This is a genomic window from Vibrio sp. 9-16B-A1 (genome assembly GCF_056726165.1).
Window position 1 is genome coordinate 288,358 of sequence record NZ_JBSDZD010000005.1, and the last position, 57,671, is coordinate 346,028.

Annotated in this window: 49 protein-coding genes (2 of these 49 only partly in view); 17 read left to right on the forward strand and 32 right to left on the reverse strand. The window is 53.1% G+C overall.

Annotation, left to right across the window (positions count from 1 at the left end; translation table 11 throughout):
* From ACVB80_RS10835 to ACVB80_RS10865, 7 genes are all read right to left on the reverse strand, one after another.
* Nucleotides 1-1,259, reverse strand: the 5' portion of a protein-coding gene (locus tag ACVB80_RS10835; protein ID WP_481081307.1) for a methyl-accepting chemotaxis protein. The gene continues 430 nt to the left of window position 1, outside the view; 1,259 of the gene's 1,689 nt are visible here — the first part of the coding sequence; its start codon is at nucleotides 1,257-1,259; its stop codon lies beyond the left edge, outside the window.
* A gap of 142 nt (nucleotides 1,260-1,401) precedes the next feature.
* Nucleotides 1,402-2,091: a DUF7847 domain-containing protein gene (locus tag ACVB80_RS10840; protein WP_481081308.1), complete on the reverse strand. Its 690-nt coding sequence runs from the start codon at nucleotides 2,089-2,091 to the stop codon at nucleotides 1,402-1,404.
* 151 nt (nucleotides 2,092-2,242) lie between these two features.
* Nucleotides 2,243-2,587: a DUF3316 domain-containing protein gene (locus ACVB80_RS10845; RefSeq protein ID WP_481081309.1), complete on the reverse strand. Its 345-nt coding sequence runs from the start codon at nucleotides 2,585-2,587 to the stop codon at nucleotides 2,243-2,245.
* Nucleotides 2,588-3,034: 447 nt separating this feature from the next.
* Nucleotides 3,035-3,631: a beta-phosphoglucomutase family hydrolase gene (locus ACVB80_RS10850; RefSeq protein WP_481081310.1), complete on the reverse strand. Its 597-nt coding sequence runs from the start codon at nucleotides 3,629-3,631 to the stop codon at nucleotides 3,035-3,037.
* A gap of 67 nt (nucleotides 3,632-3,698) precedes the next feature.
* Nucleotides 3,699-5,066 carry an L-serine ammonia-lyase gene (locus ACVB80_RS10855; protein WP_481081311.1) on the reverse strand — a complete coding sequence of 456 codons (1,368 nt, stop codon included), beginning with the start codon at nucleotides 5,064-5,066 and terminating at the stop codon, nucleotides 3,699-3,701.
* Between the two features lie 100 nt (nucleotides 5,067-5,166).
* Nucleotides 5,167-5,487, reverse strand: a complete 321-nt coding sequence (locus tag ACVB80_RS10860; protein ID WP_481081312.1) for a MazG nucleotide pyrophosphohydrolase domain-containing protein — start codon at nucleotides 5,485-5,487, stop codon at nucleotides 5,167-5,169.
* Nucleotides 5,488-5,542: 55 nt separating this feature from the next.
* Complete coding sequence (locus ACVB80_RS10865; RefSeq protein WP_481081313.1) at nucleotides 5,543-6,037, reverse strand: GNAT family N-acetyltransferase; 495 nt, start codon at nucleotides 6,035-6,037, stop codon at nucleotides 5,543-5,545.
* 94 nt (nucleotides 6,038-6,131) lie between these two features.
* Here ACVB80_RS10865 and ACVB80_RS10870 point away from each other — a divergent pair, with 94 nt between their 5' ends.
* From ACVB80_RS10870 to ACVB80_RS10890, 5 genes are all read left to right on the forward strand, one after another.
* Complete coding sequence (locus ACVB80_RS10870) at nucleotides 6,132-7,034, forward strand: LysR family transcriptional regulator (protein ID WP_481081314.1); 903 nt, start codon at nucleotides 6,132-6,134, stop codon at nucleotides 7,032-7,034.
* Nucleotides 7,035-7,127: 93 nt separating this feature from the next.
* A complete protein-coding gene (locus ACVB80_RS10875) occupies nucleotides 7,128-7,655 on the forward strand; it encodes a hypothetical protein (protein WP_481081315.1) in 528 nt (175 codons plus the stop codon).
* 229 nt (nucleotides 7,656-7,884) lie between these two features.
* Nucleotides 7,885-8,334 (forward strand): type III secretion system chaperone, encoded by a 450-nt coding sequence (locus tag ACVB80_RS10880; protein WP_481081316.1) that lies wholly within the window; start codon nucleotides 7,885-7,887, stop codon nucleotides 8,332-8,334.
* A 28-nt stretch (nucleotides 8,335-8,362) separates the two neighbouring features.
* Nucleotides 8,363-10,036, forward strand: a complete 1,674-nt coding sequence (locus tag ACVB80_RS10885; RefSeq protein WP_481081317.1) for a hypothetical protein — start codon at nucleotides 8,363-8,365, stop codon at nucleotides 10,034-10,036.
* 96 nt (nucleotides 10,037-10,132) lie between these two features.
* The gene (locus ACVB80_RS10890) at nucleotides 10,133-11,395 is read left to right on the forward strand and encodes a condensation domain-containing protein (RefSeq protein ID WP_481081318.1); all 1,263 of its coding nucleotides are present in this window, start codon (nucleotides 10,133-10,135) and stop codon (nucleotides 11,393-11,395) included.
* Nucleotides 11,396-11,571: 176 nt separating this feature from the next.
* On the opposite strand, the gene yegD is transcribed toward ACVB80_RS10890, so the two are convergent.
* From yegD to ACVB80_RS10905, 3 genes are all read right to left on the reverse strand, one after another.
* Nucleotides 11,572-12,924, reverse strand: a complete 1,353-nt coding sequence (gene yegD / locus ACVB80_RS10895) for a molecular chaperone (RefSeq protein ID WP_481081319.1) — start codon at nucleotides 12,922-12,924, stop codon at nucleotides 11,572-11,574.
* A gap of 165 nt (nucleotides 12,925-13,089) precedes the next feature.
* Nucleotides 13,090-14,310: an outer membrane protein transport protein gene (locus tag ACVB80_RS10900; RefSeq protein ID WP_481081320.1), complete on the reverse strand. Its 1,221-nt coding sequence runs from the start codon at nucleotides 14,308-14,310 to the stop codon at nucleotides 13,090-13,092.
* 389 nt (nucleotides 14,311-14,699) lie between these two features.
* On the reverse strand, nucleotides 14,700-16,082 hold the full coding sequence (locus ACVB80_RS10905; RefSeq protein ID WP_481081321.1) for an MATE family efflux transporter: 1,383 nt from the start codon (nucleotides 16,080-16,082) through the stop codon (nucleotides 14,700-14,702).
* A gap of 99 nt (nucleotides 16,083-16,181) precedes the next feature.
* Here ACVB80_RS10905 and ACVB80_RS10910 point away from each other — a divergent pair, with 99 nt between their 5' ends.
* Nucleotides 16,182-17,063 carry a LysR family transcriptional regulator gene (locus ACVB80_RS10910; protein ID WP_481081322.1) on the forward strand — a complete coding sequence of 294 codons (882 nt, stop codon included), beginning with the start codon at nucleotides 16,182-16,184 and terminating at the stop codon, nucleotides 17,061-17,063.
* 5 nt (nucleotides 17,064-17,068) lie between these two features.
* Here the strand turns inward: ACVB80_RS10910 and ACVB80_RS10915 are convergent, their stop codons facing one another.
* From ACVB80_RS10915 to ACVB80_RS10925, 3 genes are all read right to left on the reverse strand, one after another.
* A complete protein-coding gene (locus ACVB80_RS10915) occupies nucleotides 17,069-18,409 on the reverse strand; it encodes an MATE family efflux transporter (protein ID WP_481081323.1) in 1,341 nt (446 codons plus the stop codon).
* A gap of 228 nt (nucleotides 18,410-18,637) precedes the next feature.
* Complete coding sequence (gene elbB, locus ACVB80_RS10920; RefSeq protein WP_481081324.1) at nucleotides 18,638-19,285, reverse strand: isoprenoid biosynthesis glyoxalase ElbB; 648 nt, start codon at nucleotides 19,283-19,285, stop codon at nucleotides 18,638-18,640.
* A 141-nt stretch (nucleotides 19,286-19,426) separates the two neighbouring features.
* Complete coding sequence (locus ACVB80_RS10925; protein WP_481081361.1) at nucleotides 19,427-21,055, reverse strand: methyl-accepting chemotaxis protein; 1,629 nt, start codon at nucleotides 21,053-21,055, stop codon at nucleotides 19,427-19,429.
* A gap of 375 nt (nucleotides 21,056-21,430) precedes the next feature.
* Between ACVB80_RS10925 and ACVB80_RS10930 the strand changes: the two genes are divergently transcribed.
* Nucleotides 21,431-22,984, forward strand: coding sequence for a sensor domain-containing diguanylate cyclase (locus ACVB80_RS10930; protein ID WP_481081325.1), 1,554 nt, complete (start codon nucleotides 21,431-21,433; stop codon nucleotides 22,982-22,984).
* A 35-nt stretch (nucleotides 22,985-23,019) separates the two neighbouring features.
* Here ACVB80_RS10930 and ACVB80_RS10935 read toward each other — a convergent pair whose 3' ends face one another.
* A complete protein-coding gene (locus tag ACVB80_RS10935; protein WP_481081326.1) occupies nucleotides 23,020-23,256 on the reverse strand; it encodes a DUF2798 domain-containing protein in 237 nt (78 codons plus the stop codon).
* Between the two features lie 103 nt (nucleotides 23,257-23,359).
* Here ACVB80_RS10935 and ACVB80_RS10940 point away from each other — a divergent pair, with 103 nt between their 5' ends.
* Both ACVB80_RS10940 and ACVB80_RS10945 read left to right on the forward strand, forming a co-directional pair.
* Nucleotides 23,360-24,247, forward strand: a complete 888-nt coding sequence (locus ACVB80_RS10940; RefSeq protein WP_481081327.1) for a LysR family transcriptional regulator — start codon at nucleotides 23,360-23,362, stop codon at nucleotides 24,245-24,247.
* Between the two features lie 86 nt (nucleotides 24,248-24,333).
* Entirely contained in the window at nucleotides 24,334-25,269 is a 936-nt protein-coding gene (locus ACVB80_RS10945; protein WP_481081328.1) for an SLAC1 anion channel family protein, read from the forward strand.
* Nucleotides 25,270-25,328: 59 nt separating this feature from the next.
* Here the strand turns inward: ACVB80_RS10945 and ACVB80_RS10950 are convergent, their stop codons facing one another.
* From ACVB80_RS10950 to ACVB80_RS10975, 6 genes are all read right to left on the reverse strand, one after another.
* A complete protein-coding gene (locus tag ACVB80_RS10950; protein ID WP_481081329.1) occupies nucleotides 25,329-26,687 on the reverse strand; it encodes a leucine-rich repeat domain-containing protein in 1,359 nt (452 codons plus the stop codon).
* A gap of 231 nt (nucleotides 26,688-26,918) precedes the next feature.
* Complete coding sequence (locus ACVB80_RS10955) at nucleotides 26,919-27,233, reverse strand: hypothetical protein (RefSeq protein ID WP_481081330.1); 315 nt, start codon at nucleotides 27,231-27,233, stop codon at nucleotides 26,919-26,921.
* Between the two features lie 2 nt (nucleotides 27,234-27,235).
* A complete protein-coding gene (locus ACVB80_RS10960) occupies nucleotides 27,236-28,177 on the reverse strand; it encodes a hypothetical protein (RefSeq protein WP_481081331.1) in 942 nt (313 codons plus the stop codon).
* A 218-nt stretch (nucleotides 28,178-28,395) separates the two neighbouring features.
* Nucleotides 28,396-28,740, reverse strand: coding sequence for a DUF3316 domain-containing protein (locus ACVB80_RS10965; RefSeq protein WP_481081332.1), 345 nt, complete (start codon nucleotides 28,738-28,740; stop codon nucleotides 28,396-28,398).
* Between the two features lie 264 nt (nucleotides 28,741-29,004).
* The gene (locus ACVB80_RS10970) at nucleotides 29,005-29,622 is read right to left on the reverse strand and encodes a fumarylacetoacetate hydrolase family protein (RefSeq protein WP_481081333.1); all 618 of its coding nucleotides are present in this window, start codon (nucleotides 29,620-29,622) and stop codon (nucleotides 29,005-29,007) included.
* A gap of 165 nt (nucleotides 29,623-29,787) precedes the next feature.
* Nucleotides 29,788-32,442, reverse strand: a complete 2,655-nt coding sequence (locus ACVB80_RS10975; protein ID WP_481081334.1) for a DEAD/DEAH box helicase family protein — start codon at nucleotides 32,440-32,442, stop codon at nucleotides 29,788-29,790.
* A gap of 248 nt (nucleotides 32,443-32,690) precedes the next feature.
* Between ACVB80_RS10975 and ACVB80_RS10980 the strand changes: the two genes are divergently transcribed.
* The 3 genes from ACVB80_RS10980 to ACVB80_RS10990 all read left to right on the forward strand — a co-directional run bounded on the left by ACVB80_RS10980 (nucleotide 32,691) and on the right by ACVB80_RS10990 (nucleotide 35,476).
* A complete protein-coding gene (locus tag ACVB80_RS10980; protein ID WP_481081335.1) occupies nucleotides 32,691-33,173 on the forward strand; it encodes a L,D-transpeptidase family protein in 483 nt (160 codons plus the stop codon).
* Nucleotides 33,174-33,445: 272 nt separating this feature from the next.
* Nucleotides 33,446-34,648, forward strand: a complete 1,203-nt coding sequence (gene emrD, locus ACVB80_RS10985; RefSeq protein ID WP_481081336.1) for a multidrug efflux MFS transporter EmrD — start codon at nucleotides 33,446-33,448, stop codon at nucleotides 34,646-34,648.
* 186 nt (nucleotides 34,649-34,834) lie between these two features.
* Complete coding sequence (locus ACVB80_RS10990) at nucleotides 34,835-35,476, forward strand: esterase/lipase family protein (protein ID WP_481081337.1); 642 nt, start codon at nucleotides 34,835-34,837, stop codon at nucleotides 35,474-35,476.
* Between the two features lie 2 nt (nucleotides 35,477-35,478).
* Here ACVB80_RS10990 and ACVB80_RS10995 read toward each other — a convergent pair whose 3' ends face one another.
* Nucleotides 35,479-35,955 (reverse strand): GNAT family N-acetyltransferase, encoded by a 477-nt coding sequence (locus ACVB80_RS10995; protein ID WP_481081338.1) that lies wholly within the window; start codon nucleotides 35,953-35,955, stop codon nucleotides 35,479-35,481.
* A 284-nt stretch (nucleotides 35,956-36,239) separates the two neighbouring features.
* On the opposite strand from ACVB80_RS10995, the gene rsgA reads away from it, so the two are divergent.
* Both rsgA and ACVB80_RS11005 read left to right on the forward strand, forming a co-directional pair.
* Entirely contained in the window at nucleotides 36,240-37,298 is a 1,059-nt protein-coding gene (rsgA, locus tag ACVB80_RS11000) for a ribosome small subunit-dependent GTPase A (protein ID WP_481081339.1), read from the forward strand.
* Nucleotides 37,299-38,202: 904 nt separating this feature from the next.
* Nucleotides 38,203-40,605, forward strand: coding sequence for a beta-mannosidase (locus ACVB80_RS11005; RefSeq protein ID WP_481081340.1), 2,403 nt, complete (start codon nucleotides 38,203-38,205; stop codon nucleotides 40,603-40,605).
* Nucleotides 40,606-40,690: 85 nt separating this feature from the next.
* Here ACVB80_RS11005 and ACVB80_RS11010 read toward each other — a convergent pair whose 3' ends face one another.
* Nucleotides 40,691-42,256, reverse strand: a complete 1,566-nt coding sequence (locus ACVB80_RS11010; RefSeq protein ID WP_481081341.1) for an ABC-F family ATP-binding cassette domain-containing protein — start codon at nucleotides 42,254-42,256, stop codon at nucleotides 40,691-40,693.
* A gap of 326 nt (nucleotides 42,257-42,582) precedes the next feature.
* On the opposite strand from ACVB80_RS11010, the gene ACVB80_RS11015 reads away from it, so the two are divergent.
* Entirely contained in the window at nucleotides 42,583-43,104 is a 522-nt protein-coding gene (locus tag ACVB80_RS11015; RefSeq protein ID WP_481081342.1) for a hypothetical protein, read from the forward strand.
* Here ACVB80_RS11015 and ACVB80_RS11020 read toward each other — a convergent pair.
* From ACVB80_RS11020 to ACVB80_RS11035, 4 genes are all read right to left on the reverse strand, one after another.
* The gene (locus ACVB80_RS11020) at nucleotides 43,092-44,132 is read right to left on the reverse strand and encodes a GGDEF domain-containing protein (protein WP_481081343.1); all 1,041 of its coding nucleotides are present in this window, start codon (nucleotides 44,130-44,132) and stop codon (nucleotides 43,092-43,094) included. The genes ACVB80_RS11015 and ACVB80_RS11020 overlap by 13 nt on opposite strands.
* A gap of 280 nt (nucleotides 44,133-44,412) precedes the next feature.
* Complete coding sequence (locus ACVB80_RS11025) at nucleotides 44,413-44,952, reverse strand: N-acetyltransferase family protein (RefSeq protein WP_481081344.1); 540 nt, start codon at nucleotides 44,950-44,952, stop codon at nucleotides 44,413-44,415.
* Between the two features lie 145 nt (nucleotides 44,953-45,097).
* Nucleotides 45,098-45,712 carry a LysE family translocator gene (locus tag ACVB80_RS11030; RefSeq protein ID WP_481081345.1) on the reverse strand — a complete coding sequence of 205 codons (615 nt, stop codon included), beginning with the start codon at nucleotides 45,710-45,712 and terminating at the stop codon, nucleotides 45,098-45,100.
* An 83-nt stretch (nucleotides 45,713-45,795) separates the two neighbouring features.
* Entirely contained in the window at nucleotides 45,796-46,713 is a 918-nt protein-coding gene (locus ACVB80_RS11035) for a LysR family transcriptional regulator (RefSeq protein WP_481081346.1), read from the reverse strand.
* A 190-nt stretch (nucleotides 46,714-46,903) separates the two neighbouring features.
* Between ACVB80_RS11035 and ACVB80_RS11040 the strand changes: the two genes are divergently transcribed.
* The gene (locus ACVB80_RS11040) at nucleotides 46,904-48,781 is read left to right on the forward strand and encodes a methyl-accepting chemotaxis protein (protein ID WP_481081347.1); all 1,878 of its coding nucleotides are present in this window, start codon (nucleotides 46,904-46,906) and stop codon (nucleotides 48,779-48,781) included.
* A gap of 138 nt (nucleotides 48,782-48,919) precedes the next feature.
* Here ACVB80_RS11040 and codB read toward each other — a convergent pair whose 3' ends face one another.
* The 4 genes from codB to ACVB80_RS11060 all read right to left on the reverse strand — a co-directional run bounded on the left by codB (nucleotide 48,920) and on the right by ACVB80_RS11060 (nucleotide 56,467).
* Complete coding sequence (codB, locus tag ACVB80_RS11045; RefSeq protein ID WP_481081348.1) at nucleotides 48,920-50,155, reverse strand: cytosine permease; 1,236 nt, start codon at nucleotides 50,153-50,155, stop codon at nucleotides 48,920-48,922.
* Nucleotides 50,152-52,299: a diguanylate cyclase gene (locus ACVB80_RS11050; protein WP_481081349.1), complete on the reverse strand. Its 2,148-nt coding sequence runs from the start codon at nucleotides 52,297-52,299 to the stop codon at nucleotides 50,152-50,154. The genes codB and ACVB80_RS11050 overlap by 4 nt, the downstream gene beginning before the upstream one ends.
* Nucleotides 52,300-52,603: 304 nt before the next feature.
* Nucleotides 52,604-54,916 carry a methyl-accepting chemotaxis protein gene (locus ACVB80_RS11055; RefSeq protein ID WP_481081350.1) on the reverse strand — a complete coding sequence of 771 codons (2,313 nt, stop codon included), beginning with the start codon at nucleotides 54,914-54,916 and terminating at the stop codon, nucleotides 52,604-52,606.
* Between the two features lie 174 nt (nucleotides 54,917-55,090).
* Nucleotides 55,091-56,467, reverse strand: a complete 1,377-nt coding sequence (locus ACVB80_RS11060; RefSeq protein WP_481081351.1) for an alpha-amylase family protein — start codon at nucleotides 56,465-56,467, stop codon at nucleotides 55,091-55,093.
* A 283-nt stretch (nucleotides 56,468-56,750) separates the two neighbouring features.
* Between ACVB80_RS11060 and ACVB80_RS11065 the strand changes: the two genes are divergently transcribed.
* Nucleotides 56,751-57,158, forward strand: a complete 408-nt coding sequence (locus ACVB80_RS11065) for a hypothetical protein (protein WP_481081352.1) — start codon at nucleotides 56,751-56,753, stop codon at nucleotides 57,156-57,158.
* On the opposite strand, the gene ACVB80_RS11070 is transcribed toward ACVB80_RS11065, so the two are convergent.
* The gene (locus ACVB80_RS11070; RefSeq protein ID WP_481081353.1) at nucleotides 57,155-57,616 is read right to left on the reverse strand and encodes an RNA-binding S4 domain-containing protein; all 462 of its coding nucleotides are present in this window, start codon (nucleotides 57,614-57,616) and stop codon (nucleotides 57,155-57,157) included. The two genes, ACVB80_RS11065 and ACVB80_RS11070, sit on opposite strands and share 4 nt — an antisense overlap.
* Before the next feature lie 49 nt (nucleotides 57,617-57,665).
* On the reverse strand, nucleotides 57,666-57,671 hold the final stretch of the coding sequence (locus ACVB80_RS11075; protein ID WP_481081354.1) for a response regulator. The gene runs 1,125 nt beyond the window's last position; only the last 6 of its 1,131 coding nucleotides appear in the window; its start codon lies beyond the right edge, outside the window; its stop codon occupies nucleotides 57,666-57,668.

A 57,671-nucleotide genomic window follows, 5' to 3' on the forward strand; every position in this document is an offset into this window, starting at 1 on the left:
GCACGCGCAGCTTCAATAGCCGCGTTAAGAGCCAGCAGGTTGGTCTGCTCGGCAATACCATTAATCACCTGGATAATGCCGCCAATCTCGCTGCTGCTGTTGCTCACCTCACTCATTTTCTCAGCAGACTCATCAGAGACCTTCGCCAGACTGGCGTTGCTCTCTTCGCTGGCCATTACCACATCAAATCCCTGTTTAACCACACCTTCCGCGCCATCGGTGGCAGTGGAAGCATTTTGTGCGCTGGACGCCACTTCATTCACGGTGGCCGCCATCTCACTCATGGCAGTCGCGACCTGCTCTGTACTCATCTGCTGCTCTTCAATCGCCTGCTGATTACTTTGCGCGGCCCGGTTCAGTTCATGACTGACCTGTTCAAGGCTGGCAGCACTTTCCAGTACCTCAGCAATCATCTGGCGGAGCTTGTCACTCATCACAGCCATTGCGGCAAGCAACTGACCCACTTCATCCTGGCTGCTGCTGCGAATGCTGCGGCTGAAATCCCCTTTCGCCATGTGATTAGCCAGGTTCGAGGCCTGACGCAATGGAATCACCACATTACGGCTAAAGAGCACACCCAGTCCCATACCCAACACGGCAGCGATAATGCTGATAACCAACATGCCCCTGAGCGCATTCTGCTCTTCTTTTTGGGTATAAATCAGGGCCTCACCGGTCATGCCTTCCAGCTCAAGCAGAAAGGCTTCCAGCTCGAGATTCAGCTTATCCTGCTCGTGCTCAAGCGCTTCTGTAATCTGCTCCAGAGACGCCACATCGACACCGGCTGCTGCCTGGTCGAGCAACTCCATAGCATGTTTTTCATAACTTTTATGGTGAACGATAAGGGTATCGAGCTGACTGAGCAGAGCCTGCTCCTGCCGGCGCATCTCATCAGTAAAGGCATGCTCAATAGCTTTGAGCAAAATAGAGCGGGCTTTAACCAGCTCCTCTTCCACTTTGTGACCAATGGTGAGCGCCTGGTTTTCCAGCTGCTTTATCTCATCACTGGTGTGGAGCCCGGTTATCCCGGCATAACGCAGCGCTTTCTCGACCAAAAGGGCCGATTCGAGCTGATTCACCGTAATATGACTGGTGAGCTGAACCAGCGGCATGTTTTCTTTCGCAATACCGGTAATCTCCTTACCAATAAGATTCATTTTGGAGATCGCATAACCGGCACAGAGAGCCAGCATCAGCAACAACCCTGAAACCAGTCCCAGCACTTTGTGTCCGATTGCCCTGTCTTTAAGCCATTGCATAAGTCACCCTCAATGCTTTATGTACTTTTTATCAGTGTAGAGGGCTGTGGGAATTACGCGAACAGAGGGCAAAAATGCAGACAGAAACAGAGCGAAAACATAACAGGCCGGAAAGTTTCCGGCCTGTTTGGGGGAGCAAAAATCAGAGCGGATTATTAAGATCCGCGGGCTGTGTCTGTTGCTCCTCTCTCATCAGACAATAAATCCGGAAGCAGTATACGGTGGGCAGTGCGCTCAGAATGGTCGACAGAGCAGACTCGATAAAACTGGTAACAACATTCACCATCTCCAGCTCCTCAAACATACCGCTCACCGCCAAAGCAGGCACTGTGGCTACGATGATCATCAGAATATAGCCACCCAGCACCGGCCAGGTATTGGACTTAATCCGGGTCCAGCTGTCCGACAGAGATTCATAAGCCGGTCGTCCTTCGACTACCGCGTAAAACTCAGCAAGTATCAGGCGCGACATAAGTATAAGGCCGGGTATCACCAGCGCCAGAAAGCCCAGCATCAGCAACAATCCACTCATCAGATACACAGCAGCAAGACGCAGATAAGACGGCAGACCTTCCCGGTAGCACTCCAGCACAGACAAGCGTTCACCTTTAACCGATGAGGCGAGTAACACAATCAGTGCCGCCTGATAAACCGGCAGCAGCAGCAGAGGCAACCAGATGATAATTCCGGGCGAGCTGTTTTCAGTACCTGCCGGGATCATGGAGTAAAAAAACTCGTTCAGCACAACGGCGGGCAGCAGCACCATGACGATGGCAGCAAAGTTACGCTTGTAGAAAAAACCAGACTCGCGGCAAACCTGGAAGATCTGCATTTCTCTTATCCTTAAGATTCGGGAAGTTATTAATAACTATAGTAAATCAAAAAAAACTTACCGTCACGGATGGGAAAAGAATGCAAAATTGAAAAGCAGGGGCAGGAAGGACGACCATCCGTGGTCATCGGGACTTAAACGGGTACGGGGCTCAGCTGTGCTCATTTTCGCTGTAGTGGTAGTCAAGGCTCACTACCGCGCGGTACTCAACCACACCACGCTCCGGCGATACCTGCTCAACGGTTACTTCAGCACTATCGATACCAATGCTGTTATGCACCAGGCTGCGCCCGCTCAGACCCAGCTTAAATGCTTTCTTCTGCTGGTCGGCCTGCTTAACCTGCTCCGCCATATCGTGGCCCGCGTTCATTGCCTGCTCAGCACTCTGATAACCCGGTGTGGTCATTGACGTTGAACCAGACAGGGTCACCGGAGCCGCAAAGGCACCCGCGCTGAGAGAAAGAAGTGCAGCAGCAGTGATCAGTTGTGTTTTCATGGGCGTTTCCTCATTTATTGTTCTGTTAGCAGGTTCATCCTGCGACAACTTCATCCTATGCCTGCCCGGAACCGGTTCTGTCACCCGAAAGTAAACACAGGTAAGCAATCCGAAAAGAGACTGCAAAATCACTGACACATTTACAACAGAGTCAGTGTTGTGCCAAAGAGCGCCCGATACGGGAACTAAATGTGAAATTTACTTACAACAAAAGATTGACCACGATCACGCTTATTGCCAGAATAGCGCTGTTCCACACACTTAATGAAAGAAAACAACATGATTGATTATCTGAAAACCGCAGCCGGCTTTATGCTGTTGCTGACCGTCATGTTTGGGATCACACTGACGAATGCACTCTACTGGGCTGGCGTGTTATAAGCCCGGATCAAAGGAATTGAAAACAACAAGGCCACCTTTTCAGGTGGCCTTGTTGTGTAATACCACTCAGCAGGGATAGAAAACCAGCTTATCCCCTTCTACCATAATGCAGTCCATGCCCGCAGCATGCGCCGCCTGCATACCGAGCACAGTATCTTCAAACACAACACAATCTGCCGGGGCCAGGCCCAGTTTCTCTGCAGCCAGCAGGAAAGTATCCGGGTTCGGTTTGTGGTTGGTCACGTCGCTGGCCGTGACCAGCGCATCCAGTTTTTCCAAAAGGCCTTTGCCAGACAGCAGACGCTCCGCATTTTCACGCAGACTGCCGGTACCCACGGCGACTTTCTTACTGCCACGCAGACGCTCAAACACCTCATTGGTGACTTCAATCAGATCGCCGTGATAATCAATGGCAGCGAAGTGCGCCATCTTGGTTTGGGCGACTTCTTTCGGGTCCAGGTTCATACCAAAGCGCTTATTCACCTCCAGGGTGATCTTGGAGCTCGGCATCCCACCCAGACTGTGGATCCACTCGCGGTCAAACGGAATATCATATTGTTGGGCGGTTTTCTCCCACGCATTCAGATGGGAAGGCATGGTATCGATCAGGGTACCGTCCATATCAAAGATCAGACCCTGGTATTTTGAATAATCTGTTGGCATATTTTCTGGCCGGGCAAAGCAAAAGAGCCAGTCTATCAGACCGGCTCTTTTTTGCATCTGCGGAGGACTATTCACACGGCGCGATATGGATAACTGCCAGCCCGCCAAGGGACGTTTCGCGATACTTCTTGTTCATATCCTTACCGGTCTGAAGCATAGTCTCAATCACCTTATCCAGCGAGATAAGGCACTTACTGTTTCGCTTGAGCGCCATTCTCGAAGCATTGATCGCTTTCACCGCGCCCATAGCATTACGTTCAATACAGGGCACCTGCACCAGACCGCCGATCGGGTCACAGGTCATCCCCAGTGAATGCTCCATGGCGATTTCTGCCGCCATACAGATTTGCTCGTTGCTGCCGCCACGCAGTGCCGTCAGCCCTGCAGCTGCCATCGAAGAAGAGACCCCGATTTCGCCCTGACAGCCCACTTCCGCACCGGAAATCGACGCGTTCATTTTATACAGCATGCCAATCGCACCCGATACAGCGAGAAAATCACGCAACTGGGTCAAATCCAGCTCGTGGATAAACTCGTGGTAGTACATCAACACAGCAGGGATCACGCCTGCCGCGCCATTGGTTGGTGAAGTCACCACCTGGCCACCAGCGGCATTTTCTTCACTCACCGCAAAGGCATAAGCGTTGATCCAGTCCATCGCTTCCATAGGATCATTCTCAATCGCCGCATTGGCCCTGAGTTTCTTCACCAGCGCCGGAGCACGGCGCACCACGTTCAGCCCGCCTTCAAGAATACCCTCAGTGACAAAACCACGCTCAACCCCGGCCGACATCACCTGCCAGACTTTTTCTGTGCGGGCGTTAATCGCATCCTGACTGTTAAATGCCAGCTCATTTTTCAGCACCAGGCTGCCGATACTCAGGCCATTTTTATCCGCCATTGCCAGCATCTCATCGGCCGAGCCAAACGGATAATCCACCTCCACGTTTTTGCTCAACAGCCCCTGCTCCAGCTCTTTGGCGGTCGAGATAAAGCCGCCACCGGTGGAGTAATAGGTCTCCTCTGCCAGCACCTTACCGCCCTTATCAAAGGCACGGATCATCATGCCGTTTTCATGCAGTGGCAGGTTTTCATCATGAAACAGCAGGTCTTTCTCCCGCTCAAAGGCGATGGTGTGTTCACCCAGAAGCGGCAGCACGTTGTTTTCCAGACTGCGGCTCATCATCTGATTAGCGTTAGCGATATCGATACTGTCAGGTTTATTGCCCATCAGGCCCAGAATAGCGGCCCGGTCGGTATGGTGGCCTTTGCCGGTCAGGGAGAGTGAGCCATACAGATCTACCTGAACCCGGTGAACCTGTTCAATTTGCGGCTCCACCATCTGAACAAAGGCATAACCGGCCAGCATAGGCCCGTTGGTGTGAGAACTGGAAGGGCCTACGCCCACTTTGAAGATATCGAAGATTGAAAGCATACAGGGTGACTCCACAGCTGATCCCGGATGCTTAAAGCGTAGTCGAGTCAGTCAGGCGGCACAGAAGCAGGTGATAGATCAGCCGCCCGGGTCACAGTTTTTACTTCACCCACGTACGCTGCTTATTCCGCTCTTCTTTGGTCAGGAACGCCTGCTCAAGGTCTATATCATAGCGGTTGGCAACCGAGCACACATAGATAAAAATATCTGCCAGTTCATCGCCAATATCCCCGACTTTCGACGCAGGATCAGTGGCAATGCCCTCAGCTTTGCGCACCGCCTTAAACAGCTCTCCGATCTCTTCCCCCAGCAGCAGACACTTCTGCTGTGCGTTCTGATCGGCAAAGCCACGCTCCTGTTCAAGCTCAGTCACGTAGCGCTGAAAATCCCTGAGCGTTGGGGAAGAGTTAAGAGTCGGCATGATAAGTCCTTGATTGAATATGGATTAACCATCATGCCGCTGAATCAGTCATGGATCAAGCGAGGCTTTTCAGCATCCAGACATCACACCCATTGTGCTCTGTACCTGGCATAGGTTCACTCAGATGAGCGAAGCCGAGTTTTTCATACAGGGCGATAGCTGAAGTCATGTTGGTGAGAGTATCCAGGTAACACTGGCGGTAACCGTAATTTTCGGCAAACTCCATACAGGCCTGCGCCAACTTTGCACCCAGCCCAAGCCCGCGGCCCTGGGGTAACAAAAACAGCTTTTTGAGCTCACACACTTCGCTGCTGCCGTTAAAAGGAGCGATACCGCAGCCACCCACCACTTCTCCGTCCAGCAGCGCCACCAGATAGAGGCTGCCCTGCTGCTGATGGTAGTGCTGACTCATGCACTCCACTTCTGCATCCGAAGGCCCGAATCCTTCTCCGACTGCACCAAACTCAGCACCGACGGCGCGGATAATATCGCGTACTTTTGGGTCATGTTCGGCGGTGATTGGGGTTAGTTCGGGTTGTTTAGTGCTCATTCCGGCTCTCCGTTAATCATGTATCTGCTTCACATCCTATCCTTGACAAGACTATTCCACAAAACGATATTTGGAATACATGAAATGAAATAAAGTGATAGCATTGAACAACTACCGGCTTTTACCTGCACTCAAGGTGCTGCTGACTACCCGCAATGTATCCGCGGCCGCAGAGCAAATGAACGTCACACAGTCGTCAATGAGCAAAACGCTCAGCCAGCTGCGTGAAGCCTTTGACGATCCTCTGCTGGTCAGGGAAGGCAATCAGTTCCACCTTACCGTCCGGGCACGGGCACTTCAGCAACGTCTTCCCACCCTGCTGCAAGAGCTTGAGAGCCTGTACCGGCCAGATGAGTTCATAGCCGCGCACTCCGGACGCTCTTTTTCTCTGGCTCTGAGTCCATTCTTCTCCACCGGTGCCTTACCGTCTGTTATTTGCCAGATGCAAAACGAAGCCCCGGACACATCGCTGCACTGCACTCACTGGGAAGACAAAGGGGCAGAGGCACTTGCTACCTCCAGCCTGGATCTGGTTGCGGTGGTATGCGAAGAGGTGCCGGAAGGATTGTATGGAAAAACCATTGGGCGGGATCACTACCTGGTCGCCATGCGACCAAATCATCCGCTGGCAGAGAAAAAACTCTCTCTTGCAGATTACCTGAACGCAAAACATATTCAGGTGGAGGGGATCAGTGACCGTGTCCGCCAGGTAGATGCTGTACTCGGCCCCCTTGGTAGCAGAGACATCCTGGCCCGTGTTCCTTCCTTTGAGACTGCGCTGACGACCTTATCAGGCTGTGACGCCCTGATCACTGCTCCGGCTCATCTGCTGGAAAAGAACAGTCATAAACTGCACACTGCAGTTTCCCCACTTGAACTGCCACAACACAGTTACATGCTGCTGTGGAATGCCCGCCATCATCACGATCCGGAGCACAAGTGGTTTCGGGAACTGGTAGCCACAGAACTCACTGGCCAGTTCTGTAACCCGGACTAAGTTTTTTGTTAAGCCTTTGTCAGGCCCATTGCCGGGCTTTCACAGGTTAAGTAATGTAGGGCCATACCAACCTGCTTTGACTGAGGAACAAGCATGAAAAAAACCATGATCACCGCCGCACTGGCTTTGTTGTCTGCCCAGGCGATGGCCGCTGATAACCCGGATATCCTTGTTTTGAGCCTGCAGACCAAAGTAGCCGGAGAAGTAGTGCAGACAACCGATCTGTACACCAATCAGCTTAATCCCAACGTCAGCAGCGTATCTGATCAGTACCGCCTGGTGGTGAACGGTCAGGAAGTGGAAGTACCGGAGCAGGTTCTGGCAGATCTGAACCATACCCGCCGTGAGTTCAGCTACAACAGCATGACCGATGGCATTAAAGAGATTCAAAACCAAAGCATGTGCATGCTGGGTGGTGACTCAACTGGCTATGTGTTGCAAACCCGCTATCTGACATTTGAGAACCACCAAATCGCTGGCGATGAGATGAAGCCGGTCTACGCAGAAACAGGTAACTGTCTGTTCAATGAGTTCTACGTACCAAACAAGCGCAATTCAGAGCTCAGGGCGGCAAAATCGCTGGCGGTAATGAAAACCCTGTCTCAGCTTTACGCTCAGTAACCCCCGATTCAACAACGCCCGGCGGGTCCGGGCGTTATTCTTACCAAAAAGAGCCCGGTACCTGCTCCCCCAATACCACACAATCAACACCTCACAGAAATTCTTACGGCTAAAAACCTCACACCCTGAATTATCGCAATCTAAAACATCGCAGCCATTGCTGACAGAATCGTCAGCATACCTCGAATACAGTATCCATATACTGATTAATGTTTTGAGGCAGCCACTGGTGAACACACTAACCGAACAGCTTTTACAGGAACTGGCAACAGAACTGGGGATCGCCCCGCTTGCCGTTAACGAAGATGGCCACTGCGCACTGGTTGTCGACAACGATATGCTGCTGGATATCGAGCTCAAACCGGAGCAGGAACGCCTGATCCTGACCGCTCTGGTCGGCACCCTGCACTCATCATCACGCTCTGAACAGCTTTCAGGCCTGATGCAGCTCAATATGGCCCTGTATAAAGAGCTCGGGATGTGTTTAAGCCTGGAAGGGCAAACCAACAGCATCGTTTTGACCCACAGCGTAGACGCCGGGCTCTCGTCAGTCTTTGACCTTGAGAATGCCCTGTCGCTGTTTCTCAAACAGACAGAAAAATGCCGTCATCTGCTCGAACACAGACGCCAAAACCCGGCACCAGCCAATATCCTACCGGGCCAGGCAATCTGCGTCTGAGCCCTTTGTCAGTCAAAAAGGTACCGTCATGACAATACAACTACAACAATTTCTCAGCGTGGCCAAAAGCAGCAATGTGGTGGCACGACAGGACGAGCAGGGCGATATCGGGCTGAAAAGCGGCCGGTTTGAAGGCCGCACCCTGTCCCCTCTGAGTTCTGCACGCAATGCTCTGCGTGACCAGAATCTGCAAACCACCGGCCTTTTCTTAAACGCCCTGCAAAAAGAATATGGCAGTGAGATTACCTCACACCTGGCATCCAGACTGGATCTCAACAGTGGTGCCAGACCACTCAGCGGACGGGTGATCCATGGTATCGTCAATGACGCCAGTGCGATTAAAAAGGCGATGACAACCTTCAATGCCCGGTCGGTAAACGAGTTTATGGCGGCGCCAAACGGCGCAAAAAAACTATTGGGAGAGAACGGACACAGCCAGTGGCTGGCCCCGGGTAACGCAGCGGGAAAACAGTTTGCCGGTTTGCTCCACAAAGCAACGCAGGGCTGCACTCATCAGCTGACCCAGCGCGAGATATCTCAAATCGCCCTGCAGGTAATTGATACCATCCATAACCTGCCAGCGGCGATCAAAAAGGACTTCAGCCAAATTGTCAGTGCGTTTAACACCCGGGACCACCATCAGGTATTAACTGCACTGGATAAGTGCGCTGACAAAATCATGATGCGCGCCCAGTTCGACCTTGCAGATGTGGATAAAGAGAAACTGGGCGCTGACGATAAAAGCGGCTATCAGCAGCGTATCGTTTCTGAACTGACTCAGAACCTCTCAAAAGCTGAGGCCGGAAAATTGCTGAATACGCTCCTCAACCACCCAACCAGTAAAGAGATCACTCAACTGCTGGGCTCTCCTGGCTTTAAGATGCAGGTGATGGAAGAGTTAGAACAGGCGGATGCGCCTTATGAAGAGCAGATGCTGATACTGACCCAGTTATGCCGCACCGAAACCCTGCTCGACGCCCTGATGAGTGAACTGGATAAGCGTGCTCATGGTAGTGATCATGCGTCTCAACGCCTGAACGACTGGGCAGGAAAGTATGGCCAGGGCGAAGGTGCAGGAGAAATCTCAGCCTCCAGCCCGGAGTTTGCCCGGGCTTACCTCACCATGCAGGCCAGTGACAATGGCGTCGACCTTGCAAGCTGTGGCCTGAATGATGTTCAGGGCAATGAGAATCCAAAACAGTACACCGAACTGGCCGATCTCAGCGGAGTGCAGACCTCTCTGAATGAGATTTCAGCCAAAGCCGGTAGCAGTGTCAGTGAACAGTTTGCCAAAGACTTTGGCCGGGCAACCTACCTGGTCGATGGCACCCAAATCAGCCGCAATGAAAACCCGAATCTGGATGACATCAGCAAAATGCCGGCAGTGGCAGGCTATTTCGCCAACCAGGAGCTGTTTGCCGGTGTTCTGACGTCGCTGATGGCAGAGCAGGGAATCACACCGGTAGGTGACCCTGCCTCTGTTTTCAACCTGTATACCAGCGAAGACGGCAGCATGCAGCTGCACGCTCAGCTGGATATGGACCTGAAAATGATGATAGGCCTGCAAGACAGCCAGCCACTTGACCCGGCTCAAAGCTCATTCCACCTTGAAGTGAACCTGACCATCAAACCAGACGGCGACCAGATAAGCACCGAGCTTAACGGACCGGTAGCAATTGATTACCGGGCGGTATTACTTTAACAAGCGCCTGACAGCGGCCAGTTATTGTCCAGCCGCTTTTTACAAAGTTCGCCAAACACCATAGGCACAAATAAATCTGGAAATGGAATTAAGAATATGGAATCAATCCCGGTTAACTTCCTTGATAAAATCAAGTATGAGATAAACAAACAAAACAGCCCTCAGTACTTTATGCAGTTCTGGAAACTGGAGGGACAACTGGACAACCAGCGCCTGCAGCAGGCTCTGAAATCTCTTTATCAGCAAGTTCCCAAACTGAGCCAACGTCTTATCCATGATGAGCAAGGCTACCGTTACCAACCTTGTAACTATCAACCAGCAGTGATTTTAAAAGACGCTACCGGCTCAACACTGGACTGCCTGCAATTAATGCTCAGCCAGAACCTGAGTGATATCGTTTATCAGTCTGACTCTGCTCCGGTTATTGCTGTCAAAATAAACTCATCAGAACAAAACGAAACGTTACTCTGCCTTCTGTTTAATCACATCTTTGTTGATGCACCATCCGGCTACCTGCTTAAAGAACTTTTGGTAGCCAACTATAACGAAACGGACAGCGATATACTCCAAACCCTGCGGACGATTTCTGATCAGAATTTTATCTCTGAGCAGGCAGAAAATCCTGATGACTTCAGGCAGGCATCAGAGCAATACCGTTCCCAGTCTGCCGCATACCTGTCACCAGAAAACCACGTTTCTCTTTTCTATCACGAAAACAGCTCTGACAACGTCCTGTTCAGATGTTTCGATATTGATTGCCGGTCACTGAGCAGACAGCCCGGAATCAGTCTGAACAGTCAGGTTTCTGCAGCTATTGCCCGGGCATTACTGGAGCTCAAATCCGACATACTGGGTACCAGCATCTCGCTCTCCATCACGACCAATGTTCGCCAGGGCGATGAGAAGCTGATCGGCAACTACGTGAGCGCTATCCCGGTCAAACTAACCCATGACGATATAGAGACGATGACCTCTGCCTTCCAGCAACAAATTGACGCGTTCAAAGCAACGCCTCTGCGGGGCCTTCTCTCCTACGCTGCATTTGCCTCGGGATTTGCCAACGCATCACCACAACAGTTAATGGACGGGTTCCGTCTCGTGAGTTCTAAGTCCAACGCATATATTTCGAACTTCGGAGTGTATAATCGCGAGGGCTCCGACGAGCTGAATTTTATGGGTACCAAACAACTAAAAGCCGGTGGCTTTAACTTTCCGCTCCAGGGACATTATGGTCTGATTTTCACTCTGGTTCCTTATGCGGATAAAGTCGGAATGGGGATCGCGGTATCTCCGTCGGTATTCAATGACTCTGAGATAAAGCAACTTGTCGCACTGATTCAGAAGAGCCTTAAGCAATAGTGCGAGAGCAATAATGGGAGGGATTTCTGAGTTCAGCAGATAAACGCTGACTTCTGAAAAGCAAAAAGCCGGTGACACCATAATGGTCTCCGGCTTTCACTCAGATCTGCCATGCCAAATCAGAAACTATTGTGTCCCTGACCAGGTGTATCCCCCCCCTGACATCCCAGTTATGCTCAACGAAAAATCACCTCTGCCCAACGGGCAAGACCTGAGGTGACAGACCCAAAGTAGTTTCCGCCCACAATTGGCATGCCCGGCAGGACTTCTCCCACCGCTTTACGTAATAACGGAGAACGGGCTGAGCCACCGGTCATAAATACCACGTCCGGCTTTATCCCACTCTGTTTGACCGCTTCAGACACCAGGGCTTTGATCTTATCGGTTGGCGCAACAATCGCCTGCTCCATCTGCTCTGCCAGTACCGGAAAATCAAGCTGCTCGGTGAAGAGGTTAATCGCCGCGTTATATTGCAGCCCGTCACCCAGTGCAATCTTGGTTCGCTCCGCTTCTTTAACGATGGCGTAACCCAGACCATCCTGCTGAACACGGATCAGGCGGTTCAGTTTCTCCGGTTCAAGCGCCTGCTTTGCCAGGTCTCTGAGCTGTTTCAGGTTATCAGAACCGTAAAAAGCGCGCTGTGCCTGAACATCATTGATCGCGATAGGATTCCAGAACTGCGGGATAGGCATGTCGAGCTTGTCCAGCGTCTTACTGCCAAGGCCAAACTCAGTCATAAACTGTTTAAACGCAATGTAGATATCGAGATCGTTCCCGCCAACCATCTGACCACTGGACGACAGCAGCGAGTCTGCCCGCTCCTGCTTTCCGGCCCAGCCCGGGCCCATGCGCACCATTGAACAGTCGGTGGTACCGCCGCCGATATCCACCACCAGCACGTTTTTGTCTGATGTCAGGGAGGCTTCGTACTCCAGCCCTGCCGCTACCGGCTCAAACTGAAATTCAACCTCTTTAAAACCGGCACGTTTTGCTGCACGGGAGATGATCCCTTCCGCCTGACGGTTAGACTCCTCACCACCACGGCCAAGAAAGTTGATCGGACGGCCAATCACGGTTTGTTCAACTTCGTGACCCAACGCCGCTTCGGTGCGCGTTTTCAGGTTGGCGATCATGGCACATACCAGATCTTCAAAAAACGCCAGCTGCATGTCACGCAGCCCCATCGCGCCAAGGAAAGACTTTGGCGATTTCACGTAATAAAGGTCTTTCGGATCTTCCAGGTAGAAATCCAGCGCCTCGTTACCAAACAGAATGTCATCATGGCGAACCTCCAGGCCTTCGTCCCGGTTTACCCCAATTGCACGGCGCAGCATATTTTGACCAACGCTGTCCGAAGGAGAAATATCCAGACAACGGAACAGATACTCAGAGACCGATTCCGCATTCGGCGCACACAGTGTCGAAGGAAGATAGAGTTCATCACCCACCAGCGGGATCTGCACCGCTTTGCCGTCAGTCACCCGAGCCACCGAACAGTTTGAGGTACCGTAATCCAAACCCACAGCCATATTTCTTTCCTCCGCCAGACCAAAAAAGGGCCGGGGATCATACAGGCAACCCCCGTAGTCAGGTCAAGGGGAATTTTGGCAAATATTGGGAACAAAAAAACCGGGCGCTCTTTGCAGAACTCCCGGCTTGATTTATATCTGACTAAGGCCTGTTCAGCCTTAAGATCAGAAGGTGTAGTTCACCTGAACTGAACCGATGTAGGCAGCGCCGCCTGATTCCAGTTTAAAAGGTTCCTCAGTAAAAGTACCGGTCTTGCTGTACAGGTAAGCGAAACCGGTATCCAGTGAAAGCTGCTTGCTGTACTGGTAAGTAAAGCCTGCGGTGTACCAGTAGCGGTCGGTATCCGGGATGCTCATGGTAGCTTCACCCGCCTGCTCGTCAAACGCGAAGCCTGTACGCAGGGTCCACTCGCTGTTCAGGTTGTAAGTTGCACCAAATGCATAACGATCGTTATCAGAATAGTGCTCTGGTTTCTCAAAGCAAACGCCATTCAGACAGTCTGAACTTGTTGCTTTCAACCCAACAAACTTGCTCCACATGGTACGCATCCAGCTGTAGTGGACAGCCCACTGTTCATTAACCTGATGGAAGCCTGAAAACTCAACGATGTCCGGCAGTTCCAGGCCAAGTTCAGCATCTACCTGCTTGTTTCCGGAGGTTAAACCGGTAAAGTCACCCTCAAAAGTCAAATTTGTTGCACTGCGGTAACTCAGGCCAAAACGGTTGTCCTGGTTGTACTCGTACATGGCACCAACATTCCAGCCGTAGCCGAAGGAGTTACCTTCCATAGAAAGCAGTTTGTCGTCTGCTTTTTTACCATACTGAGCTCCAAGCACACCAAAGCGACGCTCAAGCTCAGCCGTTGCATAAACCAGGTTCAGACCACCACCGATGCTCCACTGCTCGTTAATCTTGTATGCCACATTCGGGTTTACTGTGAATGACGCCAGAGAGGTTTTGCCTGCCATTGGGCCAGCCGCGATGTCTGTCGGGTAATCCGTTGTCACACCGTAAGACGAGAACATCGCCACACCCCATGCCCACTGGTCGTTAATTGGGCTGATGTAGTAAGCCGCAGGTACCACCTGAGCCGGAGCAATGTCGTTTGAAGTCTGGTTGGCTGTTACGTTCTTCACATCCACTTCCGGGTTAATACCGGAAATCACACCAGAAAACGCAGCCTGCTCAAAACGGGTCATGGCCGCCGGGTTGCGGGCCAGTACGCTGGCGTTGTCTGCGATGACGGCTTCACCGGCAAATGCGCGGCCAAGGCCGGACGCAGAGTGTTCGTTAACCTGAAAACCCGCAGCCTGAACCTGGCATGCTGCCAGTACAGATGCAGCAAGCAAAGTATTGCGTGTAAAAGAGAGCTTTGATCCTGTCATGGTATTTATTCTGATTAGTAATAGTAAACCGGCCCGCCTGACGTTAAATCGTCAAACCGGCACTGAAATAATGCGTGATCGTTACAGATAGCGACAAAAACGCGCTGAAAAGGGAGGCTGGTATCCAGAGCCTCAGGCTGAAAAGTTGCCTGTTTACTGAATGGCTGAGCCATTCGGCATCCGAATTCTATATATCAGAAGGGTATTGTCCAGCTTTATATCATTATACCGGGTGATATTTGAGCAGTTCGGCAGGTTTGGACCGAAAGGTGGGCATTAACTGAACAGTTCTCTGCAAATACATGCATTATGACTGATTTTAGCCGCATTAAAGCCGCTTCCCTGCCGGTTAAGGGAAGCGGCTCATTTATCATAGCTAAGCGGCAGAGCTAAGCAGGTTCACCTGCTGCGTCCTGGTTCTGCAGAACCGCTCCCGGAGCCAGCCTGCTCATTTCGCGCCACAGTACAGGTACAATGATCAGCGTCAGGACCACATTGGAGAGCGGCACACTCAGCCAGATACCATTCAGCCCGATCCATTTGGGCAGGAGCCACAGAAACGGCAGCTGGATCAGCATATTACCTGCCGATACCGCCAACGCTTTGCCGCCCTGCCCCACTGCCATAAACCAGACCGACGCCAGGAAGATAAATCCATCCAGGAAAAGCGCGGCCAGGTGAAGACGTAACCCGGTTTTCGCCGCCTCTGCCAGCACCGGATCGCCGCTGCTGAACATACCGATGATCGCCTCCGGCCAGATATTTAGCACTGCCACGGTTGCGATACCTGAAATCAACACTACCTTCAGGGCAAGACTGAAAGTCGCGCGGATCTTCTCAGGCTGACGCGCGCCATGATAGTAACTGACCGGCGGCTGCATACCATTGGCGATACCTTCCGAGATCAGGTAATACATAGTGCCGATATACCCCACCATAGCAAACGCGCCAACATGCACCGCCGAGCCGTAACTCATCAGCAGCCGGTTATGCACGGCAGCAATAAAGCCAAAGTAGAGGAACATGAACAATCCGGATGCACCAAGGGATACCGTCCGTGTTCCAAGAGCGAGGTCAGGCAGCAACCGGCGTGGGTCCAGCCGGATCTTCGAATAACCTGAGAAAAAATAACCCAGCGCAACTATAGTCACTGCCAGCTGAGAAATCAGGGTAGCAATAGCCGCCCCTTTCAGCGCCATATCAAACACGCCAATAAGCAGGTAATCCAGTACGATATTGATAACCGCACCTGCCATCGTCAGGCCTGTGGCAAAGTTAGGGCTGTCATCGTTGCGGATCAGCATCGGCATTGAGGCGGCCGCTATCGTCAGTACTGCGCCCCAGGTAAAGACTTCAATATACTGGCTGCCGAGAGCCCGAGTCTCCCCGCCTGCTCCCTGAGCAGACAGCACCATGTCGCCGAACTGACCCAGCGCCAGCGTTGATAATGCGCCAAACAGAAGCACCAGCCACAGGCTGGTCGCCAGAGTTTTACGGGCTTCGCCGTTATTCCCTTCACCACGGAACATGGAGATAAGGCTGCCAGCCCCCATCCCCACCATGATGCCGAGTCCGGCCACCAGCCCGATCATAGGCCAGGCAATGTTGATCCCGGCCAGCCCCTGATACCCTACGTAGTGGCCGACAAACATGCCGTCCACCACCTGATACAGACCATTGACCACCATTGCTGCCACTGAAGGAACCGCAAATCGCCAGAAAGTACGTGAAACCGACTCACCCGCAGGAACCGGCATAATATCGCCTTGCATAAATCACTCAAATACAGAAAAGACTGGTTTCTATTGTCCTTGTTTTGCGGATTGTTGAAAGTTAGTATCTATCCGTTATCCGGATAGATGGAAAAGATGATGAACTGGACACTCGATCAGCTGCAGGCCTTTACCGCTGCGGTTCAGCACGGCTCTTTTTCTGCGGCAGCGCGCAGCGTCGGCAAAGCACAATCGCGCATCAGCACCGCTGTCGCGAACCTGGAAGCCGATCTGGGTATTGAGCTGTTTGACCGTTCATCCCGCCTGCCGGTTCTGACTCAGCAGGGTAAAGAGATATACCGGGAAGCCAAAGCCGTACTGGCTCAGTGTGAGCGTCTGGAAGCGCGGGCGTTTACTGCAGCTTCCGGCCAGGAGCTCGAACTGACCGTTGCGATGGATGAAGCGGTGCCGATTGAAGCGTTTGAAGGCTTCTTTGGCTCTATTGCAGGAGCTTTTCCCCTGCTGCGTCTCACGATTATCAACGGCTCTCAGGATGATATTGCGTTGTGGGTCGATACCAAAAAAGCTGACCTCGGGATCCTGTTTCACGTCAGTGAGCTGCCGGACAGCCTGGAGTTTGTCTCTATTGGTCAGTTCCGCCAGTCACTGGTCGTCTCCCGGAGTCACCCCCTGGCAAAAGTGCCAGAGCCAACACTCGCCGAACTCAACCAGTATCGCCAGCTGGTGATCCGCGGCCGGATGGGAAAGTCAGAAAGCAAGGCCCTCTCTTCCCTGCACTGGCATATAGACAGCTACTACTATATGGCCTCTTTGGTGCTCAGAAACGTCGGCTGGGCACTGATACCGGAGCATCTGGCGAGGGATGAATGGTACGCCCGTGACCTTACCGAGCTTTCAACCAAACACATTCCCTTTCCCCTGATGGTGGAGATGGGCGCGGTAAAACGCCGGGACCGGGGAGAGAGCCCGGTCACCGACTGGATGTACGAAGCGATGATGAAACTGTTTACGAAACAGTAAGGAGTTTACTGAACAGCCAGCTCTTCAGAATCCGCCCCTTTTTCTGAACGAACCGCCCTCAGCACCAGGATCAGCAACAAAATGCCGGTTGCACCAAGACCAATTCCGGTACCGGCCCAGATCCCGCCCAGTCCGAACTCCTTCATCAAAAACCAGGCGGCAGGCAGACCGATGATCCAGTAACCGATCACCGTTGCGATAGTCGGCCCTTTCACTATCTTCATGCCACGCAGAAGATTGATCGCCAGCAACTGCCAGGCATCTGCGATAAATGCCAGCGCGACGACCCAGATAATGGAAACCATAGCTGCCGTCAGGACACTGTCGAGGTTAAAGACAGTGGCAACAGACTCCGGCCAAAGCACCAGAATACCGCCCATTACCGCACTCAGCAGGGTGGTCAAAACAAAGCTTCGCAGTGCGATCCGGCGAATAGCAGTGTAGTCTCCGGCACCAAAAGCCTGCCCGGTCAGTATCGCCCCGGCCTGTGCGAAACCAAAGTTCACATTCCAGGCAAATGTAAGACACATCATCAGGACCTGGTGCAGTGCCAGCGCTGCCACGCTGACCGTGCCAGCCATCAGGGTGCCGCCATAAACAAGCCCATGCTCAAGCAATGCGGCAAGAGTGATCGGAATACCCAACGCCAGCAAAGGCGTCAGCAGAGAAAAGGAGTATTCCTCAGTCTCCTTCCATGGCGCATATTTGGCGTATACAGGCTGACGGAACACCCACAGGCCATAACCAAGAGCGACAATCAAAGCGGAAAACGCCGTCCCCGCGCCAAGACCGGCAAGACCGAGATCAAACCCAAACGCCAGCATATAGCTGAGGGGCACATTCAGCACTACCGTCGCCAGCGACATTACCATTATTGAGCGTACATGCCCAAAAGCACTGGTCAGCCCGCGCAGTACCAGCAGTAAAAGTGATGGCAGCATGGCCCATTTCAGGGTACCGACATACTCCATAGTCAGATCCACCACCGGCCGGGGCTGATCAGCCAGCAGCAGCAACTCCGGTGCAAACATAAAACAGAAGGTCAGCAGCACTGTCATCAACAATGAGAGCAACACGCCCCCTTTGACCGCATAACGGATCTGCTGATCGCCAAACCCGGGGCGCGCAATACGTTGCCCCCAGGCTATAGAGACCAGGTTAGCAACACACCCCACTGTGCTGCCCGCCATGATAAAAACTATCGAATACACCGATGCGCCCAAACCGCCAGCCGCCAGGGCCGACACGCTCAGGTGAGACATCATCCATACATCGGTCATCACCAGCGCCACAGAAATCATCTGAGAGACAATAAGCGGCAGGGCCAGGGCGAGAATTTCTTTCATGTGCAACCTCATAAAGCCCCTGTTTCCAAAGGAGAAGGAATACAGAGTGGGCTTTTGCATCAAGCGGGAAAAAGTGAAGCCAACAGAGGGCAATCGGAGTTTTATTATTGTCTATAAATTACGCTTTTCTTCCCGGGTGTTCAACGGGCTTTTTCCTGGCCGAACATGAGAAAAATCAAACCCGATCAGATGAGCGGGTTTGTTTTAATTTGGGACCTGTACCCCAAATTACAGCGACAGTACTTTCTTCACCAGCAGGTTAATCCCTTCTGCCGCCTCTGATACATTCTGCGCCAGCATATAGGCCGGGCTGGTCACCAGTTTATTGGCTTCATCCACCACCACATCATCCACCGAGCACTCTTTGTGAACGCCGCCCAGCGCTTCAATAGCCGCTTCGGTATCGGCATCGCAGCCGATGGTCAGTTCAACGCCTTCACCATAGATAAGCGGCAGCAGAGCCGGAGCAATACAGAGATACCCCGCCGGTTTACCGGCAGCAGCAAACGCCTTTCCGGCCCGGAGAAAATCGGTATGGATGGCGCACTCTGCTCCTTTAAACGCAAAGTCAGAGAGATTCTTCGCCACCCCAAAGCCACCAGGAACAATAAGCGCATCGTACTGGCTGGCATCGAGCTGCGCCAGGTTATGGATCGCCCCGCGGGCAATCCGGGCCGCTTCCACCATTACATTACGGCTCTGCTCCATCTCCTCACCGGTAATATGGTTTACCACATGATGCTGGTCGATATCCGGCGCGTAACATTGCCAGGCCGCCCCGTTCTGCTCAATCGCCAGCAGCGTCAGTACTGCTTCATGAATCTCAGCACCGTCAAACACCCCGCATCCACTCAGAATCACCGCCACATTTTTCATTCTGATCTCCTTGTTTTGTGCAACTGCGTTACCCTCGTTATAGCAGAGGGTGAAGTATTTCTCAGGGCGGAAGATCACTTAGACCAAAAAAAACGGGCCTGCGAATGCAGACCCGTTTAAGGTATTCAGGTACGGAAACAATTACAGCTTAAAGAATGACAGCTGCTGTTTCTGTCTTTCCGCCAGCTGAGACAGCTCATTACTGGCGCTGGCACTCTGGCTGATCCCGGTTACATTCTGGTTTACCAGCTCAGACATGGTGTTGATATTACGGTTGATGTCCTGAGTCACCTGAGACTGCTGCTCTGCCGCTGTCGCAACCTGAGCGTTCATATCATTGATGTTCACCACCGCTTCGGTAATTCCCACCACCGAATCGTTGGCACGGCGGCTCAGCTCTTCGTTTTCAGTCAGCATCTCAATGCTGGTCTGCATGCTCTGATTCGCCTGAGCTGACTTGTTTTGCAGCTCTTCGATGATCGTCTGGATCTGCTCGGTTGACTCCTGAGTGCGGGCGGCCAGCATACGAACCTCATCGGCTACCACTGCAAAGCCACGGCCAGACTCACCAGCACGCGCCGCTTCAATCGCTGCGTTCAGGGCCAGAAGGTTAGTCTGATCCGATACGCCGCGAATAACCTCAATCACGTCCGAGATCTGCTCAGACTGAACCTGAAGCTCAGTGACCACACCTGCCGCTTCAGTCAGGGCATGAGACATCTGGACATTAGCTTCTGATGACTGTTTGAATACTTCCAGGCTTTCCCGGGCCAGTTCATCCGCGTGCTTGGCCGTGCTGTCAGCCATGGTTGCGTTATCCGATACATTATCCGCAGTACCAGCAAGCTCAGTGATCGCCGATGCCACCTGATCCAGCTCATTCTGCTCCTGATGAGCGTTGGCTTCTGACTGAGTCATTACCGCTGCCAGCTCGGTCGAAGCCGATGCCACGTCTTCACTGATACGGGTCAGGGATTCAACGGTTTCATGCAGCCGGGCGACAGTAAGGTTTACGTCTGAACCCAGCTGAGCAATCTCGTTGGTACCGTCCTGATCTGCACTCACACTCAGCTGGCCTTCTGCCAGTTTACGCATTACCACCTGAAGCTGGGCGATCGGGTTAACGATAAGACCAGACAACCACCAGGCAACAGCAAGGGCAATCACAAATACCGACAGGATCACCCAGGTCGCTTTGCTCTGCAGCTTCTCGTTATCCGCGATGCTGTTCTCAAGCTCTGCCATCGAATACTTGTTTACCTGCTGTGACAGGGTATTGATTGACGCAACCATCTTGTTGCCCACATCGCGATACCCGGCAACAAAAGAACTGTGCTCTGCATCACTCAGATTACCTTCATCATGGCGGTTAAAAACGTCGACTGCGCGGCGGGAGTAGTCCACGTAAGCGCCGATTGCGCTGCGCACCTGTTCTGCATCACGACTGAAGTTCTTTGACTGAGCCAGTTCATCCAGGGAGCGGTTGATTTCAGTCAGTGCCTGATTGAGCTGATTCAGAAAGTTGTCACGGCGCCCTTGATCATAAATAGCGTACACCGCGTTAATTCGCAGCGGATATACAGTATCGTCCAGTTGAGCCAGCGCATCTTTGTAATAGACCAGAGAGTTGGTGTTATCGGCCATTTGCTGCTGCTCGTCATTCAGGGCTGACTGTGTCACCCAGAGCGAACCAAACAGAACCACCACCAGCAGCAGAACAGGAATTAATACCTGAACACGAATAGAGACATTTTTGAGAGAGAAGTGCATGGATACCTCAAAGAAATAGTTTTTATGCATCCTTGCACCTGACAGAAGAGCGACAAAATATAGATCCGGATCACACTTTTGTCTATTAATAATTTGTCGTAATACAAAAAATGTATGAAATTATTGCGGCATTTTTATGACCATCGTCAATATGATGTCGCAACACGGCCAAACGCTCACAGATCAACCACTAAACTTATAAATTACTCAAACAATGGTGTCTTTCCGCACCATTACTCCATTGCCAGAGAAAACAACGAAAACGATGACACCCCCCAAAGATCACATTTATGCATCGAGTTGTGCTCACACAATAGACACTCAGTTCAATAACAAGTTAAATGGCGGATATTTCCATACGCTGTTCGGTGAACGATGAAGATCTCGCACTTAAGCCTGCGCCGCTTATCGGTAGTCCTGTCTGTGGCAGTGGTGCTGCTTTATGTGCTCGGGTATCTGTTGTTCAAGTATTTCTGGGACTACGACCAGGCAATCAATCAGGCACGCCAGCTTCAGGCCCAGGAAGTCGCCCGGGTTAAGTCTGCCCTCAATATTCAGAGTTCTGACCTTGGGGAAACCCTGACCGGCTACGCCGCCTGGGACGACATGGCTGAGTTTGTCAGCAGCGAAAAGCCCGCTACTGAGTTTACCGACAGCGCACTGAGCCGGTTTATTTTTCAAAGCCGGTCCCTCGACGGCGTCTTTATTTTTACCCCGGACGTTCAACTCAAATGGGGTAAACGCTTCAGTCCGGAGCGGGCCCGCTTTATTCCCCTTGGTATTGTCCGTTACCAGTTTGGCACCCTGCTTGCAGAAAGCCTGCGCTCACGAACCGATAAAATCACCCCTATGGTGAAGTTTATGGTGCTGAACAAAGAACCTTATTTAATGGCGACTTCGCGGATCTGTTCCAGTATGGGAAATAACTGTACCAGCGGTTATATGGCGATGATGAAAAAGGTGCGTTCGCAGTTTCTCGATGAAATATCGGCCTCGACCGGTATCGGAGTTGGAATAAGAGTTGCGCCGCTGGAAGAAATATCTGAGCTGAAAGCGGAACCGGATGTCAGCTATATTGTGACCAATGACTTTGAGCGCCGCTACGGGGTGATCCTCAGCGTGTATCATCAGGTCAAAATGCCTGAATTTATCGTAGCCGGTGAGCTGATCGCGCTGGCCTGTTTTGCGCTGATCATGTTCCTGCTTAACCTGTTTGGGGCTTCGCTGCTGGTTGCACCAATCAACCGCGCCCAGGCCATGTTGCAAAGTTTTCGCCGGACCGGAGCCATGCCCGATGACACCGGCTTCTTTTCTCTGGAGCTGAAGAACTTCGCCAAAAACATCAATCAGCTGGTGTATGAACTGGAGTCGAGCCGTAAGAAGCTTACCTGGCAGTCTGCACATGATCCCCTGACCGGAGCGGCAAACCGCCGCGAGCTGGAGCGGGTGCTCAAAATGCAGATTGCCACAGGAAGCTACCGCTACCTGACTCTGATGCTGCTCGACATCGACCACTTCAAGCGCTTTAACGATAACTACAGTCATCTGGATGGCGATGCCGCACTGCAGCGTGTGGCAGCAGCCCTGATCGACATGGAAACGCCCTATGAAAAACTGGTGGCACGTTTTGGCGGAGAAGAATTTTGCATTTGCCTGTTCGGCAACGAGGAGATTGAGACCAAACGCGAAGCTGAGCGGATCCTGCAACTGATAGATACCCTGGCCATCCCGCATGCCTTCTCCCCCACCAAAGCAGTATTGTCAGTCAGCATCGGGGCCACCATGGCGAAAGAAGTCCGTCTGGGCGAATACCAGCGACTGTTCCATATCGCTGATCAGGCGCTGTACAAAGCCAAGCACAGTGGCCGCGCCGGTTATTGTATCGATTACCACCCGTCAGCAAAGCGGCGGGAAACCTGCCCTTCTTAATATCCGGACGGAACCTGACCTGAAAAAGGCAACTCTCAGGAGACCGGGCCTGCCAGTCTGTCCGCCAGCCCCATCGCAAATCGTCTGATATGTCCCAGTACCAGTAAATTAAGTGTCAGAGCTATAGGCCACGCGATGGAAAAACTGCGCATCCAGCGAAACGGCAGCCCGGCATCAACACCGCTGTTAATCGTGGTAATAATCCCGGACATGGTCATCGCCATCACCAGTGATCCCAGAATGGCTGGCAGCCAGATATGATATTTACTCATTTGTCTCTCCTTCAGCGGTCAGTCCCGCTGATTTGAAAAAGTGGTTATTCAATGACTGCCAGTCTATTATTTCCACAAATCAGAAAAAACAGGGCAATTTAGAATGGTCAATTCCATATTTGGAAACTTAGATGATCTGTACCTGTTCTGCTGTATCTCTGAATCCGGATCACTGCAGAAAGGCGCAAAGAGGCTGAATCAGCCTGTCTCCACGGTGTCACGCCGCTTGTCACAGCTGGAAAGCCGGCTGGGAGTTAAACTGCTGGAAAAACGGGGTCGGGAACTGGCAGCGACCTCTGCAGGAAAAGAGCTGTACGCCAGATTAAAACCCGAGCTCAATCTGGCAGAATCTTCCCTTGATGACTTTCTGGAGCAAAGTGACAGAGTGCAGGGCCACATCCGCCTGACCAGTCCGTACACCATGTACGCAACCCGCCTGCGCCCGGTGACCCAGCGCTTTTTAGCCGACTACCCTGACATCACTCTGGATATTGAGCTGAATCTTATTGACGCCATGCCGGAAACCGACCGGGATCTGGTGATCACCTTTGATCTCCGCGAGCGGCAGGATGTGATAGCAAGACCACTGTTCAAAGCTGACTACCTTCTGGCAGCCAGCCGGGATTATCTTGAGCGCTGTGGCGAACCCACGACTATCGAAGAGCTGGAGCAGCACCAGTGGCTGCAGCTCAGTTCTCACCCTTCGCGTCGCCTGTTCGAATCAGCGGTTGATTTCCGCCCGCAACTCACCCCGAGGCTCAAAATCAACGATGTCGGCATGTTGCTTGAAGCCGCCAGTGCCGGGCTGGGGATCGCCGCCGTTCCCACCCACCACTTCGAACCCGGTGGTTCACTCGTTCAGGTGATGAAAGAGCATCCGCTGTTGTCAGCACAGGCCTGGCTGGTTTACCGCCAGCGTCAACATCAGCCAAAAGCACTGTCCCTTCTGATAGATACTCTGTTGCAGGAGTTTGGAAGTGGCACATCATGATTCATTGGATTACGCTCATATAATAAGCTTCTGAAATCCAGCTGTTCCGCTGTCAGCTCTGTTCGGTACGAACCAAGGAGTGGAATATGAACGACACAACAACTCAACCCAGCCTCAGATATTTGCCGGTTTCCTTCTTTTCCATGGTCATGGGTCTGAGCGGCCTGGCACTGGCCTGGCGCGCAGCGGGCTTTCCTGTGGTGTCATACTGGCTGGGGGGCTTTTCCGCCGTTGTCATGCTTATTATCTCAGCCTTCTACCTGCTGAAGATCTTCCGCTTCCCGGAAGCCGTACAAAAAGAAGTGAACCATCCTATCCGGCTGAACTTCTTCGCCGCGATATCCATCAGCCTGCTGTTGCAGTCGATGATCTGGCACTGGCAGGCGCTGTGGTGGGCGGGAACCCTGATGCACATGTTTTTTACCCTGTATGTGCTGAGCAGCTGGCTGCATCACGATCACTATGAACTGGGCCACGCCAACCCCAGCTGGTTTATTCCGGTAGTGGGCAACATCATTGTACCGGTACTCGGCGCACAGCTCGGGCATATCGAGCTCAGCTGGTTCTTCTTCAGCGTAGGGATATTCTTCTGGATGATCCTGGTGACCATCATCTTCAACCGGCTGTTCTTCCACACCCTTCTGCCAGCCAGATTCCAGCCAATGCTGTTTATTCTGCTGGCCCCACCCTCCGTCGGCTTTATCGCCTACCTGTCGCTGACCGGCGAAGTGGATCTGATGGCCCGCGGTCTGTTTTCTGTCGCACTGATGTTTGCCCTGCTGCTGACTGTTGGTGCGCCCAAGTTCATCCGGCTGCCGTTTTATATCACCTCCTGGGCTTACTCTTTCCCCAGCGCCGCCCTGACTCTGGCGTGCTTCAAAATGGCCAATGTCATGCACAGCCAGGCGCTGCTGAATCTGGCCTATCTGCTGCTGGGTGGCTTGTCCCTGCTGCTGGGCTGGCTGGTTATCAGAACCCTTCAGGCACTGCGCAACCGCAAATTGTGCCTACCTGAGAAATAACGCAATGAAACACTACAGGAATGAAGCAAATCGCCCTGCCAGAAGGCAGGACGATTTGCTTAATAGGTGACGGTTACCCCAGCCGCTTTAAGCCTTTCCAGCTCGTTTATCCCGGCCTGACTGAGCGTATTGTGGGTCAGGTCTACATTCGTCAGTTTGGCATTATGACTGAAATCCACATACTCAAGACTGGTCAAAGAGGCCGATACCTCCCTCAGTTCAGGGTTTGCCGACAGATCCAGTGTAGTAATCGGCGCACTGCTTATCGCCAGCCAGTCCAGCTTCGCATTGCCACTCAAATCCAGAGTGCTCCAGTTGGTGCCCCCCACATGCAAGGTTTTCAGCTCTGGCAGCCCGGTCAGATCAGGGCAGGCAAAACCCACCCCGGCAGCAGACAAGCTATGCAGTTTGGTATTGGCACTGAGATTCAGCTGAAACAGGTGGGTATTGTTGACATTCAGCTGCTCCAGATTTGTGTTCCTGCTCAGATCCAGCGACAGCACATGCGTCTGGTTAAGGTCGAGCCATTTCAGCGCACTCAGGCTGGTCACATCAATATGGGCCATCGCGCTGTTATTGGTGATCGTCAGCAGCCCCAGCTCCGGATTATCACCAAACACCAGTGAGCCCAGCCGGCCGTCCCTGGAAGAAACAACATACAGCTTACGGAACCCGGTCAGATCCAGATTCTGGATCCGGGTGTTATCGAGATGCAAAGCGTTAAGCTCAGGCTGAACCGGCAGCACTATCGACTCCATCTCCGTATCAGAAATATCGAGATGCGTCAGGCTGGTTTGCCCGGCGAGTTCAAGGCGGTCTATCTTATTGCCTTTCAGCGTCAGTGCTGAGAGCTGATGCGCCGGAGGATTAAAGCCCGTCAGCCTGTTGTTATTCAGATACAGATTCACCAGCTTTGGATTGGCTGACAGGTCGATACCGGTAAACTGATTACCTGACAAAGACAGAGTGACCAGACTTTGCAACGGCGCGAGCTCGAATGTGCTCAGCTGGTTATCATTAGCATACAAATACGCCAGTTTCGGTGCCTTATCCACCTCCAGTGAAGTCATCTGATTGCTGTTCACCGTAAGCGAAGAAAGCCAGGGCAGTTCAGGCAGAGTCAGCCGGTTCAGGGCATTTTCAGACAGGTCCAGGGAGAACAGCTCTCTTAACTGTTCAAGGCCGCTGAGATCGGTGATTCCCATCTTTTTGCACTCCAGAGAGTGCAGGGTTTCTACAAACTTCTCCTGCTGTGATGCCACGCAGCTGCGCAGTTTCTCATCCTGAAACAGGCTGAGATCAATTGGGGTTTTCACCACAGGTGCCGGATCCGGGGCACTGCTTCCGCCTCCTCCTCCGCCACCACCGCAACCTGCCAGCAGGCCCGCCAATACACCAGCGACAACTGTTTTCCTCATTTTCTCATCCCTTTAATGGTACTCCGGAATGGATAATAACGGGGGTTCAGGGGGCTTCGCTACAACTGTTCGTCATGTCAACAAGAGTGCTTTTATAAATTACGAGTCACTTAAAAAATTCAACATTTTTTCGAAATTTCATGGAGATATACAGAAAACCCGCCGGTATCAAACGGCGGGTTTAAGAAGAATGCAGGCTGTCAGAACCCGGGCTGCGTCCAGTACATCGAATCAGACCAGAATATCCCCCAGCCCGACCAGCTTGTCGATCACTGTGGTTGCCTTACGAATAGAGTGGCCCAGCTGATCAATATCCCGGCGGGCCTTATCTGCACTTTCAGAGAAGCTGTTCAGGGCGTGAATGGCCTGAATCCAGTCGTCCTCAGGGGCAACAAAGCGGCGGCTGACCAGCTCATCATGACGCTTAAACAGCGCACGTTGCTGGGCTCTGAGTGCGGCGGCCTGATCGGTATTGGTCGCCAGTGCCAGCAGGCGGTTATGCTGAGCAATTGCCTCATCGAGGGCTTTTAAAGTGGTTTGCTGCATGTCTATCCTTTACATACCAGTTGCGATTCTTCCCGGACGATCTCACCCTCACAGCTTTGCAGAAGCTGCTCCACATCGGTAAAGCGCCGCTTCATCGCCTGCATCTCTCCGATGGCCTGTTTAAGCGGGTCGCTGGCAAAACTGTCCTGTGACACCTGCATCGCCAGGAGCTGATGGTTTTGCTTCACCACCACCAGCGCTTCCAGGGTCTCTTCAACCAAAAGCTCTGTGGTCGCCGACTCCTGCCAGAGACCGTACAGGCGCTCCACCTCCCTGCGGCTTTTCGCCAGAGGAATAGCGCGAATTTCCACCCGCTGGTTAAAATCACGGATCTCTTCAGCCAGAATATAAGCCCGGGATCCTGCCAGGGCTCCGGCAAGATTGGCATCCGTAATAGCCTGGCTGAGACCATCACACACCTCTTCCACCATCGGATTGGCGGCAAGCACGGTCTGCTTGATAGCCTGCTGCTTCTGCGCTTCCGTCAGCGCCCGGGTGATCTGGGCGGCAAGGGCATAATAGCCTTCATTACTCCCAGCGGCCTGCCCTCTGGCCCGGGAAAAGCGCTCCAGCGTTCCCCCCAGGTTCAGGGCTGCCAGCTCTGCCTGCTCCGGATTGTCCGTGCTGCTTAGTGCAAACAGGGCTTCACTGTAGGCGTGAAGCACTTCTGAAGCCTGTTTAACCGGGTAAAGCCGGGGAAGCGGGGTGATATTACTCAGGTCCTGACTGGTAAGGGGATCATCGTTATGACCACTGACTTCAGCCGCCAGCATCACCAGCTCGCGGTCTTTGATCGTGTCCTGATATTCGCCGATCAGCAAATCCACCTGCTCGGTCAGCGATGCCGCGCTGGCGGCATACAGGCTGACGTCGTCCTGCTCAATACGGGTGCAGCCCCCGGCAAGGATAGCTGCAGCGATAAGAATTGAAATCCGTTTCTTCATTCTGCTTTCACTGTGTTTTCCATGGTCAGAAAATCAGTTTCTCAGAATTCAGCCATGCGGTTTGAGAGTGACTTCAAATGCAGAAAATATTTAACACTTACAAACAGATAGATACAAGCCAACACATTCACAGGATGCATGACCCAACATCCTGCCACAACGTTTAAGGCGCAAAAAGGCCCGGACTCAGCCGGGCCTCAAAACACTGCGCCTGATGATCAATCACGATATTTACGCACGAAGGTGTAGTCAATATTAACCAGTGCGCGGTACATGACTTTACCTTTCTCCACGGAGAACTCTTCCACCATCACTTCGGCATCGCCCATGCGCAGGCTGTTATACACTTTGTCGTGTGTGTGCTCGTACAGGGCATCTGCCAACTGGTTCGCCGGCAGGGCTTTGATTTCATCAAGCATCGCCTGCCCGGCTTCCCAGGCCATCGACTTCGTGGCAAAACTGTCAGAACGCAGGGTTGTGTCCCTCTCAAGGGTTCTGTAATTCGCAGCAAATGCAGAAGTGCTGACAAGCGCAACTGCAACGATTGTGATCACTGTTTTCATAGTCCACCTCATAACTCCACAATGGATTGCGGCGCCCGTCTTACCACACACTACAAGTAACGCCTGGTCTGGTACTACTAGTACTTTAAGTACCTCAAAGACCCGCATTTGCGAGCCTGTTCACAGTAATTATATGCAAGAACGGGGATTTCGACAGAAACTGGTGAGTCTATCTTGCCATAACCTTTTAAAACAATAAGTTACACAACAAGACTCAGACTGGGCAGGGAAACTGGCCAGGAAAAACCCGGCCGTAACGGCAGACTAAACCGCCTGCCACTCGGTTTCGAGCAGGATTTTGTCCTGATGACGCAATCTGGCAAGAAACACATCGCCACGCTCAACCTGACCGACTCCCTGAGGTGTGCCGGTCATAAGAACATCGCCATCTTCCAGGCTGGTGTAACTGAGGACTTCATCCAAAATAATCAGGGGCGGGTAGAGCATCTGGGAAACATCCCCACGCTGTACCCGGACACAGTTAATAAACAGCTCCAGCTCAAGCTGACTGATATCGAGCCCGCTCAGGGGAACAAAACGGGTAAACAGGGCCGAGCCATCAAACGCCTTGGCGCGTTCCCACGGCAACTGGCGGGCTTTAAGCTCTTCCTGCAGGCGGCGTTTGGTCAGGTCCAGTCCGAGTGCAACCGCGGCCAGTTGACGGTTCTCTATCAGAAAACAGATCTCCGCTTCATAGTGAAGCGCTTCCCCGCCATGACTGGCACACAGGCTCTGTGCCACCGCACTGTTGGGCTTGTGAAACAGCACCATGGCATCGGGCACCGCATTCCCCAGCTCTTTAATATGTCCGGCGTAATTGCGGCCAACACAAACGATTTTACCCGGCGTGACTGACCTGCCGGCGTACTGAACGGTGCGCATAGTTCTTCCCTGAGCCTGTGACTAAATTTTACCAGCGGACAAGTCTACCCGCCCGGCAATCCTGTGTCTGTTATTTCCCGGAAGACCAACCGCTTTTTGGTCAAATTTGTAACCAGGTTCACTGATGTCCTTCCTCTGTGAGCTCCCCTGAAAGAAGCTGACCGACTACTGCCATCTGTCCTGGCGTTTAACCTCATTTCGAAACACATGAGAAAACGCCCGGAAACGTGCTTTAATCAACCGGGCGCGACCATCTGCCGTGCGGGTGTAGATCAGTTCTGACGGGCAAACATGTTTTATCCACGCTCTGGCAAACTGCTGCGCGTGTTCTTTCCTGGCCCCCAGAATCGATGGTACGGCATGATAATCCGTTCTTGAGCTGATGAAGTTCCCCTCCCGGAGCAACAAATAACGCGGGCTTTCCACCGGTGCCAGCAACTCAGCCAAAGAGTCAGCAAACAGCGAGGATTCATAAAATGTTCCGCCCCTGAGCGCAACATAGAAGTGGCCTGTGGCATCCTGCTCGACCACGACCCGCAGCTGGTGATAAGACGTGGTGATAAATCCCGCCTGAGTCAGAGCCTCAGACAGTGCGCGCCCCATCTGCTTCAGTGCCCCGTCTGTTGGCAGGTAACTGAAAAGGATCCGGGTGAAAGCAATAGTTGACGGCAACTTCCAGAGCAGAACCCCGGCAAGACCAATGGAGAGAAACATGGCGATGTGAGACAACGAAGTGTGCCGCATATAAGCCAACGAGCTGAGCAGCAAACCAACAGCCAGCATCAGTTCTGACATCAGGGCCGCAAACGAACTACGGATGTTGAGAAAACGAATCCGTTCCTGCTGCTCCGTTTTGACCGAAGGCAGCACCATGCCATTGGTATCGGTGATCAGCGCCTCTTTCCAACGCTCAGCCACATCATCAATCCGGGCGAAGCGTCGGGACATCAGCCTGTTATGAGATCCAACCGGATTATCAACCCGGATTTTGAAAAAAAGTGCTTTCAGGTGGTCGAGTTTCAGCCGGTCAAAACCACTCTCTATCACCCGTTCCTTCTCAGATAATCCAACAAAAGTTTCACAGCGGCGCATGAGTTCAGAAAGATCAGAAAGCCCAACTGGAGAACCGGTATTCAGCGCAACCAGGTGCCATACCGAACTGACTTTGTCAGGCTGCTGACTATCCAGCCGAATGGCCCGGCCACGCATCTGATTGGTCAGCATAAACGAACCAACCGAGCTTGCCAGAATCAGTGAGTTAACCGCAGGTGCATCCCAGCCCTCCCCCAGCAGGGCGCGGGTCCCGACCAGTACTTTCAGCTCGCCAGCCATCAGCAGCGCAGTCATCCCTCTGGTCAGCTGATCCAGTGGCGCAGTGACTTTCTGATAGCGGCCCCAGGGTTCGCATTTCATTTTGTTCCTGTCGAGATATTCTGCCAGCAGAGGCAACAGACGCTCAGGAACAATAGTCAGGCGGCCGGTCAACAGCCCAATCCCATCAGCCACAGGCGAGTCGTCACTCAGGGCACTGAATACCGGCCAGGCACCAAGGTTCAGCCCGCCGGTATTTACCCCTGAATCATTGGCTTCATCACGAATGTAATCGGTCAGTATTACCTGCCTCAGGCTCTCCTTTCGTTTGCCATATTCCAGCCGGTGGATCTCACAACAGGCCTCAGTTTTTGAACTGCTCAGTGAGAGTGACCGCTCGATAAAACGCGAGCGCACCAGTGAAAGCTCTCTTTTCCTCAGTAGTTCTGCGGCCCTGAGCTGCTTTTTAAGTTGATCGACAAAGCGCTGATCTTCTTCACCCTGGTGAAAGCCGGATGAGAACAGTACCGCCTCAATCAGAATTTGCCAGCGCTGGCGCCCCAGTTCAGGAATATCTTCAGGCTCCATATCCAGCGTTTTCAGCAACCCAACAGGCAGCGACAAAGCTTTGGCCTGCATATAACTCAGGATAGCTATCACAACTTCAGGCGCTTTCAGCATCGCCTGCTCCTGGCCCGGCTCATTCAGCCACGGGTGAGCGAGTACCATTCGCTCCAGATCTTCACTCGCCATCATGCTTTTGCAGAAATCTGAAACCTGCCTGTCATGGGCTTTTATCCGCACTTTGAGACTGTCCGGCGCACCACATGTCCAGACGTAATCCTGATGCGGGCACAAGGTCCCGCTTTTCACCAGTTCGGGAACGGATATCTCTTCGTCGATAGGGCCACACAATTGCTCATAACGCCTCCATTCGCTGCTCTGCACATCATAAGGCGGGGTTGCAGTCAGCGAGACGATAATCATATCCGGAAAATGGCTGCGCACTTTTTCAAGCGCTTTCCACCAGGCCGCTCTCAAATGATGTGCTTCATCCAGAATCAGCACCCCAATACCCGCACTTTTCAGTACTTCAACAAAGTCAGCGATCTCTCTGCTGTTCAGTCCCTCATCTTCCTCCAGTCGTTCTGCCTCCTCTTCGTCACTCATTTCATCACTGAAACGGGCATGCAGGGCCTGATAGGTCACCGATGTCAGCACTTTGGGTTCACGGACAGAGCGACTGACCCAGCCGGGTTCTGCACTGTCTGGCGGGAGAAAATCATCCAACCGGCTTAGCCACTGGTCCCGGATCACCCGGGTGGGAGAGAGAACCAGCGCCGGACGACCCAGCATGCGAAATATCTCGAGCCCCAGAGTAGTTTTTCCGGCCCCCGGTGCGGCCACAATGTGCAGCCGGTTATCTGCGAGATGGTGGCTCACTGCATCCAGCACCCTCTGCTGATAAGGGCGCCAGCTGTGACGAAACTGCATTGACTGGAATGGCATTCAAACTCCGGACTGTAAAGACATATAAAACAAAGAGATAAAGTATTAGATTCGGCCTGTTCCGAAAAGGCAACCCAAACAACGGGTTCTTATGAGAAAGGTTATGTTTTTATACGCCGGCTCCCAAACTGCCCCCCTGTATGAGTACTGGTCTTCTTCCTGAGCCACAGAGTGAGTCATTCCCGTCGTAAACAGGTACACTTAAAGAAGCAACGGTCTGCTGCTTTTTGTTTAAGGAATAAACCACCATGCGCATCTGCCCCGCTTTATTGCTGATCTTATCCGGGTTCGCGCCTTCGCTGGCGGCGGAAGTGGATCTGGTCGAAGTCGATAAATCAAAGCGGCGCATGTACCTGCTGGAAAAAGGGGTGATTGTCATGGAATACCATGTCGCCCTGGGAAAAGAGCCCAAAGGCCACAAACAGCAGGAAGGCGATCAGCGCACTCCGGAAGGACGCTATGTTCTCGATTACGTCAAATCCTACTCAAATTTCTACAAAGCCATGCACATCAGTTACCCCAATCCGGCAGATAAGCATAACGCCAGCCAGAAAGGCATCGACCCGGGCGGTATGGTAATGGTCCATGGTCAGAAAAACTGGCACCCGGACTTTGCCCCTATCGCCCAGCAGTTTGACTGGACAGACGGCTGCATCGCGCTTGAAAACGATGAGATGGATGACTTTCTCAAACGGGTTAAGCCCGGCACCCTTATCCATATCTACTGGTGATATTCCCCGCCCAAATCCCTCATCAGCATAAATAAGGCTAAATCTCTCACCTCAGACCAGTAAATCCACACAAGCCCCGCCAATCAAACATTTATAGAAATACAATTCATTAGAAAATCTAATCCTAAACATAGAAAACTATCGTGTATACAAACCTTGCTAAGCATCTGGCCTGCGCTTAATATGCCGCCATCGGGAAGCGCCGTCCACGGCACATCCTTTCCCGTATTCTCAGATTTATATCAGTTACTTTTTCTTTAGGAGAGTTGGCAATGTCCGCATCTGTGCCTATGGCCCGGCTGACGTTTCTGATCGCGATTCTTGCCGCGGTCGGGCAGATGACCCAAACCATGTATGTTCCATCTATCGGACACATGGCGACTGAATTTTTGGTTGATCCGGCTGCGCTGCAGGCGGTTATGGCGTGTTATCTGATCCCTTACGGCCTGTCGCAGTTTATCTATGGCCCGATGTCAGATCGCCTTGGACGCAAGCCAATCATCCTTGCCGGCCTGCTTATCTACATCGCCGGTACTCTGGCGGCACTGTTTGCAGAGAGCTTTGGTCTGTTCCTGGCAGGCAGCTTTGTTCAGGGCATGGGTATCGGCTGTGGTGGCGCAATGGCTCGTACCCTGACCCGCGACTGCTTCGAAGGCAAAGAGCTGCACAAAGCCAACAGCCTGATCAGCATGTGTCTGATGTTCTCTCCGCTGCTGGCACCGGTTCTGGGCGGTTTTCTGACCGAAACCCTGGGATGGCGTTCAAGCTACCTGTTCCTGGCACTGTTCTCAGCGGCAGTAACCCTGACCATGATGAGCAGCCTGCACGAAACGCTGCCTGCAGAACGCCGTAAAAAAGAATCCGTGGTTGCCAGTTACCGCTTCGTACTGGGTGACCGCAGTTTCCAGGGCTTTTTGCTGACCCTGGTGGCTACCTTTGCTGGTGTGGCGGTATTTGAAGCAGCCGCCGGCGTACTGCTTGGTGGCACACTCGGCCTGCCTGCAACAGTGGTCAGCCTGCTGTTTGTTATCCCGATCCCGGGTTACCTGGCAGGCGCAGGCCTCTCGAGCGTTATCGCGGCTCAGTGGTCAGAACGTGCAGCTCTGCTGGCGGGTGGCGTTGCAATCATTGTCGGCTCTGCGGTAGTAATTGTCCCGGGCCTGCATGATCAGACCACAGTCCTGACCCTGGTTGGCGGCGCGACTATTTACTTCCTGGGCGCAGGCGTACTGTTCCCGGCAGCGACCACAGGTGCACTAACGCCATTCCCGTCTCACGCCGGTACCGCTGGTGCGATTCTGGGTGGCATGCAGAACTTTGGTGCTGGTCTGGCAACCCTGGCGGCCTCTTTCCTGCCATCAGACAGTCAGCTGCCGCTGGGCATCATCATGCTGGCGTCATCAATACTGGCGCTGGCTGGCCTGTGGCATGCCTGGCAGGGTACTGAGCAGCAGGCGCCGGCTCATCAGTCCTGAGCCTCCACGGGCAGGCAGCCCTGAGCCGACAGCCAGGGCTGACAAACAGCCCTGAGCTGAGAAATAAGCTTTCCATCTCCCCCTGATAACCACCACTCTCTCTCGTTCCGGTTATCAGGGGTTTTTATTGTCCGCAGCTAAAAGCGGCGATATATTGAACATATCCTTAAATTTCAAGCCGGTACTATGAAAGCGATAATTCTGCATGGACTGTATATGCATGGTCTGGTGATGATGCCGATGGCTCAGAAACTGCGTGAGCTGGGTTATCGCACCAGGATCATCAGCTATAACTCCCTGGCCATCAATGAACGGCGTCTGTTTAACGAGATAGACAGAGCGCTGGCAGTGGATCAGACTAACATTCTGATCGGCCATAGTCTGGGCGGGCTTGTTATCAGGCAATATCTGGAGTCACGCCAGCCTGACACCAGCAAGATTTCACACGTGGTTACCCTCGGTTCACCACTGCAGGGGGCTTCGATAGTTGATCGCATTCATCAGCTGGGCTTAAAAAAACTGCTTGGTAACGCGCCGGAGTTTGGCCTTGACCGTCACCAGGCCAGCTGGCCGTTTCCACAGAAACTGGGGTCAATTGCCGGAACCTTTCCGCTTGGAGCCCGCTCCCTGCTGCTGTGGCAGGACCCGGCAATGTCAGATGGCACGGTGACAGTAGAAGAAACCAAAATCGACGGGATGACCGATCACCTGCTGATAAAAACCAGCCATACCAGCATGCTCTACAGCTCGCGGGTTTTAAAGCAGATTGACCACTTTGTGCATCACGACCAGTTCATTCGCCAGCCCGCCAAAGTGACCAGCGATTAGGGCTATACACTCAGCTCCATCTGATACAAAGGCCACTCCTGTCCGGAAAAGACCTTCATCTTCGGCTCTTTGTCTGTAATTTCAAATCCCAGAGAGCGATAACAACTGAGTGCAGGCAGGTTATTACGAAACACGGCCAGGGAGACCATTTGGGCCGCAGTGGCACTGCGGATGTAATTGATTGCTGAACTGACCAGTACTGCACTGAGCTTTCTGCCACGCCACGCCGGTGACACAGCAACCCGGCACAAACGGTAGTGATGACGATTCACTTTAAGGACTTCGACAAAACCCACCGGCTCGCCTTCATCGACCAGGCTGAAATAGCGTACTTCATCAAGGTAGCCCCGCTTTTCAAAGCGGGCAGTATCAATCGGCCAGCCAAACTGCCAGCCCCCCCAGGCGATAGCCTCTTCTTCGCTGGAGAACCAGCCGGCGATCTGCGGCGCAAATTCCGGCTGAAATGGAGTAAAACGCATATTCGCATCCGTGCGTTGACATATATGTGCTCTATGGTGAATAATTCGCCACGTTCATACAACTATTTTTGGAGGAATCTGATGATTGTACTAAGCACCCACCCGGCAAAAGAAGCGAAACAAAACTGACCGGACTGAGCGAACACAAAACTAACGCCTGTCCCCTCTCCCTTCTTTGCCCGGTGATCACAAAGCCGGGGTCTGTACTCACACATCTGTGAGCCGCATGCGTTTTCACGTACCTGACCCTGAGATAATTTATACCCTGTCTGCAGGTACAGATAATGACAATTAATTTTACTTTTCCGATCGCCCTTAACCAACTGGGATGGAAAGCCGTATTTCAACAACAACTGACGCTCGAAGACTATGAGCAGCCGCACCTTATCGGCCGCGTGATCGCCCACCACAAAAGTGGCTACCAGATCTGCACCGAAAATGCACTGCTTCATCTTGCGCACCACCACAGCCAGCCGCCAATGACGGTAGGTGACTGGGTATTGCTCGATGAAGAAGGTCAGAGACTGCTGCGCCTTCTGGAAAGAAGTTCGCTGTTCAGCCGCCGTGCACCCGGGCCAAAGCTGAAAGAACAGTATATCGCCGCTAATGTCGATACCGTGTTCGTGGTATGTTCACTCAACCATGATTTCAATCTCAGCCGGATTGAACGCTACCTGTCACTGGCCAACGAGGCCGGTTCAGAAGCGGTAGTGGTACTGACCAAAGCCGACCTTCACCCGGACCCGGACTCGCTCCGTGCTCAGGTTCAGGCACTCGACCCCATGCTGGTGGTGGAATCCGTTAATGCACTGGACGACTCCGAACTCAATGGTCTGAGAAGCTGGTGTGGCACCGGACAAACCGTTGCTTTTGTCGGCTCTTCAGGGGTGGGGAAGTCCACTCTGGTTAATACCCTGAGCGGGCATACCGTACAGGAAACCGGTGCCATCCGTGAAGATGACAGCAAAGGCCGCCATACCACGACCTCGCGTACCATGGTGCCGTTACCGGAAGGCGGACTGCTGTTGGACACGCCTGGAATGCGCGAACTCCAGCTCTCAGGAGCCGGAGAAGGAGTAAGTGACACCTTCCAGGAGATCGAAGCCCTGGCTGAGCAGTGCCGCTTCTCAGACTGCCGCCACCAGGGCGAGCCAGGCTGTGCAGTCAGCAAAGCACTGGAACGTGGTGAACTGGACCAGCGCAGGCTGGACAACTACCACAAACTACTGCGCGAAGAAGCACACAACAACGCCTCTCTGGCTGAAAAGCGCGAAGCCAGCCGCCAGTTTGGCAAGATGTGCAGAAACGTAATGGCAGAGAAACAGGCACGCCGCAAAGGCTGACAACAAAAAAAGCCCGGGTGATGAAACCCGGGCAATCTGGGCAATATGTACATTGCTTTGGAGTAGTCTCAGGCGCTATGGCATTTCTGCCAAGGGATATAACACCTGATATGACAACAGTAGCACTCCTCACCCATCCGCAGAAAAGTTAAATCGGTAAACATAGTTTTCACATGAGAGGGATTTTGTTAGTTAAATGCTAACGAAAATCTGAACCGTTCTATAAACTACCTCTTCATAATAAGAATCCCTTAAGTTCAGAGAACTGCTGACGCATCACCCGCTCGGCGCGCTGTCTGCAGACCCTGAATCAGGTTCAGGGTGACACTGTAGGTGTGATGACAGGAGTGGTATACGGCAGGCACGTGCTGGCGGATAGTTTTTGCTGTACAGAACCGTGGCCTTATTGAGTTTTCGGATCGCTTTGCGAGATCCCGGGTCAAGCCCGGAATGACCAGTAATTTTGCTTAATTTATTGTAATAAAAAGAATTCGTCGTCCCGGACGCGTTCCACTTAATGTAATCCCACACTCACAGGCAGGCGCGAGCCGGGTTCCCATAACGCGATCTGAGAAGCTGAATGACCACCAGCAACCAAAACGGTCATCCTGAGCAAGCTCCCCATACCCCTCCCCTCTCTAATCAGGTTAAGCGCGACTCAGGATCTTCTTTCAGCGAGGGAGAAGTCACCCCGCGGCAGCGACTGCGCCATAACCGCAGCAACGTTCCATGCCTTATTAAGATTCCGGCTCGCTTTGCGGGATCCCGTATCAGGGCAAGGGATGACAGCAGCTTTGTTACAATTCAACCAGATGCATTTGCTCCCTGCGTGACCAGTTTCACACCCGAACCTGCGTCAGACACTTACTATTCAAAGAGTCCTTTTCCTGTCACAGAGATAACCATGTTTGATATTGATCTGAGCGGAGGCTGGACCTTAACCAGCCCGCAGCATCCCGGAATTTCCGTCCCTATGCCACTGCCTGGCGACAACCACTCCGCGCTGGTGAAAGCCGGTGTCCTGGAGGACCCTTACTACGCCTGCAATGAATCCAGAGTACAGTGGGTGGGTGAATGTGAATGGTACCTGAGCCGCGTGTTTGAGCTGAGCCAGGAGCAGCTTGAGTATGACACCATAGTGATGGAGCTTGGCCGGGTAGATACCCTGGCGGCCCTGTTTATCAACAATCAGCCGATTTTTGAATGTGACAACATGTTCCGCCACTACCAGGTGGATCTCAAACCCTGGCTGACTGAAGGTGAAAACCACATCCAGTTCCGTTTTGCCCCGGTAGCCCCTGAAGCGCAGGCCCGGGCTGACCGGCTGCCTTTCCCCATTCCGTGGGCCAAAGGCAATAACCAGATCCCGCACATGAATACCATCCGCAAGGCCCAGTGCCACGCAGGCTGGGACTGGGGGATCTGCCTTGCGGTCTGCGGCATCTACGAACCAACCGGGCTGATACTGACCAGCAAACCCCGCATTGAACGCCTGACCACAGAGCAGCACTGGAAAAATGACGGCAGCGTGGAAGTCGAGGTTATCATTCACCACCCTCCGGTAGCCGGTGAAACGCTGGAAGTCAGCCTTGATCAGCGCACGCAGAGCTGCGAAACCAGTGCCAGTGGGATCACCCGGGTGTGGTTTAAAGAAGAGAAACCAAAACTGTGGTGGCCGGCCGGCTATGGTGATCAGCCACTGTATGAACTGACCGCCTCTCTGGGCGACAGCAGTGTCAGCAAAAAACTCGGCCTGCGTGAACTCAGGCTCGATACCACCGCTGATGATACCGGCAGCGCCATGACTTTTGTGGTCAACGGCTTCCCGGTCACCGCCAAAGGAGCAAACTGGATCCCAATGGATGCCATGCCCGGTCTGGAAAGCCCGGCCCGCTACCGGCGTCTGCTGGAAGATGCCAGAGCCGCTAACATGAACATGATCCGCGTCTGGGGTGGCGGGCAATACGAAGCCGATGTTTTCTATCAGCTGTGTGATGAGCTGGGCCTGATGGTCTGGCAGGACATGATGTTTGCCTGTTCCCTCTACCCGTCCACACCAGAATTTATCGCCGGGGTGGAGCCGGAGATCCGTGACCAGATCCGCCGCCTGCGTGACCACCCCAGCATCGCCCTGTGGTGCGGGGATAACGAAGTCATTGGCGCGATTGGCTGGTATCCCGAATCGCGCAACGCAAAAGAGAAGTACACGGTCAACTACGACCGTCTCAACCGCAGGCTGGGTGAAATCATCGCCGAAGAAGATCCGTCACGGCGCTTCTGGGCCAGCTCGCCATGCAATGGTGAACTCGACTTTGGGGATGCCTGGCACGATGACAACAAAGGCGACATGCACTTCTGGGACGTCTGGCACTCCGGCGCGGCTTTCAGTGCTTATGAGAAAGTGCGTCCGCGTTTCTGCTCAGAGTTTGGCTTTCAGTCCTGGCCGTCACTGGCCGAGGTAAAGCGCTTTGTCCCTGAGGAGGAATGGAACATTACCTCCCCGACATTTGAAACCCACCAGAAAAACGCCCGTGGTAACAGCATCATCACTGAGATGTTTACCCGCTATTTCCGCTTCCCGTCCGGATTTGAGCAGATGCTGTATCTCAGCCAGGTTCAGCAGGCGATCGCGATCAAAACCGGTTGTGATCACTGGCGGGCCAGCTCGCCGGTGTGCCGTGGCATGCTTTACTGGCAGCTCAACGACAACTGGCCGGTAGCCTCCTGGTCGGGCATTGAATACAGCGGACGCTGGAAGCAGCTCCATTACCACGCCAGACGCTTCTTCGCCCCTGTGTACGCCCCGTTTCGCGAAACGGAGCAGGAGATCATGCTGCACCTGCTTAATGAGCAGCGTGAAGCCGTTACCGTACAGGGAAGGCTGCTGTGGCTCGACTGGCAGGGTAACCTGATCCATCAGTGGGAGCTTGACGGGGAAATCCAGTCCGATGGCAACAAACAGTGGTGGAGCATGGATAAATCGGTCTGGGCCGAGCGCGCCACCGAAGGATTCCTCTATGTGCAGCTATCCAGCCCGGCAGGCGTGATCGAAAACACCTGGTTTGAAACACCAGAGCTCAAAAAGCTGCCGATGGCCAAAGCCAGTGTGCAGCACAGGGTAAGCGGACGCACCATCACCCTGACCACCGATACCCCGGCGTTCTTTGTTCACCTTGAGTGCGATGCCGCCGGCCACTTCAGCGATTCCAGCTTCACCCTGCTTCCGGGTGAGCAAAAGCAGATTGAGTATCTGGGGGATGATCCGGCGGCGCTGGAGAGCCTGAGGGTTTATCATTTGATGGAGTGACAGAAAGCGAGATACCAGAGGCGAGAGGCGGGAACAGTACCCGCCTTTCACCCCTGAATCTCGTCACTCGCCTCTTAATATCCCGTCACTGCAACTGATAGTAATTGCTCACTCCGGACTGTTGAACAAACTCCGGGTCGTGGCTTACCAGCAGGAAGGGGCCGCGGTAACCGGCCAGGGCGGTGGCCAGCATTTCCCTGGAGTCCAGGTCGAGGTGATTGTCCGGTTCATCGAGCAGAAGCAGGGGCTGCTGTGGCTGATGGGTGACGATAAGCATCGCCAGTTTCATCTTCTCCCCACCGCTCAGATCCGCCGCTTTACGCCACACATTGTCCCGGCGAAAGCCGATCCCGGCCAGCAGGGTACGGATGTCGCTGTGACTAAGGTGAGAGCAATAGTGCTCCAGGTTTTCAGCCAGTGACAGAGCCGGTTTGACCAGCCCGAAATGCTGATCCAGATAGCAGACCGGCACACGCAGACTGAGCTCTCCTTCCGTCAGTTCCAGCCCGCCGGTCAGCACTTTCATCAGGGTAGATTTACCCGAACCATTGGCACCGCGCAGCTCCGTTTTCCCACTCACACACAGGTTAACAGCCTGCCCGGAACCAAAAGGCAGCCTGGCGTTGACCAGTCTTACTGCATAGCCGGTTGCAGATGATTCACTTTCCAGGTGCAGTTTCTGCGCCCGGATCTGCTCACTTCGCTCCGCCAGCTTATCTGCTTTGGCCTGAAGCTTCTCCCGCCGGCCACCGTCATTCTTCAGTCTGGATGATACGGCAGCAGTCGCCTTGCTCCTCATCCCGTTAAGCAGGATCTTAGGCTGACTGCCTGAACGCCGGATCCGCATACCCTGTGCGGCACGCTGGTCCGCTTTTTCCTGATTACGCTGCGCCTGAACCTCAAGCTGACGAAGCTGACTGCTCACCGCCTGTTGCTGGCGCGCTACTGCCGCCTCTTCAGCCAGTTTGGTCTGGCGGTAATCGTGATAGTTTCCACCATAGATACGCAGTCCCAGTGTACTAATCTCCCAGATCTGCTCCATTTCAGAGAGCAGCTGACGGTCATGACTGACCACCAGCACCTGACCGGAATAAGTCAGGAGTTGCTCACTCAGCCAGGCCCTTCCGGAAGCGTCCATGTGATTAGATGGCTCATCAAGCACCAGCAGATCCGGCTGCTGCTCAAACAGCCTCCAGAGTCTCAGCCTGGCCTGCTGACCACCGCTGAACTGACGGCACGGCATATCCGGGCGGGCTGGCACACCAATGGCCTCCAGTTGAGAACACAGCGAATCACGCAGCTCCCACTGCCCTTCTGCCAGCTCAAACAGCGCCTCACTGCACTCTCCCTGCTCAATACGCGCAAGCGCATCAAGTACCAGGTCAATCCCGAGAAACTGAGCGACGGTTCCGCGATACATGCTGGTGTGCTCAGGCTGCTGTGAGAAATAGCCGATGCTGCCTGCAAAACTGACACTGCCCGAAGTTGACTTACATCGACCGGCAATAAGCGCGGCCAGCACAGATTTACCCGCGCCATTGCGACCCACCAGCCCGGTGCGCTGCGCGCTAAGGCTGAAATTCAGATCTGAGAAAAGCCGATCACCATCAGCGAATGTCCAGCCCAGCTGGCTGGCGATAAGATTTGGCATATTGCCTCCTGTTTTCAGGGGCAACGGACGCAGAGAAATACAACAGAATCAGCCTGATGAGGCCAAAAAGACACACTTATATAAGTAAGCAGGAACACTGCGCCCACTAACCCTGACGATCCAGTTAATACAAAAAATAAACTCAATGGATTTCAGGGATTAGTTGTTCATTCAGGCGCAGCTCCGAAAAGAAATGATGGGCCAAGACTAATCAGGGATGGTTAAAAAAGCAACCGCAAAGTTCACAGATTTCTGCCTCCGGCTTAATGGCAATTTACTCAATATGACTTATTCTCAGGGTATCGGGATCAGGTGGAGAAAAAATTGTGGAACTGCAAAATGAGCTGAGTCAATGGAATGGCGAGTCCACCGACCCGCTGAGAATGGCATACCAGGAGCATCACTTTGAGCCCGGTTTTATCGCCGAGGTACTGAACTTCTGCCACGCTCCAGAGCTGCAAACCAGCGCCACCTGGCTTATCAAATATCACCTTGAACACGAAGAGCAGCTGACCGATGAAGAGATGCACCAGCTCTACCGGATCATACCCGATCTTGAAGAGTGGGAAGCCAAAATGCACTTTTTACAGATCATTCCCTATGTGCCGGTAAACGATCAGGAGAAGGTTCCGGTTGAGCAGTTTATTCGTGAATGTCTGGCTGACCGTAACAAATTCCTGCGCGCATGGGCTTACAACGCGCTGTTTGTGCTGAGCCAACAGCACTCAGAGTATGTGGTAGACGTGAAAAAACTGTTCAGACTGGCACTGAAAAAGGAAGCGCCATCGATCAAAACCCGGATCAAAAATATCCTGCAGCAATATCATCTGGACAATCAGACCCCGTAAGCAACCTGATTACGCCCGGCATCTTTGGCACTGTACAGCAGCTCATCGGCGGTTTTAAACATCTCATCCAGCTGCAACCCGTCCTGACCGTACTCAGCCAGGCCAATGCTCGCAGAAAGTGAAATCCTGTGCTCGCCTACTTTGAATGTATGGCGGGAAAGATCTTTACGGACGTGTTCTGCCACCGCTCTGGCAATGTGCCTTTCGGTATAGGGCAACAGAACGCAAAACTCTTCGCCGCCTACACGGAATACCTGATCAGACACCCGCACTGAATCTCTCAGTTGATTAGCTACCTGCTTAAGTACCAGGTCACCAATATCATGCCCATAGCGATCATTCACCGCTTTAAAGAAATCGAGATCCACCACCAGCATAGAAAACACATCGGTTTTTCGCCGGTGCTGGCTGACCATTTTCTCAAAGTTAAGCGCGAGACTGAGGCGGTTATCCAATTGGGTAAGCGGGTCAAGAATGGCCAGCGAGGTAAGCTGCTGCTCATTGTACTCCCGGTGTTTTTCATAGGTATGAGCGATAGCCCAGATCGCCAGCAGACAAACCCCGACATTCAGGGTGGAACGCAGCAGGGACATGTCCCCGTGCAGATACACCGACCAGGTATACACAGCTATCCCGACCGGGATTAAAAACAAATTAAGCTTAAACCCCCATTCACGCCCCAAAAGCAGATAAGCGCAGGTCGGACAGATAAACAGCCAGGCATACAGGGTCACCGATCCCGGGGCGAGGAAAATCGCCGTCAGTACAATCGCATTAAGAAGGATGATGTATATGGCTGAGTGACTTATATGGTGACGTTTTATCTCAGCGTAGCAATAGACATAAGCCGAATAAACAGCAAAAGAAAGCTCCAGCAGACCCAGCAGGGATTGCTTAAGCAGAAGAAGATTGATCGTTCCATAGATCAACGCGACGATGAGCAAAATAAAGCTCATCCATTTTAGTACCTGGACCCGAAACAGCTGAGATCGGTCAAGCCACTGTAAATCGATCTCTAATTTTTGCATTTTTATAGTTACCAACGGTGACGCTACGCAATCAGTGGCAGTTTGGAATACATTTCACACTTCAACAACTTTTATACAACTTATATGTCTCATAAATTGATCCAGGTAGAACTTTGTCGGGTTTGGGCAAGAAAATGAGCTTCAGAGCAAACAACCCAGGCTGCTGGCAAACAAAGGATTATGCCAGAAAGAACGGCAACAGAAGAAATGACTGCCGAATATATAAAAAGAGCTGAAACAAAATGTCCCAGCCCTTGAAAAGTAAACTTTTATTATCTGATCAGACGAGTTCCTGAGCTTTTAACAACAGGTTTTGCGGTGATTCCCAGGTGATCACCGACTCTTTCACCCGCCTGCCACAGGGTGAATCCCAGTCACGCAGCCCCAGTTCCTCTCCGCCCAGTTGCTGATAGAACTCTCTTGCAGGAGTGTTATCTTCCAGCACCTCAAGGTAGAGACCAAATCCGGAGAAGTACTTCTCCGCCCACTGAGCGGCTTCGAGCATCAGCCGGGTACCCAAACCTTGTCCCTGATGAGCTGCATCGATATGAAGATTATCGATGATGGTGCCATGTTCAAAGTTATGGTTTCCATAAACACAAATAAAACCACACAGCTTATCCTGCTCTTCAGCGAGCAGCACCAGTTGGTTAAAGGCGGGATTAGTCAGGCGGGTCTGCCAGATAACCATACGGTCATCTTCGGCGTAGTCATCTAAATAGGCATCCGTCACCATTCCACGATAGTGCCGCTGCCAGTTGCTGGCGTGTAATTTTGCAATCCGTGCATAATCGCCATATTCGGCTTCTCTGATCTTCACTTGCTTCCTCCCTGAGCAACATCAGTCTACAGTAAAGCAAAACAGGCGGCCCGATGCACGTTTTTTGTTCAGAATCACCATAAATTCAGCCTTTACCCCTGATTTACTGCTACCAGGGGCATAAAAAAACTGATTTTGTCTGGCTCTAAACCGAAAACACAACCCGGGCAGCCAGTGCCAGAAGCAGGGCACCACTGATACGGTCAATAAGCACGGCACGGCTGCGGATCCTGTCCACCACTTTCGGGGCAGACAACAACAGAGTGATCAGGGTGTACCACAGTCCGTCAATCAGGAAAGGAGTAAAGACTATCAGCAGCTTTCCGGTCAGCGTTGTTTCATGCCCGACAAACTGGCTGAACAGGGCAATAAAAAACAGCGCAATCTTGGGGCTGAGCAGAGAAATCAAAAAACCTTCCCGGGCAGCTTTCCAGGCAGACACCTGATGGCCGGCCTGCAAACGTGCGGCCACCCCACCGCGGGCACGCAATGCATTGAGGCCCAGCCAGGCGAGATAACCCGCACCTGCAATAGTGATAGTCCTGAACAACAGAGGAGAGCTTTCAAGCACCACCGCCAGACCCACCATGGTAATGAAGGCATAAATACCAATACCGCAGGCGTGAGCCCAGGCCGTAGCAAAGCCATTTTTTCGCCCTCCGGCCAGGGCGTGTTTGGACACCATCAGTAAACTCGGCCCCGGAGACATAGCCCCAAGCAAACACACTAACGCCAGCGATAACCAAACCGTCAGACTCATAACTCCTCCCAAAATCAGACCGGCTCAGTCTAACAGGCAAGGTTCATTCACTGAAATCAAAGTTAGCGATAACGGCTATGATCTCAGATCATGTGTATCGAGCTGGTATTCCACTGCATTGCTTTTAAGATCTCCTCTCTCAGCCAGCGGTGGCAGGCATCATGATCCTGCTTCGGGTGCCAGATTAGCCAGTAGTAATGCGGCTCGGTTTCAAACGCCAGCGGTCGCCACGTGAGCTCAAACAGTTCACTGAGGTTACGGGCGATATGCTCAGGGCAAAGCATCAGCGCCTCCCCGTGAACAAGGTGATTTACCGCAGCAGCGAAAAACGGCACTTTTATCTGAACGTGGCGCGGAAAACCGGCCCGGGCCATATCCCGCCCAACGCTGCTGTCTTTGTCTCCCCCTCCGGTGACTTTAACGTGAGGATAAGCAGCAAGATCGGCCATCTCTGCCTGCGAAACTGTTACCAGCGGATGAGCAGATGCCATCAGACATACCGGGTGGTCCTGACCAATTTTCTGGCTGGAAAGCCCCTTTGGCGGCTCCGGCAGCATGGTTGAAGCCAGATCCAGCTCATTGCGGCTAAAGTCATCCAGCATCGCGGGCTGCCACAACCGGTAATCAAGCCGGGCTAGCGGCGCGCTCTGGTGCAGATGGGCCATTACACCTGGCATCACGTACTGAGCGACATAATCCGATGAGGCAAAGCGCAGCTCACCACTCCAGCTGCCCGGCTCAAAGCTCTGCTGGCACAGCAGCTTATCGACCTGACCAAACAAGTTATCGAGCTCCAGTTGTAACTGGCTGGCTCTCGGCGTCAGTTGCAGAGTATTGCCATCACGCACCAGAAGCGGGTCCCCAAACAGCTCACGGCACTGAGCCAGCTGACGGCTCATCGCAGACTGGGTGATATGCAGGCGCGCCGCCGCCCGGCTGACGTGCCCTTCCTGCAGCAGAATATAAATCGCCCGAAGCAGATTCAGGTTTACATTTTCCATTCACACCTCATGTTTTTATAAAACAAATCAGTCACGTACCAGGTACCTGTTCTATACTTATTTATAACTCAGTTAGGCTGTGGAACCGTGGCGACCTGAAATAACAACTATTTTCAGCAGGTCACGCCGATATGTTCCATAATTTATGATAAATCAGTCAACAAAAAGCCAACGACGTTAAGGGAACAACATGAAATTTCGCCATAAAATTGTCGCTGCCTCTTCTGCCCTGCTGGTCCTTATCCTGGCACTGCTGACCACTCAGCAATACTTTGCCATGAAAGGTGAGCTGGAAAGACAAATCACCACCAGTGTAAATGAAATCGTCGACGGGGTGCGAAACACCGTTGCCGCTGATATCAAAGCCAAAAAAGACGTTGCCCAGTACGCAACGGACCTGATGGAGGACGCGCTTGCCCGTGGTGAACGCGACCGCATCGAAGGCATCATGAGTCAGAAAGTAATTAAGGAACTCTTCCTGCTCGCCGGTCTTGGTTTTGAAAGCGATGGCTCAAACATCAACAACGACCCGGGCTGGGATCCGGGTCCGACCTGGGATCCGCGTAAACGCCCATGGTACATCGACGCCAAAAACGCTGGCAGGCTGATCATTACCGCTCCTTATGCCGACTCCGCTACCGGAGAAATCCTGGTCTCTATCGCCCTGCCGGTTCGCGATAACAACCAGTTCGGCGGCGCGATCTTCTATGATGTCAGCCTGGCGAGCCTGGCGTCGATCGTGAACAAGGTAAACCTGTTTGATGCGGGCTTCCTGTTTATCGTCGCCGGTGACGGCACCATCATCGCCCACCCGAACAAAGAGCTCAATGGTAAGCAAATGAGTGAATTCCTGCCGGGCGTTAACATCCAGGAAGAACCGCAGGATGTTCAGCTCAACGGCCAGGAATACACCACCGACTTCTCGAAGGTACCGGGTGAAGACTGGCACGTGGGCGTAATGCTGGATGAAAGCATCGCTTACGCCGCTGTAGATGACCTGCGCAACAGCTCAATTATTTACGCCATTATTGCGTTAGTGGTTTCCGTTGTCGCCCTGCTGGTACTGATCCAGACCCTGATGGCACCACTGCAAACCCTCAACGAAGCGATCAAAGACGTTGCCTCCGGCCAGGGTGACCTAACCAAACGTCTCGATACCAAAACTGACCCTGAGTTTGCCGAGCTGGCTGACGGGTTTAACAAGTTTGCTGAAACCCTTCAGGAACGTATCAGCCGTACCAAAGAGCTGAGCCAGTCCATTATGGGAATTACCGAGCAAACAGCGGAAGACGCCAAACACTCTGCCAGCGCCATGGCGACGCAGATGCAGGAGCTGGAACAGCTGGCTACCGCGATGAACGAAATGGCGACTACCTCGTCCGATGTAGCAGGTAACGCCCAGGGCGCGGCAAGCGCAGCGAAAGAAGCCGATACCGCCACCCAGGACGGCAGCCGTGTGTTCAACCATACCACCCAGGCGATCAGCGACCTCTCCACCAGCATTGATACCGCTGTTGAGCAGGTGAAACAGCTGGAAGACGCTACCGACAATATCGAAACCATCCTGAAAGTGATCAACGATATTGCCGACCAAACCAACCTGCTGGCCCTGAATGCCGCCATCGAGGCTGCGCGGGCCGGTGAGTCCGGACGTGGTTTCGCCGTGGTCGCCGATGAGGTCCGTACCCTGGCGCAGCGTACCCAGGAATCGACCACCGAAATCCGCTCCATGATCGAGCAGCTGCAATCCGGTGCTTCCGCCGTTGCCAGCGCAATGGGTCAGAGCAAGGAAACCGCAGACGATACCGTGGTTAAAGCGGAAGAAGCCCACCAGGCACTGGAAGTGATCAGCAATGCGATTCGTCAGATCAACGACATGAACATCCAGATCGCCTCTGCCGCGGAAGAGCAGAGCCTGGTAGCCGAAGAGATCAACAACAACACCATCAACATTAAAGACCTGTCTGTACAGGTTGCCGACTCTGCCGACAAGACAGACCAGGCCATGCAGCAGCAGCTGGAGAATGTACGCGATCAGGACGATGTGATGAGTAAGTTTATTGTTTAAACCCACTCAGAAATGAGACGATAAAATGCGCCGGAGACGGCGCATTTTTTTATGCCTGTGCTGCCACCGCTGCCCGGAAGTGTAGTTATTTAATGAGCAGTCACCACAAAAGCCAAACGCTGTCACTACGGGCTGGCATTAATCCTGATGAAGACCCATCAGCGGGCCATAACGCTCCATCAGCCAGTAGCTGACCGAAGCAATCAGCAGGCCGTTGACCGGCACAACGCCCGGAAGCGCAGCGGCGCCACACCAGCCGAACACCACGGCAATCAGCCCGGGCCAGTGAAGGTCTTTTACCGGCTGACTGGCAAAGTCCAGATAGCGGCGGCGGTGCATCAGGTAATCGGTAATGATCACCCCGCCGACCGGCGGGATCGCGAGAGACAAAAAGCTCAGCCAGCCGATAAAGTGGTTGTAGACCCACATCGCGAGCAGGGTTCCGATAATGCCGTTGATCATCGCCATCTGATTGCCCGGCCACTTGGTGATGTTGGCCATCGCCAGCCCGGAAGCGTAAAGAGCGTTATCGTTGGTGGTCCAGATATTCAGGCCCAGGATCACAATCGCCGGGATAAGCAGTCCCTGAGCAAGCATCACATCGAACATATCTGAATAGCCAATACTGCTCTCACCCAGCGCTCCGATCAGAAACATAAAACTGTTGCCTCCCAGGTACGCCAGCAGCGCCAGCAATATGGCCCGCTTTTTTCCCCGGCAGAATCGGGCAAAGTCCGCCGTCAGGGTACCGGCGCTGATAAACGAACCAATCACCAGTGACAGGCCCTGAGCATAACTGAGGGTGGCTGAAGCGTCTTCTGCGGCCTGTGTGACCGATAACAGGGGCTGATCGCGCCATACGTTCCAGACAGAAAATCCGCTCAGCAACAAAATGGCCGGAACCGCGATAGTAGAGAGAAAGATCAGCGCGCTGATCCCAAAATAGGCCGTCACTACCATCAGCAGCCCGGCGATGACGATCAGCAGATTCACATCCAGCCCAATCACCGCGTTCACCGGAATGGCAAACATGGCCACCCCCACGCCAAACCAGCCTATCTGGGTGCCTCCAAGCAGCAGCGATGGTAACCAGGAGCCCCGCGAGCCAAAGGAGAAGTGTGCCAGCAGATGAGTCGAGAGGCCGGTGGAAGCAGCAATATAACCAAGTACCGCGGTATAGAGTCCGAGGATAAGGTTCCCCGCCAGCACCAGGGTAACAAACTGCCAGCCACTGAAACTGCCAAGCAGCACCCCGCCGGCATGCATACTGGCAGAAAAAAAAGTAAATCCCACCAGCACCAGCGCCAGGGACAGGGTGCGTTTTCTGGCGTAGTGAGGGACGGGCCGAAGACTGTAGTTCTCGTCAAAAATCATGACTCTTCTCCGTCCACCGGGCGGTAGTGAGAATAGCCTGTCACCGTATTACGCCCGGCCCGCTTGGACTGATACAAAACCCGGTCTGCCCGCTGGATAAGGTCACTGATGCCAAGCCCCTGATGATACTCCGCCACCCCAAAACTACAGGTCAGACTGCCCGCCTGCTCATGGACAAGAGACTCCACCTGTTCGCGCAGAGTCTCTGCCAGACGCAGCGCCTGATGCTCGTTACGGTTAGGACAGATCAGAAGAAACTCTTCCCCGCCCCAGCGGCCTACCACATTGGCGTTGCTTTCATGGGCGGCAAATACATTCGCAACGTTGATCAGCACCTCATCCCCTATGAGGTGTCCGTGGTGGTCATTAAGGATCTTAAAGTGGTCCACATCCGCCAGCACCACACTGAAAGGCTGCTGACTGAACTGATACTGGGAAAGCTGCTCACCCAGCGCCATATCCAGGGTATAACGGTTATACAGACCGGTCAGACGGTCACGGGTCGAAAGATCTTTAAGCTTGTTGTACTGAGTTCGCAGTATGTAGTAGCTGTACCCAATCGCGCCGATGATCACCAGTGCAATCAGCATCACAGCCCACACCAGCCGCAGATCCGGCTTGGGCCGGTACTCCACAGGAGCCCAGCTGTTCAGAATTGAAGTATGCAGCTTCACATCCATATTGCGAAAGGCCAGATTCATTACCTGCTCCAGCTCAGGTTCGTCATTACGCACGGCGGCACTGATCAGTACCGGCTCACTCAGCTGGCTTGCGACCATCAGATTGGGGAAACGGTGCTGGAGCAGATAGGTCATCCTCGGCAACAGGCCAACGTAACCAAACAGCTGATTGTTTTCGACCTGCGCAAGCCCTGCTTCCGTTCCATCGACTTCAACAAAGTTCACTTTGGGGTACATCCGGCGCAGATCCCGTCCCATTCCTGACTGACGGGCAAAGCCTATCGTCCGGCCGGACAGGGTCGCCAAATCCGCAGCATAAGGATTGTGCTGGTGCACCACGACCGCCATCTGCAGGGACAGATAAGGCTGGGTATAACTGGCATAGCTGTAGCGGTTTTTACGCGCGGTCACCATGGTCAGCATGTCGCAGGCGCGGTTTTTGAGTTTGAACTGCGCCTCGGCCCATGACTGAGATGGAACAAGATGCATCGGGACTGCCAGGCTCTGACTGAGGAAGCTGATGTATTCGCTGCTCATCCCCTGCAGGCTTCCCCCCACCGTGCCCTCGACTGGCATCATATCGTTATGGGAACAAAAGCGTATTTCACCTTTGGCGTTGAGATAATCCCGCTGCTCTTTACTGAGATTGAGCACCTGAACCCGTGGAGAGTCCAGCGAGCGTAACCACTTATTCACCAGCGCATCGAGTTCTTCCGGGTTTACGCTTTGCAGGGCTTTATCGATGATCCCGGCCAGCTCCGGCTTATCCCGGCTGACAGCAACATGGTGATCACGCAAACCAAACTCAGGGTGCGATTCCAGACTCTGCAGGGTAACATTCGCCACCACATAACGGTTAAGGTGGTAGTTAAGCACCCTCTCACTGCCAATAGCTGTGGCAGCTTCGCCATTTTTCACCGCTTCGAGCAGGCGGATACTGTCTTCTACCGGTACCTGTTGTACCAGCGGATACCGGCTGGACAACACGGCTTCTTCCAGTGAGCCACGGATAACCGCCACCCGCTTGCCATTCAACGTTCCGAGATTATCAGCCTCTACCGGCTCCTGGCCTACCACCAGCGCACTCCACGTTGAATACAGTGGCTGTACGCCGTGTATGGTTTGTCCGGCCGCCTGCGGTGAGTTTGCCAGATGAATACTGAGATCGATTTTGTTCTCCGCAAACAACTTTGCGCTGTCACGCCAGCTGTCACTGTCCACCCATGAAATCTGGGCGCCAGCACGCTGAGCCGCAATCGTCAGAAGCTCGACAGCAAAACCTTTGGGTTCACCAAACTCATGGTAGTTATACGGTGGCCAGATAGCCGCGGTATGCACCCGCCAGACCGGGTGACTGCGGACAAACGCTTTCTCCTGCTCAGACAGCAACACCTGCCCGTGCGCCGGCCACAGCGTCAACAGCAGGCCCATCCCCAACAAGACCTTAAACCACTTTGTCAGCATTAAAATACATCGCTCTGTCGTCAAAGCAGCCAGACCACTTTGCCTTTGATTATCGCACTCTGCCCGCCAATACGGGGAAAATGCTGCCAGAAAGCCTCTTACGGACCCGATTTATCAGTTAACACACTGTTTTATGAAAGGACCGGGGAACAAACATCATTCTTACAGGGTTATTAATTTGTGACGTTTATTCCATAAACTAATGATAGTGTATTCAATAGCCGGAGTGAAACAGCAATGACCGACCGGGATCAAAAAAGCGGGCGTTATTTTTTGCCCGCTTTTCAGTGTTTCAGGCACGCCCTCAGTACCTGAACTGTCCCACTTTCTGCTGCAGTTCACCAGACTGGGAAGAAAGCCCATTGGCAATTTCGTCTATCTGATCGGTCTGATTTGAAACCTGCATGGAAGCTTCAGCAATCGTGGTAATACTGGTACTGATGTCTTCTGTCACCGCCGACTGTTCGGTAGCCGCCGTGGCTATCTGAAGGTTCATATCGTTGAGCTCACTGAGCATGGCCACAATTTCACCCAGCATCTCACCGTTAGAGCGGCAGCTTTGCATACCTTTTCCAACCGAATCGTTAGCGTTTGAAATCTCCTCCGCCACCGCCTGGGTTTCCCGTTGCAGGGATTCGATCTTATTACGGATCTCCTCAGTCGAATCCTGGGTACGTCCGGCCAGTGAGCGAACTTCGTCCGCCACCACAGCAAAACCACGCCCCTGTTCACCAGCCCGGGCTGCTTCAATCGCAGCATTGAGTGCCAGCAAATTGGTTTGCTCAGCTATCGACTGGATAACATCAAGCACCTCACCAATAGAACCACTCTCCACCAGCAGACGCTCAATGGCCTGGTTCGCCGACTCCATCTGTCCGGTCAGGCGTTGCATCTCTTCGCCCAGCTCATCACCAACCCGGGCGCTCTGTTCTCCTTTCTGGTTCGCTTCCTGCATGTAATCCGCCGCCTTACTGGCAAACTGAGCCACCTCGGCAACCGAGGCGCTCATCTCATTCACCGCCGTTGCCATCGCATCGGTTTTATTGTGCTGATCATCAACCGCCTGACGGGTTTCCGTCATGCCGGATGCAATCGTCGTACTGGTCTGGCTGACGTGTTCAGAGGTCGATGCCACATCGCGTATGATCGCCTGAAGGCTGGTAAACAGGCCATTCAGGGTACGGGAAAGATCGGCAACTTCATCCCTGCCGCTCTCATCGAGCCTGGCGGTCAGATCGTTCTGATCGCCAATCTGAATGACTTTGTCTATCGCCCCACGGATGGGCCGGACAATACCCGCCCCGACAAAGTACGCACTGACACCCGACAATATCACCAGGATCACACTGCTGATCGCCACGCTGGTAAACACGGCAGAATTGAGAGTTGCCAGATCGGCCATGGCTTCATCCACATCAATTTCGCTCAGCAACCCCCACTCCAGCCCGGCAATATTGAGTGGCGCATGGGCTGAGAGCACCATCACACCGCGGTAATCAGCGACTTTCATCAGCCCGCTCTGGCCCGTGAGCGCCGCATCCCCTGACGGAGTGTTAACCGGCTGACGGCCTATCGCGCTGTCTTTGCTGTCGATCTGACGAACGGTTGCCTCATCGACTCCTCCCGCTTTCAGCGCCTCAAGATACGCGGCTTTGTCTTCCAGCAGGAAGCGGGACTGGCTGCGCAGGCGCTTATCGCTGCCAATCAGATAGGTTTCCCCGCTGTCTCCCAATCCGGCCTGTTTCCAGCGGCCGCCATTGGTCATGATGGTATTGATCGCATCAACCGGCATCTGAAATATCAGCGCGCCGGCACGTTCACCCTGTTTAAATACCGGGGTTGCCATAAACGAAGCCGCCGCTTCGTATGAGGGGTAATAAGGGGCAAAATCGACCAGATAAACCTTTCCTTCAGGGATACTGCGGGTCCTCTCAAACGCCCGGGCCAGGCCACTGCTGCGATAGGGACCGTTCATCAGATTCGTGGCAAAGTCGAGCTCTTTAAACACCGAGTAAACCACATAGCCCTGGTTATCGACGTAGAAAATATCGTAATAGCCAAACTCTTCGAGAAACAGCCGGGTGGCAGGGTGGTACGCCGCATGTACCTGATCATAAACCGTGTTAAGGCTGTCCGCATCGAGCCGGTGCTTTTCACCGAGACCATTAGGATTCACCCCGATATAGCGTGACTGAAGCGCAATACCGGCATCGCTTATCTGAGCAAGGCGGCTGCTTTCAGAAGCACTCTGGCCATTGTTGCCGGCCGAATAGGTCCGGCCAAACTGCGAGCGATAATAGTCACTGAGCTTCTGTCTGTCGCTTTGGGAAACATCACTGACCGGGTAATCATGAAAGGCGTGAGAAAACTGAACCAGGGCATCCTGAGTCGAGTTATTGGCAGCAAGGGTAACCAACTGATGCTCAATAAACGAAAAATAACGCTCTATTTCGTCTTTCTTGGTCTCACGAATCGAAATAAGCTGGCTGGAGGCCCGGGTATAGAGAGCATCTTCAGACAGGGAGGAAGCACGCATGGCAACAAATGCCCCACTGCCAATAACGCCCAAAGTGCAGAGTGATACGCAGGCCAGGATCACTTTAGTTGCAATCTTCATAGTTAACCTCTTGTTCCTTTCTCTGGCAGCCAACCCGTATATGAAATTAATTCTCACTACGAGTTAAACCAAGTCTGGTACAAAAGATTGAAAACAGGCAAGCTTCCGGCGGACAAAAAACCACCGGAAACAGCCTATTTCTTTAAATTACAACGCGTTAAAATGACTTAATTATCAGCGCGCATCATCCGATAGTTTAGTCCGGGTAAGCAACCGGAAGCTTCCGGCGCTGACTGCAACACCTTTTGCGTCTGCCACCACCTCACCCGCGACCATATCCAGCCAGTCTGACCCCTCAACCGGCAGGCGCTTGTCAGCGTCACCTTTGTTGATCAGCAGCATCCCCTGCTCTCCGCGGGCGATCACCAGCAAATCCTTATCGGCATGAAGCACTTCCATCGGCAGACCATGCATCCGGTTATGGAAGGCGATCAGTGCCTGCATACGCGGGCTCTTCCAGCCATCACGCCAGCGTGGCTGACCCAGAGCGTCTTTAATACCGCTGGTATCAAGATCGGCGTAAATCAACGGTACCCCACCATCACGGCCGAGAAGATAAGCCGTTGCCAGCCACTCCTGCTCTTCTTCCATCACTTTGTCCAGAAACACATCGTTGTTGGGGATGTCATGGGTGACAGAAAAGGTAATCGCGCGTGGTTTTGACAGCTCCTGCCCCAGTGAATAAGGGTTGATCAGGGACTCCAGGCTGCCCTTTTTGGAAAACGCATCAAACACCGTACTGAACAGCGGGAAGTCATACGCGCCAAGCCGGGTATGCTCCAGGTATGGCTGAAGGAACAGTTCGTACTCCTCCTCCGTCGCCCCGCCGTCAGTGATGATCTCACCAAAGATATGCAGCCCCTCGGTGATCTCCGGGGTCCAGACTTTGATCAGGTGATCCAGCGTCATGTGCTTGGCAGCATCAATCCGGAAACCCCGCACACCGATCTCTTTCAGTGCCCGCAGGTAGTTCTGCTGCTGCTCCACCACGTGGTCGTTGTCACGCAGGGTCGGCAGGCCCGGGTCATGTGGTCCGGCGCTGATGCGGCCGTTCTGCACTTCCCATTTGTCTTTCCAGTCCTTGATACCGAAGGCCTCAACAAAGTCTTCTTCATCAAACAGCGGCTCACTCAGGTCGCCAAACAGGGTCTGTTTTTTGTAATACGCCGCTTTGTCGCGGTAGCTCTGCATATCACTGTTATTCGGGTATTGCAGATCAAGCCGGATATCCGACTCATTGGCCATGTGGTTAAACACCACATCGGCATACACCCACAGATCGTGCCGGGTCAGTTCCTGCACCATGTGGGTAAAGCTTTCTGTGTTACCGAGCTGATTGTCGATAACGCGGTAATCCTGAGGCTGGTAACGCTGCCACCACTTTGTGCCTTCGTCTGACACCAGAGATTTCATAGGTGGTGAAACCAATACCGATTTATACCCCAAAGAACGAATTGTCGCGGCCTGCTCAGCGATCTGGGCATAAGGCCAGTCAAACGCGTGCAGAATAACATTGCTTTCATTGCAATCGTAAAAGGTCGCTTGTTCCATAACCAGGTTCTCGTTACTTTCCTGCCTGTCATTATAAAAACCCACCCGCCAGTTAACTCCCCCCCTGATAAAAAACTCATGGTGGAAATGCGGGGGCGTAGAAATAATTGGGTACCACAATGTATGGGAGCAGAATGCCCTGCCGATACTCGTGTACGCTAAGTGCATGATATTAACTGCCTGAAGTAAAACAATATATGAAAAACGCACTTTTTCTTGACGTACACCTGTACGCTGAAATAAATTAGCGTACAGGTGTTAGCTGAATGAGAAAAAAATCGGGATGGCAGGAAAAAACTGGGTACTGAGCGGGCAAATTGGCTGGCTGAAACTGCGGATGCACTGCGCAGGGATGAGAGGGCGCGCGGCTCTGGCGCAAAAAGTCACCAGCGGCAAAGACAAACTCGCCCGGCTGGACGCGCGTCTGCTGACGCTCCAGTATCAAAAGCTGATGAGTAAACGACCGCACGGCGGCGATCTGAAAGAGATGATCCGTCAGGAACATCAGGCGCTGCAGCAGGAGCTGACCCGCCTGTACCAGATCCGCCATCAGATGATGGACAGGGTAAGAAAATATGGCCGCACACCGACAGCCATTGAGAAGTTTGACCTCAGCACCCTGCAGCTGCGCCTGAAGCAGAGCCAGATTGAACTGGCCCGCAAGCGCCATCAGTGGCTGAAGCTGAATTAAAACGAGATGCTGCCGCGGCCTGTCGCGGCGTCTTTTTGGCCGGACTCTTTCTTTGTGGCAGGCGCCACCTCAGGTTTGCTTTTTGCAGCAGCTTTTGGTGCCTTCTTCGCTTTGGTTGGTTTAGCCGATTTTGATGCAGGTTTTACTGGCGCAGCTTTCTTCGCTTCAGGTGCCTTCGGCGCTTTCGCTTCCTTCGGCTTGGGTTCGCTGACCGGCGCATCACACACGATCACATAGAACTCCTGATTGAACTCCACTAGGTCCCCATCATAGAGTTTGCACCGCTTGCGGGTTTCCAGCTCGCCATTAACCGCTACATAGCCTTCGCTGATGGCAAACTTGGCTTCACCACCACCGCTGACTGCATTGGCAATCTTCAGCACTTTGTACAGCTCAACCGGCTGACTGTCGACTTCGACCGCCAGCGCTTCAATTTCAATTTCCTGCTCTTCGCTCATTTTGGACTCTCATGGATGAGGGAGCGGCTATTGTAACGGATCCGGAGGGTTAACG

Coding starts and splice junctions, on each gene's coding strand:
- ACVB80_RS10840 (WP_481081308.1), bottom strand. CDS start 2,091: ATGCAGATCTTCCAGGTTTGCCGCGAGTCTGGTTTTTTCTACAAGCGT.
- ACVB80_RS10845 (WP_481081309.1), bottom strand. CDS start 2,587: ATGAAAACACAACTGATCACTGCTGCTGCACTTCTTTCTCTCAGCGCG.
- ACVB80_RS10850 (WP_481081310.1), bottom strand. CDS start 3,631: ATGCCAACAGATTATTCAAAATACCAGGGTCTGATCTTTGATATGGAC.
- ACVB80_RS10855 (WP_481081311.1), bottom strand. CDS start 5,066: ATGCTTTCAATCTTCGATATCTTCAAAGTGGGCGTAGGCCCTTCCAGT.
- ACVB80_RS10860 (WP_481081312.1), bottom strand. CDS start 5,487: ATGCCGACTCTTAACTCTTCCCCAACGCTCAGGGATTTTCAGCGCTAC.
- ACVB80_RS10865 (WP_481081313.1), bottom strand. CDS start 6,037: ATGAGCACTAAACAACCCGAACTAACCCCAATCACCGCCGAACATGAC.
- ACVB80_RS10875 (WP_481081315.1), top strand. CDS start 7,128: ATGAAAAAAACCATGATCACCGCCGCACTGGCTTTGTTGTCTGCCCAG.
- ACVB80_RS10885 (WP_481081317.1), top strand. CDS start 8,363: ATGACAATACAACTACAACAATTTCTCAGCGTGGCCAAAAGCAGCAAT.
- ACVB80_RS10890 (WP_481081318.1), top strand. CDS start 10,133: ATGGAATCAATCCCGGTTAACTTCCTTGATAAAATCAAGTATGAGATA.
- yegD (WP_481081319.1), bottom strand. CDS start 12,924: ATGGCTGTGGGTTTGGATTACGGTACCTCAAACTGTTCGGTGGCTCGG.
- ACVB80_RS10900 (WP_481081320.1), bottom strand. CDS start 14,310: ATGACAGGATCAAAGCTCTCTTTTACACGCAATACTTTGCTTGCTGCA.
- ACVB80_RS10905 (WP_481081321.1), bottom strand. CDS start 16,082: ATGCAAGGCGATATTATGCCGGTTCCTGCGGGTGAGTCGGTTTCACGT.
- ACVB80_RS10910 (WP_481081322.1), top strand. CDS start 16,182: ATGAACTGGACACTCGATCAGCTGCAGGCCTTTACCGCTGCGGTTCAG.
- ACVB80_RS10915 (WP_481081323.1), bottom strand. CDS start 18,409: ATGAAAGAAATTCTCGCCCTGGCCCTGCCGCTTATTGTCTCTCAGATG.
- elbB (WP_481081324.1), bottom strand. CDS start 19,285: ATGAAAAATGTGGCGGTGATTCTGAGTGGATGCGGGGTGTTTGACGGT.
- ACVB80_RS10925 (WP_481081361.1), bottom strand. CDS start 21,055: ATGCACTTCTCTCTCAAAAATGTCTCTATTCGTGTTCAGGTATTAATT.
- ACVB80_RS10930 (WP_481081325.1), top strand. CDS start 21,431: ATGAAGATCTCGCACTTAAGCCTGCGCCGCTTATCGGTAGTCCTGTCT.
- ACVB80_RS10935 (WP_481081326.1), bottom strand. CDS start 23,256: ATGAGTAAATATCATATCTGGCTGCCAGCCATTCTGGGATCACTGGTG.
- ACVB80_RS10940 (WP_481081327.1), top strand. CDS start 23,360: ATGGTCAATTCCATATTTGGAAACTTAGATGATCTGTACCTGTTCTGC.
- ACVB80_RS10945 (WP_481081328.1), top strand. CDS start 24,334: ATGAACGACACAACAACTCAACCCAGCCTCAGATATTTGCCGGTTTCC.
- ACVB80_RS10950 (WP_481081329.1), bottom strand. CDS start 26,687: ATGAGGAAAACAGTTGTCGCTGGTGTATTGGCGGGCCTGCTGGCAGGT.
- ACVB80_RS10955 (WP_481081330.1), bottom strand. CDS start 27,233: ATGCAGCAAACCACTTTAAAAGCCCTCGATGAGGCAATTGCTCAGCAT.
- ACVB80_RS10960 (WP_481081331.1), bottom strand. CDS start 28,177: ATGAAGAAACGGATTTCAATTCTTATCGCTGCAGCTATCCTTGCCGGG.
- ACVB80_RS10965 (WP_481081332.1), bottom strand. CDS start 28,740: ATGAAAACAGTGATCACAATCGTTGCAGTTGCGCTTGTCAGCACTTCT.
- ACVB80_RS10970 (WP_481081333.1), bottom strand. CDS start 29,622: ATGCGCACCGTTCAGTACGCCGGCAGGTCAGTCACGCCGGGTAAAATC.
- ACVB80_RS10975 (WP_481081334.1), bottom strand. CDS start 32,442: ATGCCATTCCAGTCAATGCAGTTTCGTCACAGCTGGCGCCCTTATCAG.
- ACVB80_RS10980 (WP_481081335.1), top strand. CDS start 32,691: ATGCGCATCTGCCCCGCTTTATTGCTGATCTTATCCGGGTTCGCGCCT.
- emrD (WP_481081336.1), top strand. CDS start 33,446: ATGTCCGCATCTGTGCCTATGGCCCGGCTGACGTTTCTGATCGCGATT.
- ACVB80_RS10990 (WP_481081337.1), top strand. CDS start 34,835: ATGAAAGCGATAATTCTGCATGGACTGTATATGCATGGTCTGGTGATG.
- ACVB80_RS10995 (WP_481081338.1), bottom strand. CDS start 35,955: ATGCGTTTTACTCCATTTCAGCCGGAATTTGCGCCGCAGATCGCCGGC.
- rsgA (WP_481081339.1), top strand. CDS start 36,240: ATGACAATTAATTTTACTTTTCCGATCGCCCTTAACCAACTGGGATGG.
- ACVB80_RS11005 (WP_481081340.1), top strand. CDS start 38,203: ATGTTTGATATTGATCTGAGCGGAGGCTGGACCTTAACCAGCCCGCAG.
- ACVB80_RS11010 (WP_481081341.1), bottom strand. CDS start 42,256: ATGCCAAATCTTATCGCCAGCCAGCTGGGCTGGACATTCGCTGATGGT.
- ACVB80_RS11020 (WP_481081343.1), bottom strand. CDS start 44,132: ATGCAAAAATTAGAGATCGATTTACAGTGGCTTGACCGATCTCAGCTG.
- ACVB80_RS11030 (WP_481081345.1), bottom strand. CDS start 45,712: ATGAGTCTGACGGTTTGGTTATCGCTGGCGTTAGTGTGTTTGCTTGGG.
- ACVB80_RS11035 (WP_481081346.1), bottom strand. CDS start 46,713: ATGGAAAATGTAAACCTGAATCTGCTTCGGGCGATTTATATTCTGCTG.
- ACVB80_RS11040 (WP_481081347.1), top strand. CDS start 46,904: ATGAAATTTCGCCATAAAATTGTCGCTGCCTCTTCTGCCCTGCTGGTC.
- codB (WP_481081348.1), bottom strand. CDS start 50,155: ATGATTTTTGACGAGAACTACAGTCTTCGGCCCGTCCCTCACTACGCC.
- ACVB80_RS11050 (WP_481081349.1), bottom strand. CDS start 52,299: ATGCTGACAAAGTGGTTTAAGGTCTTGTTGGGGATGGGCCTGCTGTTG.
- ACVB80_RS11055 (WP_481081350.1), bottom strand. CDS start 54,916: ATGAAGATTGCAACTAAAGTGATCCTGGCCTGCGTATCACTCTGCACT.
- ACVB80_RS11060 (WP_481081351.1), bottom strand. CDS start 56,467: ATGGAACAAGCGACCTTTTACGATTGCAATGAAAGCAATGTTATTCTG.
- ACVB80_RS11065 (WP_481081352.1), top strand. CDS start 56,751: ATGGCAGGAAAAAACTGGGTACTGAGCGGGCAAATTGGCTGGCTGAAA.
- ACVB80_RS11070 (WP_481081353.1), bottom strand. CDS start 57,616: ATGAGCGAAGAGCAGGAAATTGAAATTGAAGCGCTGGCGGTCGAAGTC.